This window comes from Streptomyces sp. NPDC047880 (genome assembly GCF_040706515.1).
GTDB lineage: Bacteria > Actinomycetota > Actinomycetes > Streptomycetales > Streptomycetaceae > Streptomyces.
In genome coordinates this window covers 225,904-282,467 of record NZ_JBEZOK010000007.1, presented here as the reverse complement: position 1 = coordinate 282,467, position 56,564 = coordinate 225,904, and the positions used below count along the sequence as shown (strand labels likewise).

Genomic DNA, 56,564 nt, shown 5'->3' with positions numbered 1-56,564 from the left:
CGCAGCCGGTGCTCGTGCACGTACTCCGCGGCCGCCCCCACGTACACCGGTTCGTCGATCGTCGGGGTCTGCTGCACGGCGGTCGTGACCATCGCGAACGCCATCTGCGCGAGCAGCACCACCACCAGGAGGAGCACCGGCCGGCGTCTGCCCGGGCGGGGCGTGGCGTCGGCCCGTGCCGGGCGCGACGGCGACACGGGCCGCGGAACGGCGGGAGCGATCCGGAGGTCCCACATGGACCCACTCTGCATCAGCCCCCGCCGAAGTAAGCGCTACCGCCGCACGAGCCGCACCGACAGACCGTCAGCCGTGTGCAGGGGCACGGCCCGCAGCGTCTCCGAATCCAGCTCGACTCGGTCGAACCGGCCGCGCAGCCGAGAAGCCGCCAGGACGGGAACGGTCGTCCCCACGACCGGCGGCCGCCCGGTGCCGAGGCGCAGCGACAGCACACTGCCCCGGCCCAGCAGAACCCGCCCGCTCACCGACAGGGCCGGGCCGTGGTCCTTGCGCAGCGTCAGCTCCAGCGTCGACTCGCCCTCCTGGACGTACGAGCCGCTCACCCGCAGCACCGGGTCCACGCGGAGCGTGCCGCCCGTGACGTGGACGTCGCCCTCGCCCAGAGCGCGCGGCGACGCGGCCACCAGCGTTCCGGCCTCCAGGGTGGTCCCGCCGTGGTAGCGGTTGTGGCCCGTCAGGGTGAGCGTGCCCGAACCGCGCTTGGTCAGAGCGCCGCAGCCGTCGATGTCGTTGCGCCAGCTGTCGGCCGCGTGGAAGCCCCCGGCCGTCGCGTCCTGCGTCACGGTGACGTCCCGCTCGAAGGCCCCGTAGCCGTCGGCCGCGGCGAACAGGTTCAGCCGGCCCCACTGCTCGAAGCCGTCCAGCAGGACGTACCCGGAGGGCAGCGCGGTCGTCCGCAGCACCTCCCGCCGCTGTTCGGCGGTCAGGTACGGCAGCCGCGTCTCCAGCAGCACCTCCGCGCCCTTCGGCACCGTGAGCGGGTCCCTGCGGCCGCGGCGGGGCAGGACGTACGTCAGCCGGGGCCGGACCGCACGGGCGTTGGCGTCCCGGTCGGCGTAGGGGTCGGTGCCGGTGCCCGCCGAGTGCGCGTACGCGTACAGGGAGTCGGGCGTGGTGCCGGTCCTCTCCGTGAAATAGGCCAGGGCCTGTGCGCGGGCGGCTGCCTTGAGGCCGGCGTTCGCCGGGTCCGCGAGAGTCGCGGCGGCCAGGGCGGTGGCCATGATCCGGCCGCCGAGCACGTCGACGGGGGAGTGCATGCCGGCGACGATCCGGGTGTGGGCGAGCTCCAGGGCGCGCGTCACCAGCTCCTGGAAACGCTCCGGCACCGCGTACGCGTAGGCCAGCGACGCCAGGTGCAGGGCGTTGGTGTGGCCACTGGGGAAACCACCGTCGTCGGCGGGCTTGTCGCCGCGCTGGCGCAGCAGCTGCGGGGCGACGACGACCTTCGACTCGTACACCGGGAAGCCGAACTCGTCCGTCCGTCCGGTGTCGACGACCTCGCTGTCCTCGTTCATCCGCCACGGGCGCGGGTACTGGTAGGCGAACTTGGCCGGGTTGCCGGAGGCCCAGTTGCCCCGCAGGGTGTCCACCAGCCGCGCCACCTGGCCGAGTTCGGAGTCGTAGGAGCCCGCGCCCAGCGCGGAACCGGCCGGGGCGTCGGCGGGCACCGCGTCGTTCACCTTGGCCGGCGGTGTGCCCTCCGGGGCGCCGGTGATCGACGTGACCGCCTTGGCACCCGACTTGTACAGCGCGGCGAGCGGTCCGAGGCCGTCGATCATCGAGTAGCTCTGGTGCTGGCGGTCGATGACGAAGGCCCGCTCGGCCTCCGCGTCGGTGCGCTCGGCGGTGATCCGCTCGCAGTAGCGCACGTTGGCGCGCAGGATCTCCGGCATGAGCGGTGCGCCGGTGTTCCAGTCGCCGGTCTTCCACATCTCGGCGAAGCCCCCCAGAGCCCGGACGACCGCGTTGGTCTCGGGGGTCCGGTTCGTCAGGAGGTTGGTCTTGTAGTCGTCGACGAACGCGGCGGGGGCGGTGGCGGCCTTGGCGTCCGCGGCGCCCAGCCACCCGACGAAGGCCGGCGCGGCGACCAGGGCGGCCGAGCCGCCCAGCGACGTTCTGAGGAACCCCCTGCGGTTCAGGGTGGGGGAGTGGTGCCCGGCGGATGACGGCATGGACGTGCCTCTCTTCAGTTCTGCGGCGACGTGGCCGGGGAAGTCGTGCGATCTTGAGTGATGCGAAGGCCGGATGCCGTCCCCTCGACGAGGGGTATGGGGCCGGGACCCGTACCGCTGGTGAACGCGCGGCCCCGCCTCACAGGAGCGACCGGGCCAGCGCCACCGCGCCCTCGACCGGTGGCACCTCCAGGCTCCTGGCACGGGCCGTGGGCACCGTTTCGGCCAGGGCGGTGATGAAGGCGTCGTACAGACCGGGCTGGGACAGTACCGTTCCGCCCGCGACGACCACATCGTCGACGGCGGCCCCGCGGGCGGCGAGCCGGTAGACCAGCATGGCCAGCGCTCCTGCGGCCTCGTCGATCACGGTCCGGGCGAGCGCGGAGCCCGCGGAGGCTGCCGCGAAGACGACGGGAGCGTGCCGGCCCCACTCGGCGGAGACATCCGTGGCCCGCTCCAGGGCCGCGCCGAGCGCGGGCACTTCGGGCACGTCGAGCGAGGTGATGAGCCCGAGCGCGAGCGCGTCGGGCCGTTCCCCGCGGTCGTGGGCGGCCCATACGGCCCGTGCCGCCTCCCGGACGAGACCGGCGGCGCCGCCCTCGTCGCCGAGGACCGCGCCCCAGCCGCCCACCTGGACGGCGGTGCCGTCGGGCAGCCGCCCCACCGCCACCGAGCCGGTGCCGGCGACCAGGCCGACGCCCTTGTCCAGTCCGGCCGCGGGGACGAGGAGCTGCGCGTCGCCCACCACCAGGGCGGGCGCGTCGAAGTGCTGCCGGAGCGCGGCGCGTATCAGCTCGCACTGGCGGGGGGTCTCACAGGCATGCCCGCCGACGGCCATGGCAAAGGGGCGGGCGCCCGCCGGGAGCGCGTCGGTGACCAGCGAGGTCAGCCACCGGGCGGCGGCCGCCGGGTCGTGCGGCCGCCAGCCGGCGCTCGCACGGACCTGGTCGGCCACGGGGGCGTCGCCCGCGAGCGCGCGCAGATGCGTCTTGGTGCCGCCCACGTCGATGCCGACCACAAGGGGCGCGAAGTCCTGCACGGAACCTCTTTCGTCGTTGCGCTGTGCTGCGACGGCGGGCGAACCGTGCCTGGATGAGGGGCAGTTGGAGAAACAGGGAAGCCCCGGGACGGGCTTCTGGCGGAGCACGGCAGGCGAGTACCGTGATGTTCGTTAGGAAGTTAACTAACGAAGTACAGTGCGTCAAGAGCAATCCCTTCGCCGCCTCCCGTGGAGACGACCCGAGACGATCCGAGACGATCGATCCGGGAGTGCGGCCCGTCACCCGTTGGGGGAACTGTTGGAACCTGACGTGGCAAGAGGCCCCCGTCTGACCGAGAGCGCCGGCGCGGTGTTCGCCGTCCTGGCCGACGCCGGCCGGGCGACCCGGCCGCAGCTCGCGAGCCTTGCGGGCCTGTCCAAGCCGACGGTGTCCTCGGCCGTCGCGGAACTGGAGGGCGCCGGGCTCGCCGCCCACTCCGGCACGGCCTCCAGCGGCACGGGACGCAACGCCGCCGTCTACCGCCTCGGGCCGGCCGCGGGGGCCGTGCTCGCCGTCGACCTCGGCCCCGACGTCACCCGGGTCCGGGGCTGCGCCCTGGACGGCACGCTGCTCGCCGACGCCGCCGGCTCCCGGGCGGACGCCGCCGACGTCGTGCGCGAGGCGCTCGACGCGCTGCCCGCCGACGCCCCGCTGCGGACCATCGTCGTCGCCGTCGGTGACGTCACCGCGCCGCGTGCGGAGGGTGCCGGTGTACGTCCGGCGACCGCCAAGGCCGGTCCCGTCTTCGACGCCGTGGCCGTCGCGCTCCCGCCGGGCGTCCCCGTCCACCTCGAGAACAACGTCAACTGCGCCGCCCTCGCCGAACTGCACGAAGGGGCCGCCCGGGGCCGGAACACCTTCGGCTACCTGCGCATCGGCGTCGGCATCGGCCTCGGCATCGTCGTCGGCGGCCAGGTGCTGCGCGGAGCGAACGGTGCCGCAGGTGAGCTGGCCCGGCTGCCCTACCCGTGGGACGACGGCCGGGAGCCCCGCCATGAAGCCCTGGAGGAGTACATCGGCGCGCACTCCCTGCTGCGACGCGCGGCCCGGGCCTGGCCGGACGGCGACGGGCCGTGCCCGGCCACCGCCGAGGAGCTCTTCGCCCTCGCCGAACAGGGCCGTGCCGCCGCCCGTGCCGTCGTCGACCGCCATGCCGTGGACGTGGGCCGGCTGGCCGCCGCCGTGACCGCCGTACTGGACCCGGGACTGGTCGTGCTGGGCGGCAGCACCGGCGCGTACCCACGGCTCCTGCCCGGGGTCCGGGCCGAGCTCGCCCGGCTGAGCTGGCCCACCGAAGTCGTCAGCAGCACGGTCGGCGATCTCGGCACCGTCGTGGGTGCCGCCCGACTGGCGGTTTCCCGAGGAGTCCAAACCGTGACCCAGGTCGCGGGGACGAAGGATTGACGGCTTCCAACTCGATCTGCCAATGTCCGGACAAGCGCTTTCTGAGTCGGCCGGGACGCCGACTCCGGGTGAGCCTCCCGCCCGTACGCGAAGTACGGCAGACGCACGAGGGCGTGCTTGTGCGACGCCGGCCGGCATGGCCGGGGACACCACCCGTCAAGGCGACGCGGCCGGGCGAGGCCGTGCCCCCGGAAAGCGAAATTCCTGCAAAACGCACCCGTGCCGCCTCGGCTGGCGCCGTGCTTCTTCCGCTACGAAGAAAAGGGATCGAAGATGATCAGTGTGGGTGTGCGGCGCTCCCGCCGACTCGGCCGCGGTGGTATACGCCGCGTTGTTCCCCTCGCTGCCGTGGCCACGGCAGGTGCTCTTCTGCTCTCCGCCTGCGGCTCGGGGTCCGACTCGGGCGGGACCTCCACGTCGCTGACGTTCTGGATCTCCACGGTTCCGGGGCAGGACGCGGGCTGGAAGAAGATGGTGTCGCAGTACAAGAAGGACACCGGTGTCACCGTCAAGCTCGTCAACATCCCCTACGACGGGTACCCGACGAAGCTGCACAACGCCGCCCAGGCGAACTCCCTGCCCGATGTGGCGGCCGTGCCGGCGCTGGACCCGATCTGGTCGAGCAAGCTGATCGACCTCAGCTCCATCGCCAACAAGAAGAGCAACAAGATCAACGCCAACTTCCTCGCCAAGGACTCGTCCGGGAAGGTGCTGTCCATCCCCTCGGACGTCACCGCGTCGGGCATGTTCATCAACAAGACGCTGTTCAAGAAGGCCGGCGTCTCCTTCCCGACCTCGCCGCAGAAGACCTGGACCTGGACCGAGTTCATCGAGGCGGCGAACAAGGTCCGCGAGAAGACCGGCGCCAAGTACTCCCTGACCTTCGACCAGTCGCCGTCCCGGCTGCGCGCCATGGTGTACGAGATGGGCGGGAAGTACGTCCACGCCGACTCCTCCGGCACGTTCTCGGTGGACGCGGCGACCAAGAAGGCCGTGAACACCTTCGTCGGGTGGAACGACAACAAGACCATGCCGAAGTCGGTGTGGACCAGCGGCGCCGACCCGTCCGCCATGTTCCAGAGCGGTGACGTCGTCGCCTACTGGTCCGGCGTGTGGCAGGTCGCCGCCTTCTCCGAGAGCATCAAGAAGTTCGACTGGGCCAGCGTCCCCACTCCCGCACAGCCGGTGCAGGCCAGCGACGTCAACAGCGGCGGCATGATGGTCGGCTTCAACAACAACGGTGACGCGGCCACCGCCGCCCAGAAGTTCCTGTCCTGGATCTACGAGCCGGACAACTACCGCGTGCTGTGCGAGGCCTCCGGGTTCCTGCCGGTCGAGAACGGCCTGAACCCGAAGTACCCCTTCACCTCCGAGGCGGCGCAGGCGGCGTTCAAGCTGTACAACGAGTCGATCCCGCTCTACGCCCCGATCTCCGGCTACTTCAACGGCGCGCAGACGCAGTGGGTGCTGAAGGGCAAGAGCCTCACCGAGGACCCGACCAAGACGGAGCTCGGCAAGGCGATCAACGGCCAGCAGTCGCCCGACAAGGCCCTGGAGAACATCGTGGCCGGCTACAACCAGCAGGTCGGCGGCGGATCGTAGGAGGCGGTGCCGGGCGGCGGGGAGTGAGACACCGCCGCCCGGCCCTGGACGCGCCCCGCGATGGACGGGCTCATGGCGTGAGCCCACCTGCAATCCCTTCCACCAGCACGGAGTCAGGAAGATGACAAAACGCGCCTCGGACGTGTCCGCGAGCCCGCCCAGGAGACGCAGTAAGTACACCCTTGCGCCGCTCGTCCTCATCGCGGCCAACGTCGTGCTCTTCGCGCTGTTCTTCGTCTGGCCGGCGGTGATCGGGCTCCTCTACTCCTTCACGAACTACACGGGCGTGGGGGTGTTCCAGTGGGTCGGACTGGGCAACTACCAGAACCTGTTCGGGGACTCCACGTTCTACGACGCGCTGAGCCGGACGCTGCTGTACACCGTCCTCTTCGTCCCGCTGAACTTCGCGCTCTCGCTGCTCGCCGCCAACCTGGTGGTGAACAAACACGCCAAGGGCTCGTCGGTCGCCCGTGTCATCTTCTTCATCCCGTGGCTGCTGTCGCCCATCGTCGTCGGCGTCCTGTGGCGGTGGCTGTTCGGCGAGAACTTCGGACTGGTCAACTACGTCATCGAGAAGCTCGGCGGCGGCGCCGTTCCCTGGCAGTCGAACGCGGACCTGTCGCTGCTGGTGGTGGTGATGGCGGCGGCCTGGGCCTGGACTGGTTTCACGATGCTGCTGTTCATCGCGGCCATCAAGAACGTCCCGGTGTCGTACTACGAGGCGGCCGAGCTCGACGGCGCCGGTCCGTGGCGCAAGTTCATCAGCATCACGCTGCCGAGTATCGCGCCCACCTCGTTCATCGTCATCCTGCTCAACACGATCAACGCGATGAAGGAATACCCGGTGTTCGTCGCCCTCAACAACGGCGGACCCGGAACGTCGAACAACCTGCTGGTCCAGTACATCTACGAGACCGGCTTCAAACGGGGCCAGATCGGCTACGCGAGTGCCGCGTCGTTCGTGCTCATGCTCATCCTGATGGCCGTCGCGATCGTCCAGCTGATCGTCAACCGGCGGGTGGAGAACCGATGACAACCACAGACATGCCACGCCCGCTCGACGCCGATGCCGAACAGCCCGTCTCCAGGAAGCGGCCCCGCAACGCGGCCACCGGCGGGCTCCGGCGGGCGGTGCCCGCGACGGCACTGCTGTGGATCCTGGCGTGCCTGTACGGTCTGCCGGTGCTGTGGTTCATCCTCAGTTCCCTCAAGCCGTCCAGTGACCTGTTCTCGTATCCGCTGACGCTGGTCCCGCACAACCCCACCCTGTCGGGATTCAAGGCCGCGTGGGACAGTGCGAACTTCTCCCAGTACTTCATCAACACGGCCATCGTGTGTGTGATCACGACGATTCTCACGGTGGGTGTCAGCTGCTGCACCGGGTACGCGCTGGCCAAGTACGACAACAGGTGGCTCAAGGTCTTCTTCATCTGCATCCTGGCCACCACGATGCTGCCGTCCGAGGTCATGCTCGCCCCGGAGTTCCTGGTGGTCCGCAACCTCGGCCTCTACAACTCGTTCGCCGGCATCATCCTCCCGGCCGTGCTCACCGCGACCGGATGCTTCATGTTCCGCCAGTTCTTCCTGACGGTTCCCGACGAACTCGTGGAGGCCGCGCGCATCGACGGCGCCCGCGAACTGTCGATCTTCCTGCGGATCATGGTGCCGCTCTCCCGGCCCATCATGCTGACCCTCGCCATCCTGTCCTTCCAGTGGCGCTGGAACGACTACATCTGGCCGCTGCTGATGCTCAACGACCCCAACAAGTTCACCGTGCAGATCGGCATCCAGAGCATCGTCGGCGCGCAGAACATCAACTGGTCGGTACTGCTCGGCGCATCGGTCATCTCCATGATCCCCCTGATCGCCATCTTCCTGGTCTTCCAGCGCTACGTCATGGGCGCCGACATCAACGCCGGACTGAAGGACTGACCTTGCCCACCCCGCTCGACCACGAGTTCCTCCGTGCGGCGGCCGGGGCCGCCGACCGCGAGGCCGCCCCGCTGGCGGCCGCCCCCGACACGGAACCCGCAGGCGTGGCCCACCGCACCCTGGCACGCCGGGTGAAGACGCTGATCGCGGCCTACCGGTCCCCGCACTCGGCACTGCACGGCAGCGTGCGGGCCGTCGCCGCCGCGACGACCCACCTGCGCGCCCTGCGCGCCGCGCAGACGCCCACCGGCCTGTTCGCCGGCGGTGACAACGTGCAGTCCCCGCCGGACTCCGCGTTCACCGTCAACGACGTGTGCGACGCGCACGTGCTGGCCGCCGGCGCGGGCCCGGAACTGCGCGACGTCACGGCCGCGCTCGCCGGGATCGCCCGCGCCGCGTCGGGCAGTCTCCTGACCGGTGGCGTACACACCCCCAACCACCGCTGGGAGCTGTGCGCGGCGCTGGCCCGGCTGCACCGGTCGTTCCCCGACGACCGGCTCCGCGACCGCGTCGAGGAGTGGCTCTCCGAGGGCGTCGACATCGACGCGGAGGGCCTGTACTCGGAGCGGAGCGCCAACTACGCCGCCCACGTGTCCAACCCGTCGCTGCTGCTGCTGGCCGACGTGCTCGACCGCGCCGACCTGCGGGACGCCGTCGAACGCAATCTCGCCGCGACTCTGGACCTCATCAGTCCGGACGGCACCGTGGAGACCGTCCTCTCCCGACGGCAGGACCAGAACCGGCCGTTCCCGCTGGCGCCCTACCTGCCGCACTACCGGCTGCTCGCGATCCGCACCGGCCGGGGCGACTTCAGCCGGGCCGCGCGGCTGGCGGCGGCCGGCGGCATCGACGACCCCGGCCTGCTCGCCGGGACCCTCCTCACCCCCGACCTGTGCCGGCCGCTGCCGGCCCCGGCCGCGCAGACACTGCCCCGCGAGCGGTACCTCACCACCGCGCGCCTCGCCGTACGCGCCTCGGCCACCGCGCACACGGTGGTGTACGGCGGCTCCGACGTGCCGGAGCACCGGCGCATCCGCTCGGGCCTCGCCTGCAATCCCACCTTCATGCGTCTGTTCGCCGGCGACGCGGTCCTGGACGCGGTCCGTCTCTCCCGGGGATTCTTCGACCTGGGCCCGTTCCGCGCCGCCGAGGTGCAGCGGCCCGCCGACCACCGCTACCGGCTGACCGAGACCCTCACCGCCGCCTACTACCAGCCGCTGCCCCCGGACCTGCGGCGGGACGACGCCTCCTACCGCGTGGCGGACGAGGGACGCTTCTCGGCCGCGATGTCCTTCGCGGACCGGCCCCGGGACGAGATCTCCCACACCACCCGGGTCGAGGTGGACCTTCGGGAGGACGGCGCCGACCTGCGGATCGACCTCAGCGGACCACGGGTGCCCTGGGCCCTCGAACTGACCTTCCGCCCGGGTGGCGTGCCCGAGGGCGCCGCACCGCTCGGCGACGGGCGCTGGTGCCTGACGGCCGGGCCGGTGACCTACCGGGTCGGTGACGACGAGATCAGGATCGAGGCCGACGTCGAGGCGGGCGAACCGCTGGCCGGACGGGACCGGAGCGACCTGCTGGGGTACGACCCGGGACAGGACTACACCGTGGTCGGCGGCACCGACGCGACGACGGGGAACCGCGTCTACCTCGGTGGGCACGGCCCGCAGACGCTGACCCTCGCACTGCGCGCCCACCGGTCCGCACCTCTCGCGTGAGCGGACGACCCACGCCGTGACCACCCCCACGGGCAGGGCGGCGGGGACGTCCGAGGGGTGGTCAAGCCCGCGGGCACGGCATCGCCGGCTCCGGGACCAGCAGGTCCGCCCGCCCGCGGGTCGCCGCGACCAGCTCGGCGTTGCGCTCGTCCGAGCGTGACACCCACGCCACCGCCTCCTCGTGCGTCTTGCCGAACCGCTCGTGGCGGACGACCAGGCGGCGGACGCGCTCGCGCTCGGGCAGCTCGCAGAACCACACCTCGTCGAGGAGGGGGCGCACGCGGGACCAGGAACCGGTGCGCAGGAGCAGGTAATTGCCCTCGGTGACGATCAGTCGGGCGCTCGGGTGCACCGGGATGGCACCCGCGATCGGCTGTTCGAGGACTCGTTCGAAGCCGGGCGCGTAGACGACGTCGTCGCCGGGCTCGTCGCGCAGTCGCCGCAGCAGGGCCGCGTACCCCGCCGCGTCGAACGTGTCGGGTGCCCCCTTGCGGCCCCGGCGGCCGAGGCGCTCCAATTCGGCGTCGGCGAGGTGGAAGCCGTCCATGGGGACGTGCGCGACCCAGGGGTCACCGGTGCCGTTCAGCTCCCGCACCAGGTGCTCGGCGAGCGTCGACTTGCCCGCGCCGGGACTGCCCGCGATCCCGAGGATCGCACGGTTGCCGTCCCGGGGGAGGGCCCGGGCGCGGTGGAGGAGATCGTCGAAGGTGAGCGGCACACGGAGAGTCTGTCACCCGGGCCGGGCCCGAACGCCGGGCGTCCCGCCCCTCTCGCGCCCCCGGCGTGTGGCGTGCGCCACTCACTGGAACATCCCCGCAGGGGGAACCGGTCCTGTATGACGCAGCTCGGTCTTCCCGAAAGCATCCACGCCTGTCTGTTCGACCTCGACGGCGTCGTCACCAAGACGGCCGTCGTGCACGCGGCCGCCTGGAAGGAGATGTTCGACGCCTTCCTGCGCGAGCGCGACGGCGCGGACTTCCGGCCGTTCGACGCGGCGGACTACGACGAGTACGTCGACGGGCGGCCACGCGCAGACGGCGTGCGCACGTTCCTCGCCTCCCGCGGCATCGACCTGCCCGACGGCGACCCCGACGACCCCCCGGGCGCCGAGACCGTGCACGGCCTCGGCAACCGCAAGAACGAGCTGGTCCTCGAGAAGATCCGGACCGACGGCGTCGAGGCCTACGACGGCACCCTGCGCTATCTGGAGGCCGTCCGCGCCCACGGACTGAGCACCGCGATCGTCTCCTCCAGCGCCAACTGCCGCGACGTGCTCCGCTCGATCGGCGCCGAGCACTTCTTCGACGTGCGCATCGACGGCGTCGTCGCCGCCGAGCGCAAGCTGCCCGGCAAGCCGCACCCCGACACGTTCCTGGCCGCCGCCGAGGACCTCGGCGTCGAGCCCTCCGAGGCCGCCGTCTTCGAGGACGCCCTGGCCGGCATGGACGCGGGCCGCGCGGGGCGGTTCGGATACGTCGTCGGAGTCGACCGGGTCGGTCAGACCGACGCGCTGTACCGGCACGGCGCCGACATCGTGGTGCAGGACCTCGCCGAACTGGGGGGCGCGCAGTGATCACACAGCGGGCCTACGACGTCGAGCCCTGGACCGTACGCGAGACGCAGCTCGACCTCGACGTCCTGGCGCAGAGCGAGTCCGTCTTCGCCCTGTCCAACGGGCACGTCGGCTGGCGCGGCAACCTCGACGAGGGCGAACCCCACGGACTGCCCGGCTCCTACCTCAACGGCGTCCACGAACTGCACCCGCTGCCGTACGCCGAGGCCGGCTACGGCTACCCCGAGTCCGGCCAGACCTCCATCAACGTCACCAACGGCAAGGTGCTGCGCCTCCTGGTCGACGACGAGCCGTTCGACCTGCGCTACGGGCGGCTCGTCACCCATGAGCGCACGCTCGATCTGCGGCGCGGCGTGCTGGAGCGGGTCTGCGAATGGACCAGCCCGGCCGGCTCGACCGTCCGGGTGCGCTCCACGCGGCTGGTGTCCCTCACCCAGCGCGCGATAGCCGCCGTGGCGTACGAGGTGGAACCCGTCGACAGCCGGACCCGTGTGGTCGTCCAGTCGGAACTCGTCGCCAACGAGAGCCTGCCCGAGCCGGACGGCGATCCGCGTGCCGCCAAGGCACTGAAGTCGCCGCTGGAGCCGGAGGAGGACCTCGCCGAGGGCAGCAGGCTACGGCTGGTCCACCGCACCCGCCGGAGCGGACTCAGGGTCGCCGTGGCCGCCGACCACACCGTCGCCGGTCCCGAACGGACCACCACCAGCAGCGAGAGCAACGTGGACGTGGCGCGGCTGACCGTCACCTCAGTCCTGGAACCGGGGGAGCGGCTGCGCGTGGAGAAGCTGGTCGCGCACGGCTGGTCCGGCGTCCGCTCCCGGCCCGCGATGAGCGACCAGGTCGAGGCGGCCCTCGCCGCGGCCGGGCACAGCGGCTGGCAGGGACTCCTCGAGGACCAGAAGGCGTACCTGGACGACTTCTGGGCGCGCGCCGACGTCGAGATCGACGGCGACGAGGAGATCCAGCAGGCCGTCCGCTTCGCCCTCTTCCATGTCCTCCAGGCCGGTGCCCGGGCCGAACAGCGCGCCATCCCCGCCAAGGGACTCACCGGCTCCGGCTACGACGGCCACGCCTTCTGGGACACCGAGGCGTTCGTGCTGCCGCTGCTGACCCACACCGCGCCGAAGGCCGCCGCCGAGGCCCTGCGCTGGCGCCTCGACACCCTGCCCGCCGCCCGGGAGCGCGCCACCCAACTCGGTCTGCGGGGCGCCGCGTTCCCGTGGCGGACCATAGAGGGCTCGGAGGGCTCCGCGTACTGGCCGGCCGGCACGGCGGCCTTCCACGTGGGCGCCGACATCGCCGACGCCGTCGTGCGGTACGTGGCCGTCACCGGCGACGAGACCTTCGAACGCGAGGCCGGCGTGGAGTTGCTGGTGGAAACCGCCCGGCTGTGGCGCTCCCTCGGCCACCACGACGACCGGGGCGTCTTCCACATAGACGGCGTCACCGGACCGGACGAGTACAGCGCCATCGCCGATGACAACACGTACACCAACCTCATGGCCCGGGCGAACCTGCTGGCCGCGGCCGACGCCTGCAAACGCCACCCCGACGAGGCCGCGCGGATCGGCGCAGACGACGAGGAGACGGCCGCCTGGCGGGCCGCCGCCGAGGCCATGAACGTCCCCTACAACGACGAACTCGGCGTGCACGAACAGCACGCGGGCTTCACCCGCCACCAGCGCTGGGACTTCGACCGTACCGGCCCGGACCGGTACCCCCTGATGCTGCACTTCCCCTACTTCGACCTGTACCGCAAGCAGGTCGTCAAGCAGGCGGACCTGGTGCTGGCGATGTACACCTGCGGCGCCTTCTTCGAGGAGTACTTCGGCGAGGAACAGATCGCCCGCAACTTCGCCTACTACGAGCCGCTGACCGTCCGCGACTCCTCCCTGTCCGCCTGTGTCCAGGCCGTCATGGCCGCCCGCTCCGGCCATCTCGACCTGGCCGCCGACTACACGGCAGAGGCCGCGCTGATGGACCTCGGCGACCTGGAGCACAACACCCGCGACGGACTGCACATCGCCTCGCTGGCCGGCACCTGGATGGCGCTGGTCGCCGGGTTCGGCGGCATGCGCTGCAGCGACGGCTCCCTGCGATTCGCGCCCCGCCTCCCCAGGCGCTACCGCCGGCTCGCCTTCACGGTGGGCTTCCTCGGCCGGTGCCTGCGCGTGGAGGTGACCCCCGACCGGGCCACGTACACCCTGAACTCCGGCCCGCCCCTGACCCTCCACCACCACGGGAGCGAACTGACGGTGAGCGAGGACGCCCCCGTCTGCAGGCCCATCCCCGAGCTGACCCACCGTCCGGCACCGAGCCAGCCCCCGCACCGCGCCCCGCACGCCCGCTGACCCGCGTCCGCGGGTCAGGCAGTCGGCCCAGTTCCGCCCTGCACACCCCGGCCCGGCGGGTTAGCTTGATCGGGATTTCCGATCATCGGGGAAGGGGCGGCACATGCCGGACGGCGCGAACGCCATCCTCGTACGAAGGCGACGACGCGACCGGGCGGCCGCGCCGCGTACCCCCCGCGGGGCGCGCGGCGCGCCGCCCCTCGCCGCCCTGGCGGCCGTCTTCGCCCTCGCGCAACTCGTCCTCGTCCGGCCCGTCCTGGGCCTGGGCTGGGACGAGATCGTCTACGTCAGCCAGGTCACCTCGCACCACCCGGCGGCCTTCTTCAGTGCCCCCCGCTCCCGCGGCGTCTCGCTGCTGGTCGCGCCGGTCGCGTCCTGGTCGTCGTCCGTCCCGCTGCTGCGCGTCTACCTGGCCCTGCTGTCCGGCCTCGCCCTCTACCTGGCCCTGCGCGCCTGGCGGGGGCTGTTCCCGCCCCGCGTCCTGGTCGTCGGCGGGGCCCTCTTCGCCTCCCTGTGGATGACTGTCTTCTACGGTCCGCAGGCGATGCCCAACTACTGGGTCGCGATCGGCGCCCTGATCAGCGTCGGCTGCTTCCTGCGGGTGCGGGCGGAGCGTTCCTCGCCGGCTCTCCTGTGGGGCCTCGCGGCCGGCGCCGCGCTCATGGCGTGGATGCGTCCCACCGACGCGGTGTACGTGGCCGTGCCGCTGCTCGTCCTCGCTCTGGTGCGCCGCAATTGGCGGCTCCTCCTCGTGCTCGCGGCGGGGCTCGCGGCGGGCGCCGTCCCGTGGGTGGTCGAGGCGTACCTCGACCACGGCGGCCTGGGGGCGCGGCTGGCGGAGGCCTCCCGGATCCAGGGCGGACTGGGCTGGCAGATCGCCGTCGACGACCAGCTGCGCAGCCTGGGCGGGCGGGCCCTGTGCCGGCCGTGCACCGGGTCGATGCCCAGCCCCCTGGTCACCGTCTGGTGGTTCGCCCTGCCCGTCCTCGCCGGACTCGCCCTGGTGGTCGCGGCGCGGGCCCGGCGTCTGGAGCGGACGCTGGTCCCGCTGGCCTGTGCGGCCACCGCCGCGGTGCCGTATCTCTTCATGATCGGCTACGCGGCGCCGCGCTTCCTCCAGCCGGCCTACGCGCTGCTCGCGATCCCGGTCGCCGACGCGCTGTGGCACCTGGTCAGGAGCCCGGGCGGAGCGTGGCGCCCGGTGGCCGCCCCGCTCGTCGCGCTCGCCCTGGCCGGGCATCTCGCGGCACAGCTCGCCGTGCTGGACGGTGCCGTGGCCCGCAACACCGAGAGCCGCCGCGACTGGGCCCGCACCGCGGACACCCTGCACCGGCTCGGTGTCCGCCCGCCCTGCCTGCTGACCGGCCACGAGGCCATCCCCCTCGCCTACTACACCGGCTGCTCCTCTGGGGCGACGTCCGGGAACAACGAGAACATGACGGTCGCCGGCGTCCTGCGCACCGCGGACCGTCTCCCGGTCGCCCACCTCGCGGCGGCCGGCGACAGCCCGGCCCGCTACGCCCGTTCCTGGCCCGTCCACCGGATCTCGGACCTGGACGTCCGCGTCGCGCCGGGCCGCTGACACCGCGGGTCGCGTTTCCCGCCCGCCCGGCTCAGGTAGGAGTCGGTTGACGGTCACGATCGAGGGGGAACGGCATGGCGGCGAGCGAGCACGAGGGCAGGCTGGCGGAGGAGTTCTTCACACCGGGCTCCTCCTTCTCGGAGTTCCTGGCGGCCCACCGTCCCGAACTGCTGAGCACCCGGCGCGTCCTCCCGGACGGCGTCCGCGCCGAGGGCGCTCCCCACGGCACGACCGTGCTGGCCCTCACCTACCGGGACGGCGTGCTCATCGCGGGCGACCGGCGGGCGACGATGGGCAACCTCATCGCCCAGCGTGACCTGGAGAAGGTGCACCCGGCCGACGACCACTGCGCGGTGGCCTTCGCGGGCACCGTCGGGCTCGCAGTGGACATGGTGAAGCTGTATCAGGTCGAGCTGGCGCACTTCGAGAAGATCGAGGGCATCCCCATGACCCTCGCCGGGAAGGCGACCCGGCTCGCCACGATGATCCGCAACAACCTGGGCCAGGCCATGCAGGGTCTCGCGGTCGTCCCGCTGCTCGCCGGTTACGACCTCGCGGCGCCCGAGGGGGAGCGGGGCCGCATCTTCTCCTTCGACGTCGTCGGCGGCCGCTACGAGAAGTCCGGCTTCCACGCGGAGGGCTCCGGATCGCCGTACGCCCGGGGCGCGCTGAAGAAGCTGTACCGCCCCGGCATGTCCCGCCGCGAGGCGGCCCTGACCGCCCTGCAGTCGCTGTACGACGCCGCCGACGACGACTCCGCCACCGGCGGCCCCGACCTCACCCGCCGCATCTACCCGATCGTCTCGGTCATCACCGAGGACGGTTTCGAGCGGCTGTCCGAGGCGGAGACGGAGGAGCTCAGCCGCGAGATGGCCGAGCATCGCCGCACCCGGCCGGACGGACCGAACGCCGAGGTCTGACACCGGACGGCTCCACCCGCCGCCCGGCGGAGTTTCCGGTTCCATGGACAAGACCTGTCACGGGCTTTACTGCACATGACTTGCAGGTACTGATGGATGGCGAGAGGCTGTCACCGCAGCCGTCCGTCCGACAGAAAGACCTTCCCCCCGATGACGGCCGCCCCTGAGTCCACTCCGCCCCTCCCCGCCCCGGCCCCCGCCCAGCGCACGGCCCGGCGCCGCGTCCGCACCTCCATGACGCGGTGGGAGTGGACCAGGGCCGGGGGGATGGTGGCCGTCATCCTGGCGCTGCATGTGATCGGCTGGTTCACCCTCGTCATGGTCGTCGCCCCGCAGCACCATGCCATCGGCCTGTCGGTCGCCGTGGCCCTGCTCATCGGAACGGTCGAACTCCTCGGCCTCCTCGCCGCACGTCTCGACCTGCACGGCCCGTTCCGGGACCTGATCTCCGGACTCGATCTCAACGTCCTCGGCTATGTCGTCGTCGCCCCGTCCTTCGTCACCTGGGCGGTGGCGCTGGTGGTGTGGAGGGCCGGACGCATCGAGCAGAAGTGGTCGGGGGACCTGAGCGGGCCGCAGGGCTCCTAGTGCCGCGGAAGGCGACGTTCGCCCCGTCGCGACGCCCGGCACGCCCTCTCGCCGTACCGGCCGAAAGCCCGAGTACCCCCCGTACGAGGGCTTCCGGCCGGCATGCCGAGAGCACGCACCGGACGCCGCTCCTTCACGGGCGAACGTTGCCTGCCGCGGCACTAGGTTGTCCGCACAGTCCCGTCGTCCGCCCGGTGGGCGGGCCGCGCGGCGTCTGCGGCGAGAGGGCGCGCCAGGCGTCGCGCGGCAGGCGGGACTGTGCGGACACGACATGACGGGTGCTCACGCCCCCAGCCGCAACTCCTTGCGCCACTTGGTGATCTGCTTCTCCGCATCGCCCGTGTACGACCAGGGAGCGCGGGTTGCGCGGGGTCCCAGCATGCCCAGCAGGACGCCCGCGATGTCCCTGGCGCCGGCGGAACAGGCCGCGTGAGCGAGGTAGTTGAAGTCGCGGAGTTCAGCGGGCGCGATCCCGGTCTCCGTCCGGGCCATCACCCAGCGCTGCCAGGTCCGCCGCAGGTCACTCGCCGCGCCGTCATGGCTCCAGTGCTGTGAGAGGCCGACGGCGGAGTGCCTGCCCTGTGCCGCGTCCAGAGCGAAGCGGTACTCCTCGACCCGGGCGTACTGCACCAGCACCGGCAGCGGACAGCCAGGTGGCGCCACTCCGGCCGCGTCCCGGGCGAAGTCGTACATCAGGCCGTGCGTGCCGTGCCAGCGCGCCGAGTAGTAGTGCAGCACCTGGAGGTGCCCCTCGACGCTGTACGGGTCCCGCCCCTGCAACTCGTCCCACCAGCGCCCCAGTTCCTGCCGGCGCACTCCCGTCGGGTACAGGCGCGCCACCGAGATCAGCGACACCCACGGCGTCGGATCCTCCGGGTAGGCCTCCGCCGCGGTCAGGCAGGCCAGCACCGCGGCGTCCACACGCTGCTGGTCGATCGGCACGCCCCGGCCCGCCGCGATGGCCACGTTGAAGGTGCGGGCCGTCTCCGTCGCCGCCCGCAGCACCAGCGCGTCGGTGCTGTGCGGATCGGCCGAGAGCCAGGACTCCACCGTCGAACTGCCCGCACACACCTGCGCGAGCTGCCGGATCCGGTGCCCACGGGCCGCCCAGCCGGTTCCGCTGCCGGCCAGCAGGTCCCGCAGGCCCTGCCAGCGGCCGATCACGACGTCCTGGCGGGCGGAGGTGAGATCGGTGTCCCCGCAGTCGGGGTCGAAGTCGGGAGTGAATCCGCGTCTGAGCCCGCGTGCCATCGAAGTCCCCCTCAGAAGTCGGTGGACAGACCCTCGTGGACCCGGGCGTGTGCGTCCTGTTCGTCGGGGACGTAGTCCGTCTCGACCGCCCGCGAGGCGTCGAGCTTGGCGGGCCGGTAGTAGTCGCTGCCCTGTCTCCAGTACCAGAGCATCGGGACCAGCCCGGCCGCGAGCCCGCCGATGCCGATCGAGATCGCGGCGCCGCTCAGCTCACCCAGCGACTCCACGAACACCCAGAACATGAACAGGGCACCGCACAGCGGCCACAGACCGCCGAAGAGGAAGTTGGCCGGGGACTTCAGCAGCGTCTTGCGGTACGCGACGACCACCGCGAGCCCTGCGAGGCCGTAGTAGACGGCGATCTGCAGGCCGATCGCCGAGATGGCGTCGGAGAGGATGTCGCCCACCGATCCCAGGGCGTTGGAGGCGACGAACATCGCCAGCGCCACCGACCCGACCACCACGATCGCCACCCAGGGCGTGTTCCACCGGCGGTGCACCCTGCCGAGCGCCGACGGCATCGTGCGGTCCCGGCCCATCGCGAACAGCGAGCGTGTCACCTGGATCAGCGTCGTCTCCAGCGTGGCGATGGTGGAAAGCATCACCGCCACGATGAGCAGCTTGCCGCCCCAGCCCGGCCAGATCTCCTCGCCGAGCACCGCCAGCACGTTCGCGTCGTTCTCCTCGATCTGCTTCGAGGACAGGATCACGTTCACCGCGATGGTGAACACCTCGAACAGCAGGAAGACGACGCCCACCCCGATCAGGCCCGCGAGGCCCGTCGTGCGGCGGCTGTTGCGGGTCTCCTCGCTGAGGTTGCTGGTGACGTCCCAGCCCCAGTAGTAGAACGCGGCGATGAGCGCGCCCGAGGCGAAGCCGGCCATCCCGTCGAAGTGGGAGAAGCCGAGCCAGGACCAGTCGAAGGCGCGGGCGTTGCCCGTGTGGAAGAGGGCCAGAATCGCGAACAGCGCCAGGATGATCAGCTCGACACCGGACATGACCAGCTGGGCGCGGACCGTGAGCCGGGCGCCACCGAGCACCACGCACAGCATGACGACGAACCAGGCCGCGCCGACCAGAGTCGACAGCGCGGTGTTGTCCGCGAGGCCTTCGTCGAAGAGGGCGAGCGTCATCGATCCGGCGGGCAGCGACCCGGCCACCATGAAGATCGTCGCCGAGATCACCAGCGCCCAGCCGCTGATGAAGCCCAGGAACGGGTGGAGCGTGCGCCCCACCCACGAGTAACTGGCGCCGGCGTTCACGTCGATCCGGCCGAGGTAGCTGAACGCCAGCGCGATGCCCAGCATGGGTATCGCGCAGTACAGCAGGGCGGCCGGACTCGCCAGTCCCACCGCGCCGACCAGGACGGCGGTGGTCGCGGCCAGCGAATACGCCGGTGCGCTGCCGGCGACCGCCATCACCACGGTGTCGAACGTGCTGAGGACATTGGCCTGCAGTCCTCTGCCCCTGCTGTAGCTCATGGATGCGCTGCTTTCACTTGTGCGCGACCGGAGGCGGGCAGGCCGTCCCGGCGGCGTAGGGGGGTGGGGGTGGAGCTCGCCGCCGGACGGAAGGATGGGTGGCCCCTGGCTCGGTGGCGATGACAAAAGGGGTGGCGGATACCGTGCTGCCGCCGCGTCGGCAACCGGTCACACCGTGTGTGCGAGTGATGATAGTCCCGCTGGTTGAGCTTTCAAGATTGACTGGTGGGTAATGTCCTGCCCCGCCACGGGTTTTAGCTCCTGTTGCCCGCAAGACGTTCGGGCCCCCTCCCGGCCGGGGCGCATCCGCCGAGGTTAGAGCCCGCGTAACGGGAAACGCGAGACGGACAGGCGAGACGAACGAGCCGAGCAGCGGACAGGAAGGCAGGAGTGATGGGCACGGAACCGATGCGCCCCGAACCGATGGCGGACGATGTGTACCAGCCCACCGGTACCAACGAGGAGCAGGAGGACGCCGCGCCGCTGGACCTGCAGGACGCCGTCGACGAACGGACCTACGACGACACACTCGACGAGGGCTACTCCCCGCCGGAGAAGCCCCTGGGCGTCACCAAGCGTGGCACCACCGCGGCCGAGCAGCACGAGGGCGAGAGCCTCGACGAACGGCTGGCCCAGGAAGTCCCCGACGTGTCCGCCGAGCCCACCGGGGACGGCGTGGGCGACACCCCCGACAGCGACGGCGAACCGGTGGACCCCGAGGCGGGCGCCGCCCGCGCCGGCCGTCTGGTCGCCCCTGACGAGGGCGCCCATGCCGACACCACGAAGGAGACCGTCGCGTCCGACGTCGGCATCGACGGCGGAGCGGCCGGCGCCGAGGAGGCGGCCGTGCACGTGGTGGAGGACGACGGCGCGCTGTCCGGGGACGACGGCAGGTCATGACCCGCCCGCCGGCCCGGACATCGAACCGGCAGGCATGAGGCCACCGGACCCGGACGCATCCGCGCCGGGCCGGTGGCCTTCCGCGCGCCCTGACGATTCGGCCCGGGCGGCGCCGCGGGGCGGCCGGGTCGTGTCCGCGCAGTCCCGCCCGCCGCGCGACGCCTGGCACGCTCCCCCTGGCTCTTCGAGCAGGGGGGACCCTCACTCGCCGCACCGGGCGAAGCCCCGAGTACGTCCAGTACGAGGGTCTTCGCCCGGCACGCAGAGAGCACGCACCAAACGCTGCGCGGCCCGCCGTCCGGGCGGACGACGGGACTGTGCGACACGACCTCTAGGGCAGCAGCTTCTCGAGGGCGGCGGGTCCCTCCGCCGCCAGCTTGCGCTTCGCCCACTCGATGTTGCGCGGGGTGATGTCCTTGCCCGAGGCGAGGACGAGGTCCTCCGGCGACACCTCGGTGCCGGTGCGGGCGTGGAGCAGGCGGTCCGGGGTGGCGCGGTCCTCGGGCGGCCGGGATGCGGCGGGCTCTGACGTCGACATGTTCTCTGCTCCTAGGGTCCGGATCACTGGGGCGGCCCCGGTGCTGAAAAAAGGGTCCGCTATCACCATTCCCCGCGGGAGCGCGGCGTGCATCCGGAGAGCGCGTACGGTCCCCGTCGGCGGCGGCCCGCCAAGCATCGCCGGCCGACGGCCGCTGTCCTCAGGCCCCGTCTCGCGGCGCGAGCACGAGCATCGTGACGTCGTCCTGTACGTCCGGGCAGTGCCGGGCGAGGTCGGTCCAGACTCCCTCGGCCAGCGCGACCGGGTCCTCGGCGGCGAGGCCCGGCAGCCGCTCCGCCAAGGGGTAGAAGATGCCCTGCGCGTCCCTGGCCTCGGTCACCCCGTCGGAGGCGAGGAAGAGCCGGTCACCGGCCCGCAGGGGCACCGAGACGACCCGGGGCGGGGCCGCCTCGGCCAGGCCGAGACCGAGCGGCGTGCACGGCTCGATGTCCAGCTCGACGGCCCGGCCGTCCCGCAGCAGCAGCGGTCCGGCCTGCCCGCACGCCACGATCCGCACGACCCGGGCGTCGGCGGAGAAGTCGAGCAGCACCGCCGTCGCGAACAGCTCGGCGTGCGGGTCGCCCGCCGAGTCCACCGCCAGCCTCCGATCCAGCCGGGCCGCCACCGCCTCAGGGTCCGGCTGGTCCAGCACCGCCTCCCGGAACGCCCCCAGCAGCGACGCGACCGTGGCCACGGCCGACAGCCCGTGCCCCTGCACATCGCCCATGACCGCCCGCACCCCGTACGGGCCCGCCCGTACGTCGAAGAAGTCGCCGCCGACCAGCGTCCCGCGCTGCGCGGCCCGATACAGCCCCGCGCACCGCACCGGCCCGACCCGGTCCGGCAGCGGCGGCACCACGGCCCGCTGCGCGACCTCCGCGACGGCCCGCTCGGTGACCAGCTGCGCGTCCCGCCGGGAACGGACGTACGACAGCAGCACACTCAGCACCGAGACGAAGCACACCGTCAGCAGGTCGGTACTGCCGGGATTGTCGAGGTTGAAGACGGGCACGGTCAGCACGACCACCACCAGCGCGCCGAGCACCGCCGTCGCCACCGGACCGTGCGCCAGCACGGCCAGCGGCGGGATCGCACCCAGCAGGAAACCGATGTCGAGCGGCTCCGGACTGATCAGCTCCGCCAGACAGACGCCCGCCAGCAGCGCCGACGGCAGCACCCGGGCCCAGACGGGCGGCGGTGCGCCGCGCAGCCAGCCCTGCCGCCCCGCGTCCCGGCGCGCCGGCCGGCTGTGCACACTGCTCACACCACCACGCTGCTACGCCCCGCCCGCCGCCGCACCCGGACCCGCACCGCCGCGCACGGCGAGGGCGCCACCCCGGAGGGAGCGGCAGACGTTGCCCGACCGCCTCTCCAGGGGCTCGTCGGCCTCGCCGGAAACCGATGGACGACCCGCCGAAGATCCCGTAGCGTGTGGTGCGCCACGCCCCGACACCGGCAAGAGGAGGGCAGAGCCGTGCAGTTCACACCGTTTCCGCGCTCCCTCCCCGTGCCCCGGGCGTGCCTCGACTGACCGACCGGGAGCGCTCCGAGCAGCTTGCCTCCCGGAGGACATCCCATGACCGACGTGGTCATCCGCGCGCTCGATTCGAGCGACGCCGCTCTCTTCGACACCCTGCCCGACCCGCTGGGCGCCCGTGAGAACCACCGGCTGACCCGGCACCGCCCCGACTGGAAGCGCGTGGCCCTGCGCGACGGCCGGGTCGTCGCCCGCGGCGCATGGTGGGGCGGCCCCGACGACACCGAGCCCGTCAACCTCAACTGGTTCGACGTGGCCGAAGGCGAGGAGGAGGCGGGCACCGCACTGCTGCGCTCCGCCCCCCGGCAGGTCGAACTGGAACTGAACCTGCCCGCCGGCTGGCGCGACGACCCCGCCCTGCGCGCCGCCGCCGACACCCGCCGCACCGCCGCCCGCAAGGCGGGCTACCACCTCCTGGCCGAACGCCTCCTGTACCGCTGGACCCCCGGCCACGGCCTGCCCGAGCGGTCCGCGCGCCTCGAGTTCCGCGCCGAACCCGACGACGCCGTGTTCTTCGACGCGCTGCGCCGCATCCACTCCGTCACCCTCGACGCGCACGCCCTCAAGGCCATCGGGCAGGGCGGACCCGAACGGGCCGCCCAGGAGGAACTCGACTTCTTCCACTGGTGCCCGTCACCGCGCGAATGGTGGCAGGTCGCGTACACCCCCCGGGGCGACCTGGCCGGCATCCACATCCCGGCCCACAACCCCTCGGGTCCCTGCATCGGCTTCATCGGCGTCGTTCCGGAACACCGCGGCCGCGGTTACGCCTTCGACCTCCTGGCCGAGTGCACCCACTTCCTCGTCGAGCAGGGTGCGCAGTTCGTCGCCGCCGCCACGGACCAGGGCAACGTCCCCATGGCGGCGAACTTCGCCAAGGCCGGCTACCCGGTGGTGAAGGAGCGGCTCAACTTCGCCCCGGCCTAGGAACCCCCGTACTCAGTGGTCCAGCAGCTCCTGGACCGCGGCGAGGATCTCCGTCACCCTCAGGCCGAACGCCGCGTCACAGGCGTGCGGGCGGCCGCTGTGGGCGGCGCCGAGCAGCGCGTCCGCGGCCCGCATCAGCGCGGGCACCGCTCCGTCGGAGCCGTCCGGCAGCGCGGTCACCCCGGCCTCACCACGCAGCTCCACCGCGGCACCGGCCGCGGCGGGCGGTGCCGTCAGGCTCAGGGTGAGGGTGCTGGACGCGCCGCCCGCGTGGTCGAGGAGGGCATGCACCGTGTCCCCGGGGCCGTACGCCGCCGCCGTCACGTGCCGCACGTCGCCGAGGACCGGCAACAGCACGGACAGGGCATGCGGGCCGACGTCCCACAGCGCCCCCTTCTCGCGCCGCCACGGCGTCGCGAAGGGGCTTTCGCTGGTGAACACCGCCCCGAGCCACTCGGCCCGCGCGGTGAACCAGCCCGGCACCGCCGCCTGCTCGGCGATCCACGCCGCCGGCCCGGGCTGGAAGCGGGTCGTGAAGAACACGACCGAGGCGACACCGGCCTCCCGGGCCGCGTCGGCCACGGCCCGTCCCTCCTCGGGAGTCGGCGCGAGCGGCTTGTCGAGCAGCAGATGACACCCCGCACTCGCCGCCCGCGCGGCGAGCGCGGCCTGCACCTGCGGCGGCAGTGCCACGGCGACGGCGTCCACGTCCGCGAACAGCGCCTCCACGTCGTCGTAGGCGGGAACGCCGTACCGCTCGGCCAGTTCCTTCGCGGCCTCGGGACGCCGCCCCCACACACCGGCGAAATCCAGCTCCCGGTGCCCGCTCAGCGCGGGGGCGTGGGCCATCCGTGCCCAGGGTCCGGTACCGAGCAGTCCTATGCGCATGCCGCCGCCTCTCCACGCTGCCGGGACGACGAGCGTGCCACACGGGAACGGCCGACGGGCACCAGGGGCGGGCAACAAGAAAGGCAAGGAGTCCTCTCCTCGCCTGTCTCAAGTTATAGCCCACGGGGGGCCTTGCGGCAAGGCCCCCCGTCTCCCGCAAAATGTCCGGCCTGAGCCCATGACCTGCGGAAACGGGAGCATGACGTGACCCCTGCGACCACGAGCGCGTTCGGCCTTGCCGACCGCCTCGCGCACAAGGCCGACCCGGCGTCGATCGCCGCGGACGAGCGGCACTTCGCCGCCATCGCAGACTGTCTCGAGCAGTCGATCGCCGACCTGTCCGGCCGCCTGGAAGCCGAGCGCCGGGCCCCCGGTGGCAAGGGCAGGCAGGCCATGGACCGGGACGCCGAGATCCACCGGCTGACCGCACGCCTGCGCGCCCTGCGCCGCTTCGGGCTGGACCTGTGCCTCGGGCGCATGGTCGGCGCGGACGGTTCCGAGCCCGTGTACGTGGGACGGCTCGGTCTCACGGACAGCGAGGGACGCCGCCTGCTGGTCGACTGGCGTTCCCCTGCCGCCGAGCCGTTCTTCGGGGCCACCCACGGCAACCCGATGGGTCTCACCAGCCGTCGCCGCTACCGCTGGACCGGCGGCAGGGTCGGCGACTACTGGGACGAGGTGTTCGCGGCCGACGCGTTCGCCGGGCACGCCGCGCTCGACGACCAGTCCGCCTTCATCGCCAGCCTCGGCACCAACCGCTCGTCCCGTATGCGGGACGTGCTCGGCACCATCCAGGCCGACCAGGACGCCATCATCCGCGCCGGTTCCCGCGGCGCCCTGGTCGTCGACGGCGGCCCCGGCACCGGCAAGACCGTCGTCGCCCTGCACCGCGCCGCCTACCTCCTGTACTCCGACCCCCGCCTCGGGGAGCACCGCCGGGGCGGCGTGCTGTTCGTCGGCCCGCACCGGCCCTACCTGTCCTACGTCTCGGACGTCCTGCCCGGCCTCGGCGAGGAGGGCGTGCAGACCTGCATCCTGCGGGACCTGGTCGACGAGGGGGCCACCGCGACGGTCGAGACGGACCCGGAGGTGGCCCGCCTCAAGTCGTCCGCGGACATGGTGCGGGCGATCGAGAAAGCCGTCCGGTTCTACGAGGAGCCGCCCACCGAGGCGATGACCGTCACGACCCACTGGTCCGGCATCCGCCTCACCGCCCACGACTGGGCTGCGGCCTTCGACGCGGTGGAACCCGGCACCCCGCACAACGAGGCACGCGACCAGGTGTGGGACGCGCTGCTGACGATCCTCGTGGACCGGCACGAGGGCGACGTCCCCGCGGACCTGCTCCGCAAGGCCCTGTCACAGGACCGGGAACTGCTCGGCGTGCTCCACCGCGCCTGGCCGCTGCTGGAGGCGACCGACCTGGTCGGGGACCTCTGGTCCGTGCCCGCCTACCTGCGCATGTGCGCCCCCTGGCTCGGCCGTGACGAGGTGCGTTCCCTGCAGCGCGCGCAGCCGCATGCCTGGACCGTGTCGGACCTGCCGCTGCTGGACGCGGCCCGTGCACGGCTCGGCGACCCGGAGGCCTCACGGCGCAGGCGCCGGCAGGAGGCCGCCGTCGCCGCCCGGCAGGAGGGCATGGCCGACGTCATCGACAACCTGCTGGAGGCGCACAGCTACGACGACGGTGAAGGCGTGCTGGTCATGCTGCACGGCCAGGACATGCGCAACTCCCTTCTCGACGACGGCGCCCTGCCCACCGCCGCCCCGGACCGGCTCGCCGGGCCGTTCGTGCACATCGTGGTGGACGAGGCGCAGGAACTGACCGACGCGGAATGGCAGATGCTGGTGCAGCGCTGCCCGTCCCGCAGCTTCACCATCGTCGGGGACCGCGCCCAGGCCCGGCACGGGTTCACCGAGTCGTGGCAGGAACGCCTGGAGCGGGTCGGTCTGGACCGGATCGAGATGGCGTCCTTGAGCATCAACTACCGGACGCCCGCCGAGATCATGGCGGAGGCGGAGCCGGTCATCCGGGCCGTGCTGCCGGACGCCAACGTGCCCACGTCGATCCGCAGCGGCGGCGTCCCCGTCCGTCACGGGTTCGTCGCGGAGCTGACGTCGGTCCTCGACGCATGGCTGTCCGAGCACGCCGACGGGATCGCCTGTGTGATCGGCGATCCCGTCTTCAGGCCCGACTCGCCCCGCGTCCGGTCGCTGACCCCGGAGCTGTCGAAGGGACTGGAGTTCGACCTGGTCGTGCTCGTCGACCCGGAGGACTTCGGCGACGGTGTCGAGGGCGCCGTCGACCACTATGTGGCGATGACCCGGGCGACGCGGGAATTGGTGATCCTCACGAGCCCCTGACCCGTCCGCCCGGCGCCCCTCACCCGGCCAGTTCCTCGCGGATGCGGTCCAGCATGAACGCCGACGACTCCCGGGCCCGCTCCTCCCGGGCGAACACACAGGCCGTGGCGACTCCGTCGAAGCCCGGCACGCGCAGGGTGCCGAAGAAGACGTCCCAGTCGACCTCGCCCTGACCGATGTCGTTGTGGTCGAAGGAGTCCGCGATGTGCACGTGCCGCAGCTTGTCCTCGGCGTGGCGCATCATCGCAGCGATGTCCGCCGTCGGGTCGGCGCCCGAGAGGTGGAAGGTGTGCGGCGCGCAGTACGGGTAGTTCATCCACGGTTCGTCGATCGCGCGGACGAGATCGACGGCCGGGGTGTTCTCCTCGCAGAAGGACGTACCGACAAAAGGGGGGGCCGCCCCTGCACACCGGCGGTGAACGGTGTGCAGGGGCGGCCCCCGAACGGATGACCCGGGATCGTCGGGCCCGGGTGCTCAGTTCTCCGTGCTGATGTTGACCATCCAGGGGACGCCGAAGCGGTCGGTGCACATGCCGAACACGTCACCCCACATCTGCTTCTCCAGCGGCACCGACACCGATCCGCCCTCGGACAGCTTCTGCCAGTAGCCGCGCAGTTCGGCGTCGTCATCACCGCTCAGACTCACGGAGAAGGGACTGCCCTGTGCGGACTCCATGCCCGGCGGATTGTCGGCGCCCATCAGGGTGAAGCCGCCGGTCGTCTCCAGCATGCCGTGCATGATCTTGTCGGCGTTCGGGGCGTCCGCCTGCCCGAACTCGCCGTAGCTGTTGAGGTCGAGGGTGCCGCCGAAGACCTCCTTGTAGAACTCCATCGCCTGCCGGGCGTCACCGTTGAAGGTGAGGTACGGGTTGAGGCGCGAGGCCATGAGAATCTCCCATAAAGTGCAAAGGGGTTGTCTTCGCGCAGCGTAGCGCCCGGCGCTGACGACGTCGCGTCGAGCCCGCGCCGCGCCCCGGGCGGAGGCCGCGTGCCGCCGCTGCCGGTCCCGTGGCCAACTGCCTGGCCGGCGTGGCCCCTTGACCCGGAGGGCAGTCGCGTCCATGTCGTCGGCGTTCCGCATCGGGTATGCCCCGTCGATCAGCGTGACGCCCAGCTCCACGGCCCGTCCGGCCGCCGCGAGGGCGTTGTCCCGGCCGGGGCCCGGGCGCCGTCGGCAGACGCACGCCACTCGCCGAGCAGCTCGGCACCCTAGTGCGAGCTGCAGGGCGAAGGCCTGATCGGCCGGGTCGGACTGTCGGAGGTCAGTGCCGTGGCGGCCCGCGGCCTGGGAGAGGGGAGCCGCCGACGAGATCGCCGCTGCGGCGGAGCTCGGAGCCACGCCCACGCAGGTCACACTCGCCTGGCTGCTCGACCGTGCGCCGGTCGTCCTGCCCCTCCCGGGCGCGGCGCGGGTCGGGCATCTGGAGGAGAACCTCGCCGCGGCCGGCCTGAAGCTGACGCCCGCCGGTCGCGACCGTCTCGACCGGGCGGCAGGGGCGGCACGAAACGCATCGCGCTGAGGGGCCGCCGCCACGGATCTACGCGGGCTCACGCCTCGTCGGACGATCCGTTGTTCCAGTCGTACGGGCCGCCGCCCTGCCACTCGATCAGCTCGGTGTCGTCGACGGCCGTGTCGGTGGTGGGCAGGCCCTCGCGGTGCAGCAGGTCCAGTACGTCGAAAAGGCTGTAGGCGACGCCCATGCGCTCGCCGCGGATGGTCACCAGCCGTCCGCCGTCCGTCGCGGGCGGCTGCACGACCACAGGGGGTTGACCGTCCATAGCCCCACCATGCTCCCGAAACGGCCGGTTCGCAGCTCGGTGGGGCCCAGAAGCGGTACGGCATCGTGTCCCTGGCCGTTGCCTGGGGCCGGCTGTGCGCCCGTGACAAGGCGCGATCCGGAAGCTGAGTTCTCATCAGCACTGCCTGAAGGCGGTCGGGCCACCGCCCTGGCGTCCGTGGCATGGACATGAACCGCAGGAACAGAGGGAAGTGGCGAGGTGCCGCGTTGGCGGTGCTGCTGACCGCCGGGACACTCACGGCCGCCGCTCCGGGCGCACGGGGCACGCACCGAGACACCGGTGCGGTCCACCTCGCCGGTGACCGGAGTGACGGAGTCGGCGGTGCGGGTGAAGGTGCCGCTGCCGGAGTCGGCCGGGCCCCGCCCGGCGGCGTGCGACTGGCTGTCGTACCTGCGCTATCGCTCCGCCGACGGCCCCGCCGCGTCGGCCGACGCCGACCGGGTCCTCGTCGCGCAGCCCGGCATCCTGGAAGGGGCGGGCGCGTTCGACAGCGTCGCCCGCAACACCGTCACGAAGGCCGCCCGGCAGGGCCTGCACATCGAGTTCTGGGCGCTGGACCGGCGCTCCAACTGCCTGGAGGACCGCACGGGCATCGCCTCCGGCGACCAGCACACCGCCGTCGACTACTACTACCGCGGCAAGCGCGTCGGCGGCCGCAACTTCGCCGGCTTCGCGGGCAACGCCCAGCTGGGCTGGATGGCGAAGCTCGGCATCGAGCAGACCGTGCGCGACCAGTACGACCTGCTCGCCGCCGAGTTGCCCTCCCAGACGCTGCGCAAGCGCAAGGTGCTGTGCGGCGGGCACTCGCTGGGCGGCGTGATCACCGGGTACTTCGCCACCGCCGACTTCGACGGCGACAGCGCCACCACCGCGGACGCCGGGTACAACCAGTGCGCCGGCTACTTCGCCCTCGACACCACCGTCTCCACCTCACTGGCCGACCTCGGCGGCAGCATCCCCGGCGACACCAACCTGCCCGGCACCGGCCTCGGTCACGACGTCGTGCAGGCCGGACCGGACAGCGCGGTCTTGCCCCGCACCCTGTCCGCGCCGGTGCTGCTCAACCCCGAGACGACGACCCTGCTCGGCATCGCCGGTCTCGGCGCCCTCGACGACCTGGAGGGCGAGGCGGACCTGCCCCGCTACCTGCCCTCCAACCTCAACCGATCGCATCCGATCAGTTCTAGTCAAATCCGCCCCAGGTGAGAAAATCGTGTGAATGTTTCCGGGTGGTTCGGGCATACGCAGCGAAAACACAGAGAGGGGCGCTACGTGCTTGTACCGGACCGGAAGATCGTCAGGGAGTTGCTGACGCGGTACGCGTCGCTGAGGATCGCTCAGTCGGAGAGGCACGTGCCGACGGCGGCACGCGAACTGGAGGACGTCAGTTACACGCTGTGCGTGATGATGGGGACGTCCGACATCAGTGACGCCATTGCCAAGGCGGATGTCCTGCTGCTCACCGAGGGGCGGACGGACGCGGCGGACGCGGACGGGGAGAACGGACTGACGCTGGTCGGCTGACGGTTGACGGAGGCCCGGCACGGACCGGGCGGCGCGCCTCGGCGGCCCCTAGGAAGGGGCCGCCGAGGCGTTCGTCCGCCCGTGGAACGCCGCGCGGTAGGCGTACGGCGTGGTGCCGGCCACCTTGCGGAACCGCTCCCGGAACGCGGTCGGTGAGCCGAATCCCGCCTGGCGCGCGATCCGTTCGACGGAGTGGTCGGAGTTCTCCAGCAGGTACTGGGCGCGCCGCACCCGCGCCCGCAGCAGCCACTGCAACGGTGTGGTGCCGGTCTGCTCGCGGAAGCGGCGGCTGAAGGTCCGCTCGCTCATTCCCGCCCGCTCCGCCAGGGCGCCCAGCGTCACCTCACGCGCGAGGTTGTCCTCGATCCACTCCAGGACCGGTTCCAGCGCCGACCCCCGGGGCACGGGCGGATGCCGGTGCACGATGAACTGGGCCTGGCCGCCCTCGCGTTCCAGCGGCATGACCGACATCCGGGCGATGTCCGCGGCGACGGCCGACCCCAGGTCCCGCCGGATCATGTGCAGACACAGATCCAGCGCCGCGGCCGCCCCGGCCGAGGTGAGGATCTGGCCGTTGTCCACGTACAGGACCTCCGGCTCCACCTCGACCCGCGGGAAGCGCCGGGCCAGTTCGCCGGCGGCCCCCCAGTGCGTGGTGGCGCGCAGCCCGTCCAGCAGTCCCGCCTCCGCCAGTACGAAGGCACCGACGCACACCGACGCGATCCGGGTACCCGTCCGGGCCGCCTCGCGCAGGGCTGCCAGCACCCCGGCGGAGGGCGGCGCGGCGTCGGGGGAGCAGCCCGGCACGATGATGGTGTCCGCCTCCGCCAGCGCCTCCAGCCCCCGGTCGATCCGCAGGGTGAAGCCGCCGTCCGCGCGCACCTCGGGTGTCTCGGCGCACAGCCGGACCCGGTAGGCGGGCCGCCCGTCCGGCAGGTGGGTCCAGGCGAACGTCTGCTGTGGTGCCGCCATGTCGAACGGCACCACATGATCGAGAACCAGGATCGCCACGGAGTGCATGGCCGCCACCCTAGGTGCCTTCCCGCCGGACCTGTGACGTGGGGGCGGTGCCGGCTGCGGCGCTGAGGCGCAGGTCGGGCCAGGTGGCGAGAATCCGTCGGAAGCTGTCGTTCCCGCCCCTGTGTGCCCATCGGACGGCGTCCTAGCGTGGGCGCCGTCGACCGCGTATACGGAAAGAGCCCCGTGACCAAGATCCTGCTGTCCCTCCATGTCCTGGCAGCCATCGTCGCCGTCGGTCCCGTGACCGTCGCGGCCAGCATGTTCCCGCCCGCCGTACGCCGCGCGGGCCCCACGAACGCCGGCCCGCCCGCACTGCTGCACCGCATCTGCCGCGTCTACGCCGGCGTCGGACTGGCCGTCCCCCTGCTGGGCTTCGCCACCGCGGCCGCGATGGGCGTCCTCGGCAGCGGATGGCTCGTCACCTCCATCGCCCTGACCGCCGCGGCCGCGGGCGTCCTGGCCGCGTTCGTCCTGCCCCGGCAGGAGGAGATCCTGGACCTACTCAGGGGCGAGCGGGCGCCAGACCGCCGGGCCACCGTGCAACTCGCCATGTTCACCGGCATCTTCAACCTGCTGTGGGCAACGGTCACCGTCCTCATGGTCGTCCGGCCCGGTTCCACGACGGGAGCCTGAGGAAAGCAGGCGTCCGCCTGTCATGGATGTCCGGTCTGCGTCAAGTCATCCCAAGGAATTCACACTCCGGGACACCCTGCCGCCTACACTCGCAGTCTCGCCCCCGCATGGGGCCGACGAGCAGAAGGGCGCGTTGACGGGTGTTCCAGGATTCCCCCATCTACGACAGACTCATCGCGGAGCGCGGTGACGTACCGGCACAGGTGCGCCGCGAGGCCGAACGTGTGAGCAGGGAACTGGAGCTGGTCATGCGGCCCTCACAGTCCCTCGGCTACGACCGACCGCACTCCCCGGGCGCGGGCTGGCAGCGCGCGGGCATGCTCCCGGGCCCGCGCCCGCAGTGAAACGGGCCACGACCCGAGGACCGGCCCGCGCCGGGCCCCGGGCGATTCAATGGGCTCTCATGCGTGCGTCGTTGACGGGTGAGGGCTGGACCGGGACGGGCCGGGCCAGCCACTCGGCGATGGTGCGGGCGATCGGCTGACCCGTCTCCACCTCGACGAACCCGAACTGCCCCGACTGGTTGCACTCCAGGAACCACCACGTCCCGTCGGAGTCCTCCGCGAAGTCGAAAGCCCCGTAGGTCAGTTCGGCCTCGCGCAGATAGGCCAGGACACCCGGCGCGATGCAGGACGGCACATCGACGGGGAGCCACGGCGAGCCGGGCGCGGCGAACCGCACGTCGACGTCGTCCGGGTCCGCGTCCGCCGCGGTCGCCTTGCGGGCGGCCAGCATCCGCTCGCCCACGACGGTGAGCCGGATGTCGGCACTCTTGGTGATCCGCCGCTGGAGCAGCGTCGGCCCGAACGCCACGGCGGCGAAATCCGTGTCCGGCGCGACCCGGCTGGTCGGCACGGCCCGCGGCGGGTCCTGCGGATGCGCGCCCGACACCGGTTTGACCACCAGTTCCGGGTAGCGCTCGGCGAACTCGCGGGCGGCGCGCGGAAACGTCGTGATCAGCGTCGCGGGCACGGGCAGGCCACATCTCTGGGCGAGACGCAGCTGCCACGGCTTGTGGCGGGCCCGGCGCGCCGCGTCGGGGTGGTTCATCCAGCGCGCGTCCGAGCCCCTCAGCATGCCGTAGAGCGCCTGGGCGGCCTCCTCGGTCAGCCAGTCGGACGGCTGGGCCGCTCGCGCGGCCGGGGCGCCGGGCCGGCGCACCCACACGGACCGGAGCCCCCCGATGCTCACCAGCCGCCCCCCGGCGGACAGATGGCCACGGAACCGGCCGTGCACGTATTCCCCCGACAGCGCGACACCACCGGTCAGGTCCGCGGGATCGACCCGGACCACCGGCACGCCCGTTGCGTTCAGGTGCACGACCACCATGTCCGCGGTCACGTCCTCCTCGCAGGTGAGGATCAGTACGGTCATAGTCGGCGGCCCGCGGTCAGTCGTCGAAGTGCGTCTTGGAGCCGGCAGTGGACGTCGTGGTGCCGAACTCCCTCAACAGGGCGAAGTCACAGGCCGCGACGCGGCCGTCGCGGAGCACGTTCAACTGCAGTCCGGCGTCGTACACGTACGGAATGGCGGCTTCCAACTCCACGGCTGGGCGCGCGTAGTTGAGCGCGAACGGTTGCATCGTCTCTCCCTCGTCGGTACTGCGCCGATCAGGTGTCGGTCCAGGGGTGAATACGCCCGGTCCGCCGATCTGTTTCGGCTTCCAGAGACTTATACGAATCGAACGGGTGGTTGGTTTCCTTACTTTCCGTAGTCATCGGCCAGTTGCTGGTCCGGCCGGTGTGCCGTACTGCGCTCCCGTTCGCCGAGGGAGCCGCGGACGGTGCGCAGAGCGAGCAGCAGGACTCCGATGTCGTCCAGGTACACCGGGTCCGGCACCAGATCGGTGGGCAGGACCAGGTAGAGAACCGCGCCCCAGAAGACCCAGCGCGGGCCCGTGGGCAGTCCCGCGCGGCGCAGATCGCGCCGGGTCCGGACCAGCCGTACGAGGACGGTCAGGGCGAAGACGAGGACGACGGCCGCGAGGACCGCGGCCAGGACGATCACCTGTGTGGTCGTATCCACGGGTTGCCCTCCTCATGGCATGCCGCGACACGGGGTGTCCCTAGCTGGATTCCCTTTTCCGGCGGCTGTATTGCGGCCGGAGCCCGACATGTCGGCGAGTCGGCGCATTTTCCCGTGCGCGCGGGCCATCCCGGTGGCTCATCCGGGTGGCACGGAGGGACATGGGCGCCTGGGCGGCCTCCTCGGTCAGAGGAACGTAGCTCGTCACAGGGAGGGGGCGCAGGGGCGGCCGCGGGCTTCCACGGAGGCGAGCATGACGACTTGCTCCTCATCACCTTGCTCGAACGAAGCCGCCCTACCCGAAGAGTCGTACGGGTCCGCCCCGCCGTCCACCGAGACGACCGCCGCCACCGGCACGCACCAGGTGGAGCAGACGAGCGCGCAGCCCACCCGGCCGTACGACGCGAGTACCGGGCGGGCCGCTCCGAGCCCGTCGCCGGTCCCCTCCGGGCCGACCGGGCGGCGCCGAGCCCGTCACTCTCGGCTCCCACCCGGCAGCCGCGGCGGGAACGCGGCCGCCGGCCCTCGAATCGGACCCGACCGACCCGACCGACCTGACGGGCCGGACCTGTCGGACGAACCGGATCGCCGACCGGCCCGTCGCACCCACCGGACCGGACCGGACCGCCGCTCCGCCAACTCCTCCTGCCGGCGACTGGCTTGATCCGGCGGAGGCGCGGCCCGCGGCTCCCGTGCCGGACGGGACGATTCCGCACTGGAGCCCGCCCGGTCCGCGCCGGAGGACAGGAGCGAGGGCACCGAGCCCGCCGCGAGGCCCGTGGACGAGGCCTACCCGACGACCGGGACCGGCCCGGTCTCCGGGGTGCTCTACGGCGACGCCGTCAGCGACCTGGTGCACACCGCCGTGGCCGATCGGTGTCGGCGTCCGGGAGACCCGTCGTCTCACACCGCCCGCTGCGCCCGGCGCTCCAGCAACCCGGTCAGCACCCGGTCGGGCGTGAGCGGGAGTTCACGCAGGCGGACGCCCGTGGCGTGGTGCATCGCGTTGCCGATGGCCGCGGCCGTTCCCACGATGCCGATCTCCCCGATTCCCTTGCTGCCCATGGGGTTGAGCCGGGAGTCCTCCTCGTCGAGCCAATGCGCCTCGATCCCGGCGACGTCGGCGTGCACGGGCACGTGGTACGACGCCAGGTCGGACTCGGTGAAGTCACCGAACGCGGCGTCCATGGTGCTGCCCTCGGTCAGCGCCATGCCCAGGCCCATCGTCATGCCGCCGACGAACTGGGAGCGCGCCGTACGGGCGTTGAGGATGCGGCCCGCCTCGTACACCCCGAGCAGCCGGCCGACCCGCACCTCGCCGGTGACCGTGTCCACGGCGACCTCGGCGAAGTGCGCCCCGAAGGCGTGCCGGGCGAAGTCGCTCCCGGCGTCCGCGATGCCCTTCGTGTCGGCCCGGGTGCCGAGGCCCTCCTCCGGCAGCGGCCCCGGGTGCTCCGCGAGCCGCCGGGCCAGCCGGTCACACGCGTCGTGCACGGCCCAGCCCCAGGAGGCGGTGCCGGACGAGCCGCCGGCCAGCGGCGCCGACGGCAGTTCGGTGCTGCCCACCTCGATCCGGACCCGCTCCAGGGGCACCCCGAGGGCGTCGGCGCCGATCTGCGCGAGTACGGTCCGGGCGCCGGTGCCGATGTCGGTCGCGTTGATCCGCACCAGGAACGTTCCGTCGGGCCGTGCGCGGGCCGTCGCCGTGGACGGGGCCACCATGACGGGGTAGGTCGCCGCCGCCACGCCCGTCCCCAGCAGCAGGGGCCCGTCCCGGCGGGTGCCCGGGCGGGGGTCCCGCCCGGCCCAGCCGAAGCGCCGGGCGCCTTCGCGCAGACACTCGACCAGGTGCCTGCTGCTGAACGGCTTGCCGCTGTCGGGCTCGACGTCGGGCTCGTTGCGGACGCGCAACTCGATCGGATCCATGCCGAGTTCGGTGGCGAGCTCGTCCATGGCGGACTCCAGCGCGTACATGCCGGGAGCCTCACCCGGGGCCCGCATCCAGGACGGCGACGGGACGTCCAGCGCCGCCACCCTGTGCACCGTACGGCTGTGCGGCGCGGCGTACATCACCCGCGCGGGCACCGCCGCCTGCTCCACGAACTCCTTGATGCGCGAGGTGTGCGTGGTGGCCTCGTGCACGAGCGACACCAGACGGCCGTCCGCGCCGGCCCCGAGCCGCAGCCTGTGCAGGGTCGGCGCGCGGTGTCCGACGACGGCGGGCAGATGGCGGCGGGGCAGGGCCACCGTCACCGGGCGCCCGGTGTGACGTGCCGCCATGGCGGCGAGCACCACGTCGGGCCGGGGCGTGCCCTTGGACCCGAAGCCGCCGCCGACGTGCTCGGCGGTGACGACGATCTGCTCCTGCGGCAGGCCGAACAGCGCGGCGAGCGTGGCCCGTACGGCATCGGTGCCCTGGCTGGAGCCATGCACGGTCAGCCGGCCGTCGTCCCACCGGGCGGTGCTGGTGTGCGGCTCCATCGGATGGTTGTGCAGCGGCGGCACCCGGTAGGCGACGTCCACCCGGACGGCCGAGGACCCGAACGCCTCGTCGGGGTCGCCCTGTTCACGCACGGCCGGGTGACCGCCGTTGGCCTCCTCGGGCACGTACACGCCGGGGTGCCCGGCGGTGAGGGCCACGTCGTGCTCTTCGGTGTCGTAGGTGACGCGGACGGCGGCCGCACCGGCCCGGGCAGCCTCCAGGCTCTCGGCCACGACCAGGGCCACGAACCAGCCGCGGTGCGGGACCAGGGCGTTCTGCAGCACGGCGAGCGTGGGATCGTCCGGCTCCGCGAGACGCGGCGCGTTCTCGTGGCTGAGGACGGTGAGGACACCGGGCACCGCCAGGGCGTCCGCCGTGTCGACACCGGTCACCCGGCCCCGGGCCACACTCGCCGGTACGGGCCAGGCCTGCGCCCGGCCGGGGTCGTGGAACTCGGCGGCGTAGCGGGCGGTGCCCCCGACCTTCTCACGTCCCTCCCGGCGCTCCGCCGGGGCGCCCACACTGCCGGTCATGAGGCCCTCCCGGTGAGCGCGGTGCCGGTGAGCCGCGCCAGCACGTCCACGGCGAGATTGCGGGCGAGCGGTACCTTGTAGGCGTTGTCCCGCAGCGGCTGCGCGGCGGACAGCTCCCGCTCGGCGGCCTGTTCGAACGCCGCACGGGTCGGGGCCGCACCCAGCAGCGCCTCCTCTGCGCGCCGGGCCCGCCAGGGCCGGTGCGCCAGCGCCCCGAACGCGATGCCGGCATGGCCGATCACACCGTCCTCCAGACGCAGCACGACCGCGACCGACGCGAGCGCGAAGGCGTAGGAGGCCCGGTCACGGGCCTTGCGGTACGCCGAGGGCACCCCGGCCGTGCCCGCCGGCAGCACCACACCGGTGATCAGCTCGCCCGGGCGGATCTCGGTGTCCTGCTCGGGCCGGTCGCCGGGCAGCCGGTGGAAGCCGGCCGCCGGAACACGGCGGGCACCCTCGGGTCCGTCCAGCTCGATCCGCGCGTCCAGAGCGGCGAGCGCCACCGCCATGTCCGACGGATGAGTGGCGATGCAGTGCGCGGAGTGCCCGAGCACCGCGTGGTCACGGTGGACACCGTCCCGCGCACCGCACCCGCTGCCCGGATCCCGCTTGTTGCACGGTTTCGACACGTCCTGGAAGTACGGGCAGCGGGTGCGCTGGAGCAGGTTCCCACCGGTCGTCGCCGCGTTGCGCAGCTGCCCGGAGGCCCCCGCGAGCAGCGCCTGTGACAGCGCCGGGTACCGGTCGCGAACCAGGGGGTGGGCGGCGAGGTCGCTGTTGCGGACCATCGCCCCGACGCGCACGGCACCGTCGGACAGTTCGTCGATCGTGTGCAGGGGCAGTCGGGTGACGTCGATGAGCATGGTGGGCGTCTCGACGCCGAGCTTCATCAGGTCGACCAGATTGGTGCCGCCGCCGAGATATCGGGAGCCTGCGTGCGAGGCGTACGCGGAGGTCGCCTCCTCGACGCTGCCGGCGCGGACGTAGGCGAACTCCTTCACGGGATCACGTCCTCGACGGCCTCGGCGATCCGCGGATACGCACCGCACCGGCACAGATTGCCGCTCAGCCGCTCCCGGATCTCCGCACGGCCCAGCTCCACCGGTTCGCCCGACGGCGCCGCCGGGTCGGTGACGTGCGACGGGTGACCGGCCGCCGCCTCGGCGAGGACACCGGCCGCGGAGCAGATCTGGCCCGGGGTGCAGTAGCCGCACTGGAAGGCGTCGCGTTCCAGGAAGGCGGCCTGGAGCGGATGCGGTTCCTCCCCGTCGCCGGAGAGGCCTTCGACCGTGGTCACCTCGCAGCCCTCCAGCGCGACCGCGAGCAGCAGACAGCTGTTGACCCGCCGCCCGTCGACCAGGACCGTGCAGGCGCCGCACTGGCCGTGGTCACAGCCCTTCTTGGCGCCCGTGAGCCCGAGATCCTCGCGCAGGAGGTCCAGCAGGACCCGCCGGTGGTCGACGGTCAGCGTGTGGGGTTTGCCGTTGACGCGGAGCGTGGTCCGCGAGTGGTGCGGGTGGTTGCCCATGGCGTGGAGGACCTTCCGGGGCGGGCCGTGATGCCGTACGGACCGCGTATCCAGGAGGCGACGACTGACACGTGCGCCGTGCGAGGCGGGTGTCACCCCTCCGACGTCGCGTGCTGAGCGGCGGTGCTCCTTGCGTCGCCGTCCTGGTGGCCGCGCTCGTCACCAGCCGCAGTCGCCGGGCGCTTGACCTTGAAGCGTTCGAACGTCCGTGTCAGCTGCTGGAGCGGGGACACCGCGGGCGGACCGGACGGCCGGGGGGCGGCGGGAGCGCTCGCCGCGGACTCCTGGTAGGCGGCCAGGGCCTCGTGGGCGCTCTCGGCCGCCGCCCGGTACAGGTCACGGGACTTCGTCATGGCCTCCAGCGCCTCCGCGTACATGGCCACCAGGCCGCGCTGGCGGTCCAGCTCCTCCTGGAGCGTCAGCAGGTGCCAGTCCTCCCGCACAGCGGTGAGCGCGTCGGCCGCGCCGTCGGGAAGGGGCCTGGGCAGCGCGGCGAACCGGGTCACCGCGTCGACGAGGTCGGCCGGCTCGGAGCCGTCGAGGAAGACCGCGCGGACCGAGAAGTCCTGGGCCTCGTAGCCCTCCGGCGCCGGGACGCCCGGCAGTACCACCGCGCCACCGCGCGGCACCTGGACGCCGGAGTCCCGCAGGGCCCAGTTCAGGCCACGCAGTTGCTGCGGCGCGGCATGGTGCTCCACCACCCGGTGGCGCAGGCCCGGCGGCAGCCACCGCGCCACCGGCGCACGCCCTCGGTCGTCGGTGGTCATCGCCTCGTGGACGACCACGTGGATGTGCCATCCGCCGCGCACGGCGCTCTTGAGCAGGCGGCGGATCTCCTTGTCGTCCTGGGGCAGCGCGTTGATCTCCCCCAGGGCCAGCCGCGTGGCGGCGTCCTGGCACCAGGCGGTGTCCGGCTCCTCCGGCCAGAACAGGCCCGCGGGGGAGGGCCAGGCGTCGCTCCACGGCTGCTCGGCCTCCGCGACCAGGGTCCACTCCTGCCCGTGCCCGTCGTCCGCGGCGGGCCGCACGCTCAGCCGGGCCCGTACGGTCACGTCGTCACCGGCCCGCCAGCGGGCCTCGAAGACGCGCTCCGCCGAGGGGGTCCCGTCGTCGGGCAACTCCAGAAAGTCGTCGATCGCCTGGCTGTCCTTGCGCTGCTGCAGCGTGCGCCGGAGAACGTCTTCCGCGGGGCCCGGGGTGTGGCGGCCGCGCGCCAGCCACACCGTGTCGGGAGTCATGGGGCGGACGGTGAGGGAGGTCAGCATGGGTCCATCTGTGAACGGGGGTGGGTGCGCCTGCCAGTATTGTCGCCGCAGGCCGACGGGTGCTACCCGGGGTCGCAGGGGGCTCCGGGTGCCGGTGGCGTACGTGTCTACCACCGTTCACCTCCCGGCCGGGCCGGGACACGCCACGGCGCCCGCCCGGGCACACCGGGCCCTGCGTCTGCTGCCGCCTGCCCGTGGCCGATGCGCCCGGTCGCCCGCACGCCCCGCCCTCTGTCCGTCTCACCGTCGGTCATGCGCACCGCCTACCCACGCCGGGCCGCACCATGTGACGCGAACGCGGCGGCGTGTGACGACCGGGCGGCGCGATGCGGCACGGGGCGGCGTGAGCGGTGTGGGGGAGCGTGAGCGGTGTCAGGGAGCGTCTTGCGGCACCAGCGGCACCAGCGGCACCAGCGGCACCAGCGGCATCAGCGGCATCAGCGGCATCAGCGGCACCAGCGGCACCAGCGGCACCAGCGGCACCGGGCGGCGCCCCGGGCCGCGGGTGACGCCGGGTGCACGGGATGTGCGCCGCGCGCGCCGGGTGTGCGCGCCGCGCGCACATCGGGCGATCTCACGCGTGGCCCGCCCGCCCCCACGGTCCCGACAATGGTGCGCACGAGCAGGGCCCGCCCACCATCCGCATCGGGGCGGGTCCTGCTCGCCCCGCGAGACGCGAGCGCCGCTCAGCGATCCACCTCACCGGCGGGCCGCGGCTCCTCCGGCCCGGTCGCCGCCCAACTGGCGAGGAGCTTCAGCCGGTCCTCGTACACGGTGCCGGGCTCGGCTGTGTAGAGGGCCGGGGAGTAGGGGGGACCTCGACGGGCTTGCGGCGGCATCGGGGCGACGGACCGCGCTGGGCGGTCCTGGCCAGGTCGAACAGGTAGGTGCGTTCGTCCTCGGTCAGCTGCAGAGTGCGGGCGACCGCGTCGAGGACGTCCTCGGAGACGCCGCCGATGCGGCCCTTCTCCAGACGAGGGGGGCGAGCTCGTACCCCCGATGAGCGCGGCCGCCCGCTCACACGAACAGGCGGCTCCGTGCCCCACGCACTGCGGAACACACGCACTGCGAACTCGTTCCTTCCGTGTACTGGCGGGCTGCGAGCGCGTTTTCGGCGGCGAAGGAGACGGAGCCGATGCCGGGGTGACGCGTCCTCATGCCTGCCGGGTCCCGGACCGGGTACACGGTTCTCGCACGAGCCGGTGTGGACCGAGAAGAGGGGACCGGGGGCAGTGGCGGTAAAGGCGATGGGGTGGGCGCACTCGTTCCGAATGTCCGAAGGAGTGCGCGCGGGAAGGGAGTGGACGCGCGGGCGTCTCGACTCCCTGCCCTGGGCCGCTGCCGAGCCGGACACGGTGGACGCCGTCGTGCTGGCGGTGTCCGAGCTGATCACCAACGCGCACATCCACGCACGCAGCGACGCGCACCTGGTCCTGACGTGGGACGGCGATTGCCTCCACGTGAGCGTCCACGACGAGGACCCGACGCTGCCGCGCCAGCGCGACCCGGAGCCGGGTGAGGTCTCCGGCCGCGGAGTCGCGATCGTGCGCAAGCTTGCCGACGAGTGGGGTATGAGGTGCCAGCGGCACGGCAAGACCGTGACCGCGTGCTTCCGTCCGGCCGACCCCGAGGCCACCGGTGACCGGCAGGGCGGCGGCGGCAGGTGAGCGCCGCTCACCGTCGCGTTCCGCTTCCGAAGGAGAAGTGTCGTGTACCTGGCACGAGGATCGAGTGATGACGACCCTTATGTCTGGCTCTGGGTCCTGGGCGCTCTCGCGCTGTACGCACTGATCAGCTACGGACTGACCTATCGCGCCCGCGCACGGCGCGGTTCCGCCCATCCGGCCCAGGACGCCCTGCACGACCTCAAGGACCGGGAGGACCCCCAGCCGCCCGGGAACCGCCTCGTCAGTCGCGTGATCATGTTGTGCGGAGCGGGGCTCACGGGGTGCGCCGCCTACCTCACCAGTGGCGCGGTGCGGGTTCTGACGGGCGGATTCACGGCCGTGGTGGCCGTGACCCTCTGGGCGTACTACGACCACCGCACACAAACTCGCGCCTCGGCGCGGCAGTGACCCGGCCCGGGCCGCTCACCCCTCCTGGGACCCGGGCCCCTCACCTTTCTTGGGAGGGGCCCGGGTCCCAGCGGCGTCAGCCCGGCCCCGGGTGCTTGCCGGGTCCCTCGGCGCCGGGGAACAAGGGAGTGGGCGACAGCGTGGTGTCCTCCTCACCCGGCTCCAGCAGGGTGTCGGCGGCTCCCACGATGAGGGGGTCGGGTGTGCCCACCGCCTCGCGGTCCTTGCTCGCGTAGTCGACGCGCGACAGCAGGCTGCGCATGGTCTCCAGCCGTGCGCGCCGCTTGTCGTTGCTCTTGACGACGGTCCAGGGCGCATGCGCGGTGTCCGTGGCGCGAAACATGTCCACCTTCGCCTCCGTGTAGTCGTCCCAGAGGTCCAGCGAGGCCAGGTCGGTGGGGGAGAGCTTCCACTGGCGCACCGGGTCGACCTGCCGGATCGCGAAGCGCGTGCGCTGCTCGGAGCGCGACACCGAGAACCAGAACTTCACCAGCAGGATCCCCTCGTCCACCAGCATCCGCTCGAAGGCCGGGCACTGGTCGAGGAACAGCTCGTACTCGTCCTTGGAGCAGTAGCCCATCACCCGTTCCACGCCGGCCCGGTTGTACCAGGAGCGGTCGAAGAAGACGATCTCCCCGGCCGTCGGCAGGTGCGCGATGTACCGCTGGAAGTACCACTGACCCGCCTCGCGTTCGGTGGGCTTGTCCAGGGCGACCACGCGTGCGCCGCGTGGGTTGAGCCGTTCGGTGAAGCGCTGGATGGTGCCGCCCTTGCCCGCCGCGTCCCGCCCCTCGCACACGACGACCAGGCGTGCGCCGGTGTCCTTGACCCAGCGCTGGAGCTTGAGCAGCTCTATCTGCAGGATGCGCTTGGTCCGCTCGTACTCCTTGCGGCCCACCTTGCGGTCGTACGGATAGTTCTCCCGCCAGGTCCGGATGGGGCGCCCGTCACCGTCCAGCACGATCGGCTGCTCCTGCCGGCTGGTGTCCACGGTCAGCCCGTCAAGCAGCTTGCCGGCGTCTTCGGCGCTCATCACTCGATTCCCCGTTCGGCTCGCACAACCGGCACCGAGCGTACGGTGCCGGGTCCTTCGGGACCGGCTCTCGTCGCTGGTCGGACGGGCACACGGGTGCCCCGTCCGGCCATTCCCATGTGGGATGCCGCGCGACAGCCCGTCAGATCGGGCTCCGGTGTGCCTTGACGCCGCGGAAGCGGCTCCTACGGTCTGGCACCACCGCCGGGCAACGTTGCCCACGTACTCCCGAGCCGCTTGTGCAACGTTTCAGTCGTGCTTCCGGGGACGGTGCACGGACGCGGTGCCGGCCAGGGAAAGGACGACACGGTGAGCGACGATGTGCGCGCCCCGAGCGGCGACGCGCGAGACCGCGGAGCCCCGCAGCGGGGGCCGCGCCGCCGCACCGTACTCGCGGCGGGCACCGGCGCCGCCCCGGCGCTCGCCCAGGTCATGGGCGCGGGTGCGACCGCGCAGGCAGCACCGCCCCGCCCCGAGGAGGACGCAGCCGTGTACGCGCTGACCGTCGAACACCGCACCGACCCGCTCGGCGTGGACGCCCCACACCCCCGCCTCGGCTGGCGCATGCGATCCGGCGGACGCGGACGCGGCCAGGACTCCTACGAGATCCTCGTGGCGGAGTCCCCCGGCAGGCTGACGCCGGCCCGCGCGGACGTCTGGAACAGCGGCCGCGTCCTCTCGGCCGAGTCGTCTCCGTCCGCGGGGGCCGGACCCCGCTCGCCCGGGTGGACGGAGTCCGCTTCACCGGACACGCGGACGGGGTGGCTTCCTACCGGCTGCCGTCCGGCTCGTACAGCCTGATGTCTCGCCTGCGCTGACCCGTACCCGGCGGGGCGGGCGCGGTGGATGAGGGGCTGCCGCTCACAGCGCCGTGCCGGTCTCCTCCGCCAGGGCCCGCACCAGACGCTCCTGGAACGCCTCGTCGTGGACGGCGCGGTGCGGCTGCGTCCGCTTGCCGTGGTACCAGTACCCGCCGGTGGACTGGGCCTCCGGGTCGTCGCTCGAGGCCAGCCACTCCTGCGTCCGGTGGCCGAGCTCGAGGTCGTCCGGCGCGTCGGGCCCGCCCATCCTCGTCGGAACCCAGCCGGGATCGACGGCGTTGCTCGCCACCCCGGGGCGCAGCCGGGCCACCGCGGCCGCCAGCGCCGTCACGAACAGCTTGCTGTCGGCGTACGACCCCGCGCTCGTGCCCCTCCAGTCGGTCCCCTCCAGCGCCGACGGGCGTCCGCCGAGATGCGAGCCGCTGCTCAGGTACACCAGCCGGCGCGGCCCGCGCAGCAGGGCCGTCAGCAGATAGGGCGCGACGATGTTGACCGGCATGACCGCGGGGCCGCTTTACACACCGGCGTTGTGGACGACGGCGTCGAGCGGCCGCGAGGCGTCCAGCTCGTCGGCGATCCGCCGCACGGCGTCACGCTCGGCGAAGTCCCCCACCACGACGTCCGCGCCGCGCTCGGCCAAGTCGTCCAGCACCTTGGCCCGTTCGGCACTCCGGGCGTGCACCACCACGTCGTGCCCGGCGGCCAGCAACGCCTCGGCCGTGGCCCTTCCCAGCCCGTCCGCGGACCCGGTCACCAGAATCCGGCTCACGGTTCCTCCCTTGGATCTGTTTCCTCTGCGAAGGATGCGTGTTCCGCGGGAGTCCTGCCCCAACCCTGCACGACGCATGACATGCCGCCGGCCCGGCCGCGCCTCACGCGCCGGGTACGGCTGTCACGCCCGGGGCCCGCCCTGGATCTGCATACCGGGGCGGCGGCGGTGCACCGTCACGTACGCCAGTCCGTCCGCGCCCGCGGTCACGCCGCGGACACTGCCGTGCGGCAGCCAGACGAGGCTGCCGGGCTCCACCGGGTGCGGCCCGGCCGCGGAGCCGAGCGTGCCGTCTCCGGAGACGACGAGCAGCAGGACGTCGAGGTCGGGTTCGGCGTGCGTGTCGATGGATCCCCGGGGCGGGACGCGGATGAGGTTGGCGTCCAGTTGCCGACCCGGCTCGGCCAGGCGCCACAGGGCTCCGGTCGCTTCCGGGTCGGCAGCGGCGAGCGCCCCGGTGTTGCCGAGGATCCGCGGAACCGGAGCGTCGGCCGCGCCGGGGAGCTCCTCCGGGTCAGTCATGGATCGTGCCACCATCCGATACGGGCCTGCCCTGGGCCGGTTGACCTGCCCGGCCGGCGATCCGCACCCCTAATGGGCGGACGCGAAGAAGAATCTAGCATCGGCCGGCGGCCCGGCCGCGGCCGATGCCGCTCACTCCTCGGCGGACGTGGTGGGACGCGTCCTTCCGGGCTCCGGCTCCTCGCCCGCCTGCGCGCGTGCGTGCAGCACGTCGCCGATGAAGAGGTCGTACACCAGCACGCCGATCACACCGCCGATGAGCGGCCCGACGATCGGGATCCACCAGTAGTCGCTGAACGCCCCGGCCAGGCTGCCGGGAAAGGCCAGTCCGTCCCATCCCGCCATCCAGGTGAACAGGCGCGGGCCGAAGTCACGGGCCGGGTTGATCGCGTAGCCCGCGTTGGCCCCGTAGGACATGCCGATGGCCGCCACGACGAAGCCGATCACCACCGGGCCGAGGTTCGCCTTCACGGCTGTGTTGCGCAGGTCGATGATCGCCACGACCAGCATGACCAGGAAGGCCGTGCCGACGATCTGGTCGATCAGGGGGCCCCAGACGCCACCACCGAAGTACGGCGCCGGGAACGTCGCGAAGATGGAGAACGAGGCGAGGGTCTTCCCGTTCGTCTTCGGCCCCTTGAAGGCGTCGTCGAAGGCGTTGATGGCGTCGTGGTAGACGGCGTAGACCAGGGCCGCCCCGGCGAGGGCGCCGAGCACCTGGGACGCCCAGTAGGGCAGGACCTTGACCCACGGGAACCTGCGGCGGACCGCGAAGGCCAGGGTGACGGCCGGGTTGATGTGCGCCCCGCTGACGCCTCCGGCCACGTAGATGCCCAGGATCACGGCCATGCACCAGCCCCAGGTGATCAGGAGCCAGTCCCCGGCGCCGAGGAAGAAGATGGTGGGCCCCTCGGTGCGGCCCGAGCCGGGCAGCGCGGCCACGGTCATCGCCACCACGCCGCAGCCGAAGGAGATGAGGACGAACGTCCCGAGGAACTCGGCCAGGCACTCGCCCGCCAGGCCTGCGCGACGTCTGAGCCTGGAGGGTTTCACCAGCGGCTTGATGTCGAGTGCCATGTGATCTCTCCCTGGGTTCGCTGCGGTCGCGAGTGACACGCGGTAATCACGTGGTAACCCGTGGTGTGCGCCGCGGCAACCGCAGGGCCCTCCGGCAGCCCGCTCGCTCCCCGTTTTCAGTGACCCGGGGACGACTGCGTCGCGGACTCGCCGCCGTCGGAACCGAGCCGGACGCAGCACTCCCCGGGTTCGGGTGCCGGTACCGCGCGCACGCCGCCGACCCCCAGGCCGTGGAGGTAGCCGCTGAGGAACTCCTGGTTCATGCCGCAGACCAGCTCCGGTGCCTTCGCCGCCAGCGGATGGAACGGGCAGTTGCGCAGCCGGATCCGCGTCGGGGCCTCCCGGACGGGCTCGTAGCCGTATTGCTCCAGCAGGCCCTCGCAGGTGGTCAGCCCGCGCTCGGGGCCCAGCCGGCCCGGACGGGTCTCGCGCCGAGCGGCCTCGCCCATCTCCAGACCGCGCTGCCGGGCGGCCCGCATCGCGGCCTGCACGGCGTTCTCGTCGGCCCGCTCGGTGAGCACGGCGTCCAGGAGCAGGTCGGCCAGCAGTTCGTGCCGCCGGTCGGGGATGTTCACGGTGATCTGGGCGTCGGTGGGCTCGTACACCTTGGGCTGCCTGCCGACCTTGCGGGTCCCCTCAGGCGACGCGTAGTGGGCGCGCAGCAGACCTGCGTCGACCAGCTTGTCGAGGTGGAAGGCGGCCAGCTTGCGGGAGATGCCGACGCTGGCGGCGGCCTCGTCGCGGGTGACGGGGCGCCGGGCCCGCCGGATGAAGGCGAACATGCGCCGGCGCGAGTCCTCGCTCAGGGCGCTGACGGAGTCGATGGCGCCGGCGGGGCCGATGGCGCTGCCGGCCGGATCGGCCTGTGGGGGCGGGTCGGAAGCCACGAGTCCACGGTAACTCCCACGCACGTGGGAGCAAGAGCGATCCGGTCCCCGTGGTCTGCACACCTTGACGCCGGAACGGAATAAAGGAAAAACTTGTTGGTGAAACCTAGGAGGTCACCATGCTCCCGCTCTCACCGCACGGCGAAGCGACGGCACTCGACCGGCCCGTCCTGCGAGTGGTCCACGAACCCGACGGGATCGACCTGGCCGCCGCCGAGGTCGCGGCGGGCCGGTTCCTTCAGGCCCTCGGCATCTCCACGGCCTCGGAGAGCCTGCGCGGCACACCCGGCCGGATGGCCCGTGCGTACGCCGAACTCTTCAGTCCCCGCCCCTTCGACCTGACCACGTTCCCCAACGACGAGGGCTACGACGAACTCGTCCTGGCCCGGCGCATTCCGGTCCGCACCGTCTGCGAGCACCACCTCCTGCCGGTGGTCGGCACCGCACACGTCGGCTACCTGCCCGGCGCCCGCATCCTGGGCCTGTCCAAGCTGGCGCGCGTCGTCGAGCACTTCGCCTGCCGCCCCCAGGTGCAGGAGCGACTGACCAAGCAGGTCGCCGACTGGCTGCAGGCCCACCTGGAGCCCAAGGGCGTCGGTGTGGTCATCGAGGCCGAGCACTCGTGCATGACACTGCGTGGTGTTCAGGCCACCGGTTCCGACACCTTGACCTCCACCCTCCTCGGACTCCTGCGCTCCGACGCCCGCTCCCGCAGCGAATTCCTCGCCCTGACGGGGGTGACCAGGTGAGGGGGCGCCGCCCGGCTGGGCCGCGACCGGGGCCTCGACACGACCGGGACCGCAGCGCCACGCGCCGCCACCACGCGGCCGGTACGGAGCGTGCGGTCAGCAGCGCAGGCCGACGATGCCCCAACCGCGGCGCTCTGCTTCCGTGACCACCTTTCCCCAGTCGGTGAGAAGCTCGGCAAACGATTCGAAGGTAGTGATCCAGCCGCCGGAATCCGCGGCGTGCCGGGTGAACGGCTCACGCAGAACCGTCAGGTGGGGTGCCGCCTCGTGCCACCACCCGGAGATCAGCTGTACGTGATCGGGCGGGCACCACAGCAGCAGATCCGCGTCCCAGGTGCACGGCTGCTCCGGGAGCCCCGAACCGGCCCCGGTGGTGTCTTCCAGACCGTGCCAGAACAACGCGTCGTTGAACCGGTCCAAGGAGTCGCGCACCGTGGGCTCGACGAAGTCGCGCATGTGGTCCCAGCGGTGGCCGGCCCAGAAGTGCGGCTTGTACGAGCCGAGCGAGTCCCGAAAGGCGTACCTGCCGTACCAGGCATCACCCGGCTGAGCAGGCCACGACCAGCCATGCTCGAAGAGGTCGTCGCTGTACGCCTCCCCGAAGGCGGCATCGATCAGCAACTCTTCCCGGTCGCCGGGGGCGACCGCCTCCACATGCGGCCAGTCCACGATCAGTACTTCGATCCCCACACCCATCGCGCCAGCGTAGGGCAGCAACACAGACGTTGATGACCGGCCGCATCCAGGGGTGACCAGATGAGGACGGCACAGCGCCCGGGACCGTCCAGGGGGACGGTCCCGGGCGCCGGGCGTCAGCGGGTCATCGCACCTCGCGCGCGTAGGGCGCGACGGTGATCCGGTCGATCAGCGGCGCGTAGCGCGAGCGGAGCAGGACGCCGGGGAACGTGTCCGAGGCGTAGGTGGTGCCGTCGAAGTCCGGCAGTTCCTCGGAGCGGAACCCGATCGTGTTCTCTCCCTTCTTCAGCTGGACCGGGACGGTCAGCTCCCAGAAGTTGTTCTGGTGGAAGCTGTGCGGGAAGCCGACGCGCCGCGCCGTGCCGCCGTTGACGCTGATGTCGGCGTGGCGGGCGAGCGGGTCGGGGTTGTAGTGCGTGGCCTCGGACTGCTCGGGGTTGGAGTAGCGGATGCGCAGCGCGTACAGGCCGGCCCGCTCGGCCGTCACGGTGAACGTCGCGGTGTTGTCGTTGCCGGGGGCCCCGCCGATGCCCGTGATCGCCGTGCCGTCGGTGGCGAGGGACAGCGGGGTGAGCGTGGCCGAACCGGTGAGCGTCGCGCCCCCGGCTTCGTAGGTGCGCGCCGGCAGGGCGCCCTCGGCCGGTGTGACCGTGAGGCGGTCGACGAGGGTCGTGGCCGGGCCGCCGGTCACGGTCACCTTGTTGACGCCACCGGAGAGGGAGACCGCCGCACGGCTCCGGTCCTTGGCCAGGCGCAGCACGTCATGGCCGTTGACACAGAGCCGGGCGCCGCTGCCGCCGAGGGTGTCGACCTGGAGGGTGGCCTCGCGGTCGGCCGGCGAGTAGACCCAGAACGTCGCGCTCTGGCCCTTCGCGAGCCGGACCGCGCCCGAACCGGTGGCCGCCGGCTTGGGAAGGTCGTACACCGGACGTGCCCCGCCGGCCGGCCACGCCAGTTCGCCCTCGTACACCTGGGTGCCCGCCGAGGCGCGGGGGAGGGAGAGGGTGAGGCGGTCGACGATGGCGTCGCCCTGGGTGGCGCGCTCGCCGTCGGCGCTCCTCGCGGCGAGCGTCAGGGTGTGCTTGCCCTTGGTGAGCTCGACCTTGGTGTCGGTGTGGTCCCACACGACCCACTTGTAGCCGAGCGGCAGGTGCAGTTCCTGCTCGCCGGCCGCCTTGCCGTCCACGCGCAGGAAGACGTTGGTGGGGCCCTGCTCCTTCACCTTGTCGTAGGTGTTGAGGGAGTTGGCGAAGACACTCAGGTCGTAGGTGCCGTCCTCGGGTACGTCCACGGTGAAGTCGAGCGCGACGTCCGAGCCGGTGCGCAGACCGCCGACGTCGTAGCCGCCGGAGGTGTAGAACTTCGACACGTCCCGGGGCGAGCCCTCGGGGCCGTTCCTCGACCAGCCGGAGCCGGTGTGCGCGGCGTCCTCCGCCTCGTACGAGGACTGCCAGCGCACCGGTGGTGCCTGCGTGCCCCTCGCTTCCCCGGCCGGACTGAGGACGACCTCGTACGCCGAGGACTCCTTCAGCTTCGGCAGGACGCCGTCGCCGAAGTCGAGCGCCACCGTGCCGTCGTCACCGACCGTCAGGTTCGTCTCGGCGAGGAGCTTCGGCCCGGAGGAGTCGCCGACCTGCCCGCTCCACTCGACCTCCCGCACCCAGGCGTGCACCCGCTTGCCGAAGACCTTCTCCGGGACGCCCGCGAAGGTGATGTGGCCCTTGCCGGTCGACCCGCCGAAGATCAGCCGGGACTGCTTCCTCTTCTCGTCGAGGGTGGCGACGCCCTGCATGGTGTAGTTCTCACCGGGGAAGGGCGCGGTGACCTTCACGGTGTGGCCGCTCATCGAGGCGTACGAGTTCAGCAGCCACCACTGCCCGTTGCCGCGGCCCGACTGCACCGCGGAGTCCGACAGGTTGCCGTCGATGTTCCAGTACGCGATGTCGGCGTCGACCTTGGACTCCTCGATCGCGGACACCCACTGGATCATCTGGCCCGGCACCGAGGTGTGGTAGTTGAACGCGTACTCGTTGATGTTGACGGGGAGTCGGGTACCTTCCCGGTCGGTGCCCTTGAACAGGTCCTTCTCCCACGCGCGGTACTTCGCGACGCTCTGGCGCACCGCCTCCGGGTGGCTGAGCTCGTGCCAGGTGATGACGTCCGGGAGGGTGCCGGTGGCCAGGGTGTGACCGAGGAATCCCTTCACCTGGTCGTAGAGGACGCTGGTGTTGGGCCCCGCGATCCGGGCGTCGGGCATCCTGCCCTTGATCAGCTTGTACGCGTCGTCCCAGGCGGCGAAGTAGGCGTCGGGCTCGCTCAGCCAGCTGACCTTGTCGTAGCTCCACTCACCGGTGCCGAACATGTTGCCCTCGGGCTCGTTGAACGGCACGAAGACGATGTTGTCCTGGTACTGCTTCGGCAGCTTCAGAACCTGGTCGACCTGCTGGGCGATCTTCTCCTTGTAGAGCTTCAGCTTCTCCGCGGGGGTGTCGCCGGGCCACTGGTACGGGAAGCCCCGGTGGATGTCCGTCATGTAGATGTACACATCACCGTCGGTGGAGTCGGCCAGCGGCTTCACGACCTCCAGGGCGTCCGCACCGGGGTGCTGCGGACCGTCCTGCGCCTTGGTGGAGACCGTGCGCAGCCCCATGCCCTCGATGAGGTTGCCGGTCGGGACGTCCGGCCCGTACACGCCGTAGAGGGTGCCGGAGGCGCCGCCGTGGAACGCGCCGGTGTCCGAGCCGAGGTCGACGGTGAGCTCCCCCTCGCGGACCACGGTGACGGTGGCCTTCACGGCACGTCCGGCCGCGGTGCCGGCGACCGTGAAGGTGCCCGGTGAGGCGTACTTGTCGGAGGGCACGGCGTCCCAGGTGACGGGGGTGTCGCGGTCGTAGCCGTCGGAGAAGGAGGCGCGGACGGCGGCGGGCAGGGCCGGGGCGGTCCCGGTGGAGGTACGGACCTCGAAGGACGTCCGGGAGAGTTCCTGGAGGGTCGGCACGGCACCGACCGTACCGGCCACCTGCTCGGGGGTCAGCGCCGCGTGCCACACGGTGAAGTCGTCGATCGCGCCGTGGAGCAGCGGGTCGGGGTAGAGGGACTTGCCGATGTACCCGGCGGCGGTGGCGGAAGCGTCCAGCAGGTCCCCGGCCTTGATGGTGGTCGCCGCAGAGGAGACCGGCACGCCGTCGAGGTAGGTGGTGAGCCGGCCGGCCCTCGTGTCGAGGGTGACGGTGACCGTCCGCCACTCGTTCGCCGGCAGGCTCGCGTAGCCGCGGACCTGGCTCTCCGCACCCCCGCCGCCGGTCGTCACGGAGGTCTGGAAGAGCCCGTTGCCGTTGGAGGGAGTGCTGAAGAGGTACTTGGTGGTGTTCGTGCCCAGGTCGAAGATCCGCTGCCAGGGCGAGGTGTCGCCGCTCCACTTCACGCGGGCGGCGACGGTGAGGTCGGTCGTGCCGGTGAGCACCTGGCGGGGCAGCCGGACGTACGCACCGTCGGAGGCGGGCGCACCACCGGGAAGGGACAGTGCCCTGCCTCCGGACGTGCCGTCGACCGACCGGGCGGTGGCGCCGTTCACCAGGGTCGCCGTCAGGCCGTTGCCCGAGCTGTCCGTGATCTTCCCGGAGGCGAGGTCGTCCTGGTCGAAGGAGTAGCGGGCGGCGGGCTTCGGGGGCTCGGCGGCCTGCGCGGGGGCGGCAGGCGAGGCCAGCAGGCCCGCCCCGAGGGTCAGCACCACGGCTGCCGGGGCCCGGCGCCGCGAGAATCTGTCAGGGGATGGCATGGATGGCGTCCTCAGTCGTCGTGCCGTCGTGCCGTCGCTCCGTCGAGCGACGGGTGGCCCACGGATTCCTCGAACCGGTTCGATCGGTGGCGTGTGCAGGGGGCGGACGTATGAGCCGGGCGGTGGGTGCGGAAGTGCGCGGGTGGGGATATGCGGGGCTGTCCATCCGCGGCCAGAGGGGGCGATGCGTCGAACCGGTTCGCGAAACTAGCACCGGCGCCCCGGGCCGACAATCCCCGCGGCACGAGGATCTCGGGCGTTCGACGAGCGGACCAGCGATGCTTGTTCGAGGTGTTGACAGGAGTCGGGGCAGTTCCTACGTTCCTGCCATGCGAACCGGTTCGACGAGCCAGGAGTTGCTGTGAACATCGGTGAGATCGCCCGACGTGCCGGTGTCTCCCGCAGCACCGTGTCCTACGCACTCAGCGGCAAGCGCCCGGTCTCGGAGGAGACCCGCCGGAAGATCCAGCAGGTGGTCGACGAGCTGGGCTACCGGCCCAGCGCCAGTGCCCGCGCCCTGGCCAACGGGCGCACCAGCACGATCGGCCTCGTCTTCCCGCCGGCCGGGAACCACTACACCGGGATGCAGCTGGACTTCATCGGCAGTGTCGTGGAGGCCGCAGCGGCCTACGACTACGACGTGCTGCTGTCGCCGAGCGGCGTGGACAGCGACCGGTCCTTCCAGCGGCTGCTGGGGGAGCGGCGGGTCGACGGTGCCATCCTGATGGAGATCCGACTGGAGGACGACCGGGCCGATCACCTGGCAGCCCTGGACTTCCCGGCCGTCGCCATCGGCCGCACCGCCCACCCGGAGAACCTCTGGTGGGTGGGGCTGGACCACACCGCGCTGGCGGCGGCGTGCGTCCACCACCTCGCCGACCTGGGCCACCGCCGGGTGGCCTTCGTCAACCGGCCCGAACAACTGCTGCGGGCCGGGTACGAATCCGCTCACCGCGGCCTGGACGGCTTCACCAAGGCCGCGGCCGAGCGCGGGCTGACCGTCCGGACGTACTGCTGCGGGGACGACGCCGCCGCCGGCCAGACCTGCCTGGAGCGGATCCTGCACGACGACCCGGAGACCACCGCCCTGGTCACCCTGAACGAGGCCGCGCTGGGCGGCCTGTACCGAGGGCTGGCCCGGGCCGGCCGCCATGTGCCTCGCGACTTCTCCGTCACCGGAGTGGTGGCGAGCCGGTGGGCGGAGACGGTGACCCCGCAGCTCACCGCCGCCGACGTGCCGGCGGAGGAACTGGGCCGGCGAGCCGTCGAACTGCTGGTGGAGCGGCTGGACCAGCCCGGCGCCCCCGCCAGGCACCACCTGCTGACACCTCCCATCTCGCTGCGGGCCAGCACCGGCCCCGCCTCCGGCTCCCCACAGCCCTGATCCGGCCCCGGCCCCGCCCTTCCTCTCCCCGTCTTCTTCGAGCACACCCCTCACCGCCTCCCTCCGGTGTGCCCGCTTGCCCCACATCGCCCCCGCCACGGCACCCCTGTGCCCAGAACGAAGGAACCCGCGATGCACAGCTCCTCCAGACGGCGCCTCGCCGCAGTGGCCGTGTCGACCGTCCTCGCCGCGGCCGGCACCGCCTGCTCCTCCGGCTCGGGCAGCACCGGCACCAAGGGCGCGGACAGCGGCACCTACACCATCTGGGACCCCTACCCCCAGTTCTCCAAGGGCTCGGCGTGGGTGAAGCTGCTGGACGCCTGCGGCGACAAGGCCGGCGTGAAGGTCGAGCGGACCGGCTTCGACACCAGCGACCTCGCCAACAAGACGCTGCTCGCGGCCCAGCAGGGCAACTCCCCGGACGTGCTCATCGTCGACAACCCCGTGGTGTCGACCCTGGCCGAGGCGGGCGTGCTCACCACGACCGACGAGAACAAGCTCGACACCTCCGCCGTGGACCCCAACCTCCTCGCAGCCGGCCAGTCGGACGGCAAGACCTACGGCACCCCGATCGGGGCCAACACCCTAGCGCTCTACTACAACAAGGAGGTCCTCGAGGCGGCCGGTGCCGACATCGCCTCCGTCAAGGACTGGAAGTCGCTGACGGCAGCCCTCGCCAAGGTCGGCAAGACGGGCAAGAAGGGCATCACCTTCTCCGCGATCGGCACCGAGGAGGGCAGCTTCCAGTTCCTGCCGTGGTTCTGGGGCTCCGGCGCGAAGCTCACGGAGCTCGACTCCCCCCAGGCCGTCTCCGCTCTGTCCCTGTGGAAGAACTGGCTGGACAAGGGCTACGCCCCCAACTCCGTCCTGAACAACACCCAGACCACCAGCTGGCAGGAGTTCGCGAGCGGGGACTACGCCTTCGCCGAGAACGGCACCTGGCAGCTCGCGGCCGCAAAGAAGGCCGGCTTCGACTTCGGTGTCCTGCCCATCCCGGCCACCGGCGAAGGAGACGCCGCGGCCCCGACGGGCGGTGAGTTCGTCACCGTCCCCGTCCAGAGCGACACCGCCCGCTACGCCACCACGGGCAAGCTCACGGCATGCCTGACCAGCTCGACGAACCTGTACGACACCGACACCACCCTGTCCTACGTCGCCCCCACCGAGGAGGTCCGCAGGAAGCAGGTGGCGGCCGACCCCGCACTGAAACCATGGGCCGACGCGGTCAAGGCGGCCAAGGGCCGCACCAGCGACGACCTGGGCACCAAGTACCCGAAGATCTCCGAGCAGTTGTGGAAGGCCGTGCAGTCCGCACTGAGCGGGTCCAAGTCGCCCGAGGACGCGCTGACGTCCGCGCAGGCCTCGGTCGAGTGACGGGGGACCGGTGAAACAGACCCTCCAGCCGCCGGACCACCGCTTTGTGCGGGTCCGGAACGGGGCCGCCGCCCCGCCCCCGGACCGCACCCCGCGAAGCCGCCGGCCCGCCTCCCCGCAGTGGGCCGCCTGGGCCTTCCTCACCCCGGTGACCCTCTATCTCGCCCTGTTCTACGCCTATCCGCTCTACCGCAACCTCGACCTGAGCCTGCGCGACTACACCGTCCGCTCCTTCGTCCAGGGCGATGCCCCGTTCACCGGCCTGGAGAACTACCGGAAGGTCTTCGACGACCCGGCCTTCGCCCCGGCCCTGTTCCACACCGTGGTCTTCACCGGCGTGTGCCTGGTCTTCCAGTACGCCCTCGGGCTGGCCCTCGCGGTCTTCTTCAACCAGCACTTCCGGCTCTCGGCGACCCTGCGGGCGCTGTTCCTCGTCCCGTGGCTGCTGCCGCTGATCGTGTCGGCCTCGACCTGGTCGTGGATGTTCAACAGCGACTCCGGCATCGTCAACGCGGCACTGCACGCCATCGGCCTGGACGCCGTCAACTGGCTCACGTCACCGTCCTGGTCGCTCACCTCGGTGATCATCGCGAACATCTGGATCGGCGTGCCGTTCAACCTGGTCGTGCTCTACAGCGGCCTGCAGTCCATCCCCTCCGGCCTGTACGAGGCAGCCGCCCTCGACGGAGCGGGCGCCTGGCGCCGCTTCTGGAGCATCACCTTCCCGCTGCTGCGTCCCGTCTCCGCCATCACACTGCTCCTCGGACTCGTCTACACGCTCAAGGTCTTCGACATCATCTGGATCATGACCAAGGGGGGCCCGGCGGACGCCTCCACGACCTTCGCCACCTGGTCCTACCGGCTCGGCTTCGGCAACCTGCTGCCCGCCTTCGGCCCGGGCGCGGCCGTCGGCAACCTGCTGGTGGTGGCCGCCCTGGCGTTCGGCCTCGTCTACATGAGGGTCCAGCGAAAGCAGGCGTATTCATGAACAGCCGACGCACCCGGGGAAAGACGACCGTCGGTGTCCTGCTGACCGCGATCATGCTCTTCCCGGTCTACTGGATGCTGAACGTGTCCCTCACCCGCGACCAGGACATGCGCAAGGCACCGCCCGATCTGTTCCCCGTCCACGGCACCCTGGCCGGCTACCGCACCGTCCTCGACGAGCAGTTGCCCTACCTGGGCACCAGCCTGGTCATCGGCCTGGGCACCGTCGTCCTCACCGTCGCGCTGTCCGCCCCCGCCGGCTACGCCCTGGCCAAACTGCGGCCACGTGGCGGGGGAGTGCTGAGTTTCCTCCTCCTCGCCGCGCAGATGATCCCCGGCATCATCATGGCGATGGGCTTCTACGCCATCTACCTGCAACTGGGACTGCTCCAGTCCGTCCCCGGGCTGATCGTCGCCGACTCGACCCTGGCGGTCCCCTTCGCGGTGCTCATCTTCACCGCGTTCATGTCCGGCATCCCCGGTGAACTGCTCCAGGCGGCCCGGACGGACGGTGCCGGCCCGGTGCGCACCTTCTGGTCGATCATCCTGCCGATGAGCCGCAACGCCGCGGTGACGGTGTCGCTCTTCGCGTTCCTGTGGTCCTGGTCCGACTTCGTCTTCGCCGGCACCCTCGTCAACGGAGGGGCGCACGAGCCGATCACCCTCGGCATCTACCACTACATCGGCAACAACAACCAGGAGTGGAACGCCATCATGGCCACCGCCGTCGTGGCCTCGCTGCCCGCCGCGGTCATCCTCGTCCTGGCCCAGCGCTACGTCGCCGCCGGCGTGACGGCCGGCGCGGTCAAGGACT

At 72.0% G+C, this 56,564-nt stretch carries 52 protein-coding genes and 4 pseudogenes (2 of these 56 only partly in view); 26 read left to right on the top strand and 30 right to left on the bottom strand.

From position 1 onward, the window contains the following. The 3 genes from AB0937_RS14415 to AB0937_RS14405 all read right to left on the bottom strand — a co-directional run. On the bottom strand, positions 1 to 104 hold the beginning of the coding sequence (locus AB0937_RS14415) for a phospholipid carrier-dependent glycosyltransferase (protein ID WP_366711872.1). The gene continues 1,429 nt to the left of window position 1, outside the view; the window shows 104 of its 1,533 coding nt (coding positions 1–104); its start codon is at positions 102 to 104; its stop codon lies beyond the left edge, outside the window. A 168-nt stretch (positions 105 to 272) separates the two neighbouring features. Continuing rightward, positions 273 to 2,189: a phosphatase PAP2 family protein gene (locus tag AB0937_RS14410; RefSeq protein ID WP_366711813.1), complete on the bottom strand. Its 1,917-nt coding sequence runs from the start codon at positions 2,187 to 2,189 to the stop codon at positions 273 to 275. Between the two features lie 139 nt (positions 2,190 to 2,328). Further along, entirely contained in the window at positions 2,329 to 3,228 is a 900-nt protein-coding gene (locus tag AB0937_RS14405; RefSeq protein ID WP_366711812.1) for a BadF/BadG/BcrA/BcrD ATPase family protein, read from the bottom strand. Between the two features lie 271 nt (positions 3,229 to 3,499). Between AB0937_RS14405 and AB0937_RS14400 the strand changes: the two genes are divergently transcribed. The 5 genes from AB0937_RS14400 to AB0937_RS14380 all read left to right on the top strand — a co-directional run bounded on the left by AB0937_RS14400 (position 3,500) and on the right by AB0937_RS14380 (position 9,888). Then, positions 3,500 to 4,633, top strand: coding sequence for an ROK family transcriptional regulator (locus AB0937_RS14400; RefSeq protein ID WP_366711810.1), 1,134 nt, complete (start codon positions 3,500 to 3,502; stop codon positions 4,631 to 4,633). 273 nt (positions 4,634 to 4,906) lie between these two features. After that, positions 4,907 to 6,235: an extracellular solute-binding protein gene (locus tag AB0937_RS14395; protein ID WP_366711808.1), complete on the top strand. Its 1,329-nt coding sequence runs from the start codon at positions 4,907 to 4,909 to the stop codon at positions 6,233 to 6,235. A 121-nt stretch (positions 6,236 to 6,356) separates the two neighbouring features. After that, the gene (locus AB0937_RS14390) at positions 6,357 to 7,268 is read left to right on the top strand and encodes a sugar ABC transporter permease (protein ID WP_366711806.1); all 912 of its coding nucleotides are present in this window, start codon (positions 6,357 to 6,359) and stop codon (positions 7,266 to 7,268) included. Continuing rightward, positions 7,265 to 8,167, top strand: a complete 903-nt coding sequence (locus tag AB0937_RS14385; protein ID WP_366711805.1) for a carbohydrate ABC transporter permease — start codon at positions 7,265 to 7,267, stop codon at positions 8,165 to 8,167. Before AB0937_RS14390 ends, AB0937_RS14385 begins: the two co-directional genes overlap by 4 nt. A gap of 2 nt (positions 8,168 to 8,169) precedes the next feature. Further along, positions 8,170 to 9,888, top strand: a complete 1,719-nt coding sequence (locus tag AB0937_RS14380) for a hypothetical protein (RefSeq protein ID WP_366711803.1) — start codon at positions 8,170 to 8,172, stop codon at positions 9,886 to 9,888. A 61-nt stretch (positions 9,889 to 9,949) separates the two neighbouring features. Here the strand turns inward: AB0937_RS14380 and AB0937_RS14375 are convergent, their stop codons facing one another. After that, on the bottom strand, positions 9,950 to 10,606 hold the full coding sequence (locus tag AB0937_RS14375; protein WP_366711801.1) for a nucleoside/nucleotide kinase family protein: 657 nt from the start codon (positions 10,604 to 10,606) through the stop codon (positions 9,950 to 9,952). Positions 10,607 to 10,723: 117 nt separating this feature from the next. Here AB0937_RS14375 and AB0937_RS14370 point away from each other — a divergent pair, with 117 nt between their 5' ends. The 5 genes from AB0937_RS14370 (at position 10,724) to AB0937_RS14350 (ending at position 16,902) form a co-directional block, all read left to right on the top strand. After that, positions 10,724 to 11,461, top strand: coding sequence for a beta-phosphoglucomutase family hydrolase (locus AB0937_RS14370; RefSeq protein ID WP_366711800.1), 738 nt, complete (start codon positions 10,724 to 10,726; stop codon positions 11,459 to 11,461). Beyond that, the gene (locus tag AB0937_RS14365) at positions 11,458 to 13,812 is read left to right on the top strand and encodes a glycosyl hydrolase family 65 protein (RefSeq protein ID WP_366711798.1); all 2,355 of its coding nucleotides are present in this window, start codon (positions 11,458 to 11,460) and stop codon (positions 13,810 to 13,812) included. Before AB0937_RS14370 ends, AB0937_RS14365 begins: the two co-directional genes overlap by 4 nt. 103 nt (positions 13,813 to 13,915) lie before the next feature. After that, complete coding sequence (locus AB0937_RS14360; RefSeq protein WP_366711797.1) at positions 13,916 to 15,394, top strand: hypothetical protein; 1,479 nt, start codon at positions 13,916 to 13,918, stop codon at positions 15,392 to 15,394. A 74-nt stretch (positions 15,395 to 15,468) separates the two neighbouring features. Beyond that, positions 15,469 to 16,314, top strand: a complete 846-nt coding sequence (prcB, locus tag AB0937_RS14355) for a proteasome subunit beta (protein ID WP_366711795.1) — start codon at positions 15,469 to 15,471, stop codon at positions 16,312 to 16,314. Positions 16,315 to 16,464: 150 nt separating this feature from the next. After that, positions 16,465 to 16,902 carry a hypothetical protein gene (locus tag AB0937_RS14350; RefSeq protein WP_366711794.1) on the top strand — a complete coding sequence of 146 codons (438 nt, stop codon included), beginning with the start codon at positions 16,465 to 16,467 and terminating at the stop codon, positions 16,900 to 16,902. Between the two features lie 282 nt (positions 16,903 to 17,184). Here the strand turns inward: AB0937_RS14350 and AB0937_RS14345 are convergent, their stop codons facing one another. Both AB0937_RS14345 and AB0937_RS14340 read right to left on the bottom strand, forming a co-directional pair. Next, positions 17,185 to 18,153, bottom strand: coding sequence for a hypothetical protein (locus AB0937_RS14345; protein ID WP_366711793.1), 969 nt, complete (start codon positions 18,151 to 18,153; stop codon positions 17,185 to 17,187). 11 nt (positions 18,154 to 18,164) lie between these two features. After that, positions 18,165 to 19,634, bottom strand: a complete 1,470-nt coding sequence (locus AB0937_RS14340) for an APC family permease (protein WP_366711792.1) — start codon at positions 19,632 to 19,634, stop codon at positions 18,165 to 18,167. A gap of 408 nt (positions 19,635 to 20,042) precedes the next feature. Between AB0937_RS14340 and AB0937_RS14335 the strand changes: the two genes are divergently transcribed. Further along, positions 20,043 to 20,534, top strand: coding sequence for a DUF5709 domain-containing protein (locus tag AB0937_RS14335; protein ID WP_366711871.1), 492 nt, complete (start codon positions 20,043 to 20,045; stop codon positions 20,532 to 20,534). A gap of 331 nt (positions 20,535 to 20,865) precedes the next feature. Here AB0937_RS14335 and AB0937_RS14330 read toward each other — a convergent pair whose 3' ends face one another. After that, a complete protein-coding gene (locus AB0937_RS14330) occupies positions 20,866 to 21,072 on the bottom strand; it encodes a hypothetical protein (protein ID WP_366711790.1) in 207 nt (68 codons plus the stop codon). A 160-nt stretch (positions 21,073 to 21,232) separates the two neighbouring features. After that, positions 21,233 to 22,336 (bottom strand): PP2C family protein-serine/threonine phosphatase, encoded by a 1,104-nt coding sequence (locus AB0937_RS14325; RefSeq protein ID WP_366711788.1) that lies wholly within the window; start codon positions 22,334 to 22,336, stop codon positions 21,233 to 21,235. 312 nt (positions 22,337 to 22,648) lie between these two features. Between AB0937_RS14325 and AB0937_RS14320 the strand changes: the two genes are divergently transcribed. Further along, positions 22,649 to 23,536, top strand: a complete 888-nt coding sequence (locus AB0937_RS14320) for a GNAT family N-acetyltransferase (RefSeq protein WP_366711787.1) — start codon at positions 22,649 to 22,651, stop codon at positions 23,534 to 23,536. A gap of 12 nt (positions 23,537 to 23,548) precedes the next feature. On the opposite strand, the gene AB0937_RS14315 is transcribed toward AB0937_RS14320, so the two are convergent. Continuing rightward, positions 23,549 to 24,424, bottom strand: a complete 876-nt coding sequence (locus AB0937_RS14315) for a Gfo/Idh/MocA family oxidoreductase (RefSeq protein ID WP_366711786.1) — start codon at positions 24,422 to 24,424, stop codon at positions 23,549 to 23,551. A 204-nt stretch (positions 24,425 to 24,628) separates the two neighbouring features. On the opposite strand from AB0937_RS14315, the gene helR reads away from it, so the two are divergent. Continuing rightward, positions 24,629 to 26,788, top strand: a complete 2,160-nt coding sequence (helR, locus tag AB0937_RS14310) for an RNA polymerase recycling motor ATPase HelR (RefSeq protein ID WP_366711784.1) — start codon at positions 24,629 to 24,631, stop codon at positions 26,786 to 26,788. A gap of 19 nt (positions 26,789 to 26,807) precedes the next feature. On the opposite strand, the pseudogene AB0937_RS14305 reads toward helR, so the two are convergent. Then, positions 26,808 to 27,161 (bottom strand): annotated as a pseudogene (locus AB0937_RS14305) (sugar phosphate isomerase/epimerase); the annotation flags it as partial. A gap of 102 nt (positions 27,162 to 27,263) precedes the next feature. Further along, positions 27,264 to 27,674: a VOC family protein gene (locus AB0937_RS14300; protein ID WP_366711782.1), complete on the bottom strand. Its 411-nt coding sequence runs from the start codon at positions 27,672 to 27,674 to the stop codon at positions 27,264 to 27,266. Between the two features lie 379 nt (positions 27,675 to 28,053). On the opposite strand from AB0937_RS14300, the pseudogene AB0937_RS14295 reads away from it, so the two are divergent. Beyond that, positions 28,054 to 28,308: pseudogene (locus tag AB0937_RS14295) on the top strand (aldo/keto reductase); the annotation flags it as partial. Between the two features lie 28 nt (positions 28,309 to 28,336). On the opposite strand, the gene AB0937_RS14290 reads toward AB0937_RS14295, so the two are convergent. After that, positions 28,337 to 28,567, bottom strand: a complete 231-nt coding sequence (locus AB0937_RS14290) for a hypothetical protein (RefSeq protein ID WP_366711780.1) — start codon at positions 28,565 to 28,567, stop codon at positions 28,337 to 28,339. A gap of 182 nt (positions 28,568 to 28,749) precedes the next feature. On the opposite strand from AB0937_RS14290, the pseudogene AB0937_RS14285 reads away from it, so the two are divergent. Together AB0937_RS14285 and AB0937_RS14280 are read left to right on the top strand one after the other, a co-directional pair. Then, positions 28,750 to 29,752, top strand: a pseudogene (locus AB0937_RS14285) (hypothetical protein); the annotation flags it as partial. Between the two features lie 108 nt (positions 29,753 to 29,860). Then, positions 29,861 to 30,112 (top strand): DUF5133 domain-containing protein, encoded by a 252-nt coding sequence (locus tag AB0937_RS14280; RefSeq protein WP_234848339.1) that lies wholly within the window; start codon positions 29,861 to 29,863, stop codon positions 30,110 to 30,112. Positions 30,113 to 30,160: 48 nt separating this feature from the next. Here AB0937_RS14280 and AB0937_RS14275 read toward each other — a convergent pair whose 3' ends face one another. Next, entirely contained in the window at positions 30,161 to 31,132 is a 972-nt protein-coding gene (locus tag AB0937_RS14275) for a helix-turn-helix domain-containing protein (protein ID WP_366711779.1), read from the bottom strand. A 183-nt stretch (positions 31,133 to 31,315) separates the two neighbouring features. On the opposite strand from AB0937_RS14275, the gene AB0937_RS14270 reads away from it, so the two are divergent. Both AB0937_RS14270 and AB0937_RS14265 read left to right on the top strand, forming a co-directional pair. Beyond that, entirely contained in the window at positions 31,316 to 31,765 is a 450-nt protein-coding gene (locus AB0937_RS14270) for a hypothetical protein (protein WP_366711778.1), read from the top strand. Between the two features lie 140 nt (positions 31,766 to 31,905). Next, a complete protein-coding gene (locus AB0937_RS14265) occupies positions 31,906 to 32,109 on the top strand; it encodes a hypothetical protein (protein WP_031111422.1) in 204 nt (67 codons plus the stop codon). A gap of 46 nt (positions 32,110 to 32,155) precedes the next feature. Here AB0937_RS14265 and tgmB read toward each other — a convergent pair whose 3' ends face one another. The 9 genes and pseudogenes from tgmB to AB0937_RS14220 form a co-directional block, all read right to left on the bottom strand. Continuing rightward, a complete protein-coding gene (gene tgmB / locus AB0937_RS14260; RefSeq protein ID WP_366711776.1) occupies positions 32,156 to 33,139 on the bottom strand; it encodes an ATP-grasp ribosomal peptide maturase in 984 nt (327 codons plus the stop codon). Positions 33,140 to 33,155: 16 nt separating this feature from the next. Next, entirely contained in the window at positions 33,156 to 33,347 is a 192-nt protein-coding gene (tgmA, locus tag AB0937_RS14255) for a putative ATP-grasp-modified RiPP (RefSeq protein ID WP_053673313.1), read from the bottom strand. 119 nt (positions 33,348 to 33,466) lie between these two features. Continuing rightward, positions 33,467 to 33,790: a YkvA family protein gene (locus AB0937_RS14250; protein ID WP_366711774.1), complete on the bottom strand. Its 324-nt coding sequence runs from the start codon at positions 33,788 to 33,790 to the stop codon at positions 33,467 to 33,469. Between the two features lie 903 nt (positions 33,791 to 34,693). After that, entirely contained in the window at positions 34,694 to 36,805 is a 2,112-nt protein-coding gene (locus AB0937_RS14245) for a xanthine dehydrogenase family protein molybdopterin-binding subunit (protein ID WP_366711772.1), read from the bottom strand. Next, positions 36,802 to 37,806: a xanthine dehydrogenase family protein subunit M gene (locus tag AB0937_RS14240; protein ID WP_366711770.1), complete on the bottom strand. Its 1,005-nt coding sequence runs from the start codon at positions 37,804 to 37,806 to the stop codon at positions 36,802 to 36,804. Before AB0937_RS14240 ends, AB0937_RS14245 begins: the two co-directional genes overlap by 4 nt. Next, positions 37,803 to 38,333, bottom strand: a complete 531-nt coding sequence (locus AB0937_RS14235; RefSeq protein ID WP_366711769.1) for a 2Fe-2S iron-sulfur cluster-binding protein — start codon at positions 38,331 to 38,333, stop codon at positions 37,803 to 37,805. Before AB0937_RS14235 ends, AB0937_RS14240 begins: the two co-directional genes overlap by 4 nt. Before the next feature lie 92 nt (positions 38,334 to 38,425). Then, positions 38,426 to 39,598, bottom strand: a complete 1,173-nt coding sequence (locus AB0937_RS14230; RefSeq protein WP_366711767.1) for a hypothetical protein — start codon at positions 39,596 to 39,598, stop codon at positions 38,426 to 38,428. Between the two features lie 686 nt (positions 39,599 to 40,284). Next, positions 40,285 to 40,437: a hypothetical protein gene (locus tag AB0937_RS14225; protein WP_366711882.1), complete on the bottom strand. Its 153-nt coding sequence runs from the start codon at positions 40,435 to 40,437 to the stop codon at positions 40,285 to 40,287. Continuing rightward, a pseudogene (locus tag AB0937_RS14220) lies at positions 40,422 to 40,574 on the bottom strand (transcriptional regulator); the annotation flags it as partial. The gene AB0937_RS14225 and the pseudogene AB0937_RS14220, both read right to left, overlap by 16 nt. 256 nt (positions 40,575 to 40,830) lie before the next feature. Between AB0937_RS14220 and AB0937_RS14215 the strand changes: the two are divergent. Both AB0937_RS14215 and AB0937_RS14210 read left to right on the top strand, forming a co-directional pair. Continuing rightward, a complete protein-coding gene (locus AB0937_RS14215) occupies positions 40,831 to 41,265 on the top strand; it encodes an ATP-binding protein (RefSeq protein ID WP_366711766.1) in 435 nt (144 codons plus the stop codon). A 42-nt stretch (positions 41,266 to 41,307) separates the two neighbouring features. Further along, positions 41,308 to 41,673 (top strand): hypothetical protein, encoded by a 366-nt coding sequence (locus AB0937_RS14210; RefSeq protein WP_366711764.1) that lies wholly within the window; start codon positions 41,308 to 41,310, stop codon positions 41,671 to 41,673. 76 nt (positions 41,674 to 41,749) lie between these two features. On the opposite strand, the gene ppk2 is transcribed toward AB0937_RS14210, so the two are convergent. Continuing rightward, entirely contained in the window at positions 41,750 to 42,706 is a 957-nt protein-coding gene (gene ppk2, locus AB0937_RS14205) for a polyphosphate kinase 2 (RefSeq protein ID WP_366711763.1), read from the bottom strand. A 309-nt stretch (positions 42,707 to 43,015) separates the two neighbouring features. Between ppk2 and AB0937_RS14200 the strand changes: the two genes are divergently transcribed. Beyond that, on the top strand, positions 43,016 to 43,507 hold the full coding sequence (locus AB0937_RS14200; protein WP_366711761.1) for a hypothetical protein: 492 nt from the start codon (positions 43,016 to 43,018) through the stop codon (positions 43,505 to 43,507). A 60-nt stretch (positions 43,508 to 43,567) separates the two neighbouring features. Here the strand turns inward: AB0937_RS14200 and AB0937_RS14195 are convergent, their stop codons facing one another. The 5 genes from AB0937_RS14195 to AB0937_RS14175 all read right to left on the bottom strand — a co-directional run bounded on the left by AB0937_RS14195 (position 43,568) and on the right by AB0937_RS14175 (position 46,782). Then, positions 43,568 to 44,026, bottom strand: a complete 459-nt coding sequence (locus AB0937_RS14195) for a hypothetical protein (protein ID WP_366711759.1) — start codon at positions 44,024 to 44,026, stop codon at positions 43,568 to 43,570. A gap of 15 nt (positions 44,027 to 44,041) precedes the next feature. Next, a complete protein-coding gene (locus AB0937_RS14190) occupies positions 44,042 to 44,296 on the bottom strand; it encodes an SDR family NAD(P)-dependent oxidoreductase (RefSeq protein ID WP_366711758.1) in 255 nt (84 codons plus the stop codon). A gap of 123 nt (positions 44,297 to 44,419) precedes the next feature. Continuing rightward, positions 44,420 to 44,818, bottom strand: coding sequence for a cupin domain-containing protein (locus AB0937_RS14185; protein ID WP_366711756.1), 399 nt, complete (start codon positions 44,816 to 44,818; stop codon positions 44,420 to 44,422). Positions 44,819 to 44,950: 132 nt separating this feature from the next. Then, positions 44,951 to 45,895: an MIP/aquaporin family protein gene (locus AB0937_RS14180; protein ID WP_366711755.1), complete on the bottom strand. Its 945-nt coding sequence runs from the start codon at positions 45,893 to 45,895 to the stop codon at positions 44,951 to 44,953. 116 nt (positions 45,896 to 46,011) lie between these two features. Next, a complete protein-coding gene (locus AB0937_RS14175; protein WP_366711753.1) occupies positions 46,012 to 46,782 on the bottom strand; it encodes a helix-turn-helix domain-containing protein in 771 nt (256 codons plus the stop codon). A gap of 119 nt (positions 46,783 to 46,901) precedes the next feature. Here AB0937_RS14175 and folE point away from each other — a divergent pair, with 119 nt between their 5' ends. Further along, positions 46,902 to 47,531: a GTP cyclohydrolase I gene (folE, locus tag AB0937_RS14170; RefSeq protein WP_366711752.1), complete on the top strand. Its 630-nt coding sequence runs from the start codon at positions 46,902 to 46,904 to the stop codon at positions 47,529 to 47,531. 96 nt (positions 47,532 to 47,627) lie between these two features. Here the strand turns inward: folE and AB0937_RS14165 are convergent, their stop codons facing one another. Further along, a complete protein-coding gene (locus tag AB0937_RS14165; RefSeq protein ID WP_366711751.1) occupies positions 47,628 to 48,251 on the bottom strand; it encodes a hypothetical protein in 624 nt (207 codons plus the stop codon). Between the two features lie 100 nt (positions 48,252 to 48,351). Beyond that, positions 48,352 to 52,005 carry a LamG-like jellyroll fold domain-containing protein gene (locus AB0937_RS14160; RefSeq protein ID WP_366711749.1) on the bottom strand — a complete coding sequence of 1,218 codons (3,654 nt, stop codon included), beginning with the start codon at positions 52,003 to 52,005 and terminating at the stop codon, positions 48,352 to 48,354. A gap of 361 nt (positions 52,006 to 52,366) precedes the next feature. On the opposite strand from AB0937_RS14160, the gene AB0937_RS14155 reads away from it, so the two are divergent. The 4 genes from AB0937_RS14155 to AB0937_RS14140 all read left to right on the top strand — a co-directional run. Then, entirely contained in the window at positions 52,367 to 53,389 is a 1,023-nt protein-coding gene (locus AB0937_RS14155) for a LacI family DNA-binding transcriptional regulator (RefSeq protein WP_366711747.1), read from the top strand. A 132-nt stretch (positions 53,390 to 53,521) separates the two neighbouring features. Then, positions 53,522 to 54,763: a sugar ABC transporter substrate-binding protein gene (locus tag AB0937_RS14150; RefSeq protein ID WP_366711745.1), complete on the top strand. Its 1,242-nt coding sequence runs from the start codon at positions 53,522 to 53,524 to the stop codon at positions 54,761 to 54,763. 46 nt (positions 54,764 to 54,809) lie between these two features. Then, on the top strand, positions 54,810 to 55,751 hold the full coding sequence (locus tag AB0937_RS14145) for a sugar ABC transporter permease (protein ID WP_366711869.1): 942 nt from the start codon (positions 54,810 to 54,812) through the stop codon (positions 55,749 to 55,751). Next, on the top strand, positions 55,748 to 56,564 hold the 5' portion of the coding sequence (locus AB0937_RS14140) for a carbohydrate ABC transporter permease (RefSeq protein WP_366711743.1). Its footprint extends 2 nt past the window's final position; the window shows 817 of its 819 coding nt (coding positions 1–817); the start codon lies at positions 55,748 to 55,750; only part of the stop codon is in view: it crosses the right edge, with 1 base visible at position 56,564. Before AB0937_RS14145 ends, AB0937_RS14140 begins: the two co-directional genes overlap by 4 nt.

Excerpts from the sequence above, each read along its gene's own strand:
- AB0937_RS14345 (WP_366711793.1), bottom strand. The coding sequence starts at position 18,153 with ATGGCACGCGGGCTCAGACGCGGATTCACTCCCGACTTCGACCCCGAC.
- AB0937_RS14350 (WP_366711794.1), top strand. The coding sequence starts at position 16,465 with ATGACGGCCGCCCCTGAGTCCACTCCGCCCCTCCCCGCCCCGGCCCCC.
- AB0937_RS14300 (WP_366711782.1), bottom strand. The coding sequence starts at position 27,674 with ATGGCCTCGCGCCTCAACCCGTACCTCACCTTCAACGGTGACGCCCGG.
- AB0937_RS14160 (WP_366711749.1), bottom strand. The coding sequence starts at position 52,005 with ATGCCATCCCCTGACAGATTCTCGCGGCGCCGGGCCCCGGCAGCCGTG.
- AB0937_RS14330 (WP_366711790.1), bottom strand. The coding sequence starts at position 21,072 with ATGTCGACGTCAGAGCCCGCCGCATCCCGGCCGCCCGAGGACCGCGCC.
- AB0937_RS14180 (WP_366711755.1), bottom strand. The coding sequence starts at position 45,895 with ATGGCACTCGACATCAAGCCGCTGGTGAAACCCTCCAGGCTCAGACGT.
- AB0937_RS14225 (WP_366711882.1), bottom strand. The coding sequence starts at position 40,437 with ATGCCGCCGCAAGCCCGTCGAGGTCCCCCCTACTCCCCGGCCCTCTAC.
- AB0937_RS14385 (WP_366711805.1), top strand. The coding sequence starts at position 7,265 with ATGACAACCACAGACATGCCACGCCCGCTCGACGCCGATGCCGAACAG.
- AB0937_RS14315 (WP_366711786.1), bottom strand. The coding sequence starts at position 24,424 with ATGCGCATAGGACTGCTCGGTACCGGACCCTGGGCACGGATGGCCCAC.
- AB0937_RS14245 (WP_366711772.1), bottom strand. The coding sequence starts at position 36,805 with ATGACCGGCAGTGTGGGCGCCCCGGCGGAGCGCCGGGAGGGACGTGAG.
- AB0937_RS14320 (WP_366711787.1), top strand. The coding sequence starts at position 22,649 with ATGACCGACGTGGTCATCCGCGCGCTCGATTCGAGCGACGCCGCTCTC.
- AB0937_RS14185 (WP_366711756.1), bottom strand. The coding sequence starts at position 44,818 with ATGACTGACCCGGAGGAGCTCCCCGGCGCGGCCGACGCTCCGGTTCCG.
- AB0937_RS14340 (WP_366711792.1), bottom strand. The coding sequence starts at position 19,634 with ATGAGCTACAGCAGGGGCAGAGGACTGCAGGCCAATGTCCTCAGCACG.
- AB0937_RS14230 (WP_366711767.1), bottom strand. The coding sequence starts at position 39,598 with ATGCTGACCTCCCTCACCGTCCGCCCCATGACTCCCGACACGGTGTGG.
- AB0937_RS14410 (WP_366711813.1), bottom strand. The coding sequence starts at position 2,189 with ATGCCGTCATCCGCCGGGCACCACTCCCCCACCCTGAACCGCAGGGGG.
- AB0937_RS14195 (WP_366711759.1), bottom strand. The coding sequence starts at position 44,026 with ATGCCGGTCAACATCGTCGCGCCCTATCTGCTGACGGCCCTGCTGCGC.
- AB0937_RS14395 (WP_366711808.1), top strand. The coding sequence starts at position 4,907 with ATGATCAGTGTGGGTGTGCGGCGCTCCCGCCGACTCGGCCGCGGTGGT.
- AB0937_RS14390 (WP_366711806.1), top strand. The coding sequence starts at position 6,357 with ATGACAAAACGCGCCTCGGACGTGTCCGCGAGCCCGCCCAGGAGACGC.
- AB0937_RS14235 (WP_366711769.1), bottom strand. The coding sequence starts at position 38,333 with ATGGGCAACCACCCGCACCACTCGCGGACCACGCTCCGCGTCAACGGC.
- AB0937_RS14335 (WP_366711871.1), top strand. The coding sequence starts at position 20,043 with ATGCGCCCCGAACCGATGGCGGACGATGTGTACCAGCCCACCGGTACC.
- AB0937_RS14290 (WP_366711780.1), bottom strand. The coding sequence starts at position 28,567 with ATGGACGGTCAACCCCCTGTGGTCGTGCAGCCGCCCGCGACGGACGGC.
- AB0937_RS14370 (WP_366711800.1), top strand. The coding sequence starts at position 10,724 with ATGACGCAGCTCGGTCTTCCCGAAAGCATCCACGCCTGTCTGTTCGAC.
- AB0937_RS14150 (WP_366711745.1), top strand. The coding sequence starts at position 53,522 with ATGCACAGCTCCTCCAGACGGCGCCTCGCCGCAGTGGCCGTGTCGACC.
- prcB (WP_366711795.1), top strand. The coding sequence starts at position 15,469 with ATGGCGGCGAGCGAGCACGAGGGCAGGCTGGCGGAGGAGTTCTTCACA.
- tgmB (WP_366711776.1), bottom strand. The coding sequence starts at position 33,139 with ATGACCGTACTGATCCTCACCTGCGAGGAGGACGTGACCGCGGACATG.
- AB0937_RS14275 (WP_366711779.1), bottom strand. The coding sequence starts at position 31,132 with ATGCACTCCGTGGCGATCCTGGTTCTCGATCATGTGGTGCCGTTCGAC.
- tgmA (WP_053673313.1), bottom strand. The coding sequence starts at position 33,347 with ATGCAACCGTTCGCGCTCAACTACGCGCGCCCAGCCGTGGAGTTGGAA.
- ppk2 (WP_366711763.1), bottom strand. The coding sequence starts at position 42,706 with ATGAGCGCCGAAGACGCCGGCAAGCTGCTTGACGGGCTGACCGTGGAC.
- AB0937_RS14360 (WP_366711797.1), top strand. The coding sequence starts at position 13,916 with ATGCCGGACGGCGCGAACGCCATCCTCGTACGAAGGCGACGACGCGAC.
- folE (WP_366711752.1), top strand. The coding sequence starts at position 46,902 with ATGCTCCCGCTCTCACCGCACGGCGAAGCGACGGCACTCGACCGGCCC.